At 64.3% G+C, this 57,073-nt stretch carries 51 protein-coding genes and 1 pseudogene (1 of these 52 cut by a window edge); 39 read left to right on the top strand and 13 right to left on the bottom strand.

Features of this window, described 5'->3' with window-relative positions:
• From AC5P7R_RS16870 to AC5P7R_RS16860, 3 genes are all read left to right on the top strand, one after another.
• On the top strand, positions 1-242 hold the 3' portion of the coding sequence (locus tag AC5P7R_RS16870; RefSeq protein WP_494533700.1) for a hypothetical protein. 334 nt of this gene lie to the left of the window's left edge; only the last 242 of its 576 coding nucleotides appear in the window; its start codon lies off the left edge, out of view; the stop codon is at positions 240-242.
• Positions 243-318: 76 nt separating this feature from the next.
• Positions 319-894, top strand: a complete 576-nt coding sequence (locus AC5P7R_RS16865) for a hypothetical protein (RefSeq protein ID WP_494533699.1) — start codon at positions 319-321, stop codon at positions 892-894.
• A gap of 40 nt (positions 895-934) precedes the next feature.
• Complete coding sequence (locus tag AC5P7R_RS16860) at positions 935-1,999, top strand: XVIPCD domain-containing protein (RefSeq protein WP_227852467.1); 1,065 nt, start codon at positions 935-937, stop codon at positions 1,997-1,999.
• Positions 2,000-2,062: 63 nt separating this feature from the next.
• On the opposite strand, the gene AC5P7R_RS16855 is transcribed toward AC5P7R_RS16860, so the two are convergent.
• Both AC5P7R_RS16855 and AC5P7R_RS16850 read right to left on the bottom strand, forming a co-directional pair.
• Positions 2,063-2,479, bottom strand: coding sequence for an XVIPCD domain-containing protein (locus tag AC5P7R_RS16855; protein WP_021204453.1), 417 nt, complete (start codon positions 2,477-2,479; stop codon positions 2,063-2,065).
• A 75-nt stretch (positions 2,480-2,554) separates the two neighbouring features.
• Complete coding sequence (locus tag AC5P7R_RS16850; protein WP_494533698.1) at positions 2,555-3,034, bottom strand: nuclear transport factor 2 family protein; 480 nt, start codon at positions 3,032-3,034, stop codon at positions 2,555-2,557.
• Positions 3,035-3,260: 226 nt separating this feature from the next.
• On the opposite strand from AC5P7R_RS16850, the gene AC5P7R_RS16845 reads away from it, so the two are divergent.
• Positions 3,261-4,073, top strand: a complete 813-nt coding sequence (locus AC5P7R_RS16845; RefSeq protein WP_495214079.1) for an alpha/beta fold hydrolase — start codon at positions 3,261-3,263, stop codon at positions 4,071-4,073.
• A 9-nt stretch (positions 4,074-4,082) separates the two neighbouring features.
• Positions 4,083-4,256 carry a hypothetical protein gene (locus AC5P7R_RS16840; RefSeq protein WP_021204450.1) on the top strand — a complete coding sequence of 58 codons (174 nt, stop codon included), beginning with the start codon at positions 4,083-4,085 and terminating at the stop codon, positions 4,254-4,256.
• 90 nt (positions 4,257-4,346) lie between these two features.
• Here AC5P7R_RS16840 and AC5P7R_RS16835 read toward each other — a convergent pair whose 3' ends face one another.
• Positions 4,347-5,027, bottom strand: a complete 681-nt coding sequence (locus AC5P7R_RS16835; RefSeq protein WP_494533697.1) for a hypothetical protein — start codon at positions 5,025-5,027, stop codon at positions 4,347-4,349.
• Between the two features lie 133 nt (positions 5,028-5,160).
• On the opposite strand from AC5P7R_RS16835, the gene AC5P7R_RS16830 reads away from it, so the two are divergent.
• On the top strand, positions 5,161-5,820 hold the full coding sequence (locus AC5P7R_RS16830; protein ID WP_181451832.1) for a hypothetical protein: 660 nt from the start codon (positions 5,161-5,163) through the stop codon (positions 5,818-5,820).
• 70 nt (positions 5,821-5,890) lie between these two features.
• Positions 5,891-6,859: pseudogene (locus tag AC5P7R_RS16825) on the top strand (polysaccharide deacetylase family protein).
• A 3-nt stretch (positions 6,860-6,862) separates the two neighbouring features.
• Here the strand turns inward: AC5P7R_RS16825 and AC5P7R_RS16820 are convergent.
• The 3 genes from AC5P7R_RS16820 to AC5P7R_RS16810 form a co-directional block, all read right to left on the bottom strand.
• On the bottom strand, positions 6,863-7,705 hold the full coding sequence (locus AC5P7R_RS16820) for a class I SAM-dependent methyltransferase (RefSeq protein ID WP_111098374.1): 843 nt from the start codon (positions 7,703-7,705) through the stop codon (positions 6,863-6,865).
• Between the two features lie 186 nt (positions 7,706-7,891).
• On the bottom strand, positions 7,892-8,566 hold the full coding sequence (locus AC5P7R_RS16815) for a hypothetical protein (RefSeq protein WP_134731146.1): 675 nt from the start codon (positions 8,564-8,566) through the stop codon (positions 7,892-7,894).
• A 127-nt stretch (positions 8,567-8,693) separates the two neighbouring features.
• Entirely contained in the window at positions 8,694-9,110 is a 417-nt protein-coding gene (locus tag AC5P7R_RS16810; protein ID WP_021204446.1) for a hypothetical protein, read from the bottom strand.
• Positions 9,111-9,200: 90 nt separating this feature from the next.
• Here AC5P7R_RS16810 and AC5P7R_RS16805 point away from each other — a divergent pair, with 90 nt between their 5' ends.
• Complete coding sequence (locus AC5P7R_RS16805; protein ID WP_021204445.1) at positions 9,201-9,485, top strand: hypothetical protein; 285 nt, start codon at positions 9,201-9,203, stop codon at positions 9,483-9,485.
• An 88-nt stretch (positions 9,486-9,573) separates the two neighbouring features.
• Here AC5P7R_RS16805 and dmeF read toward each other — a convergent pair whose 3' ends face one another.
• Entirely contained in the window at positions 9,574-10,548 is a 975-nt protein-coding gene (dmeF, locus tag AC5P7R_RS16800; protein WP_227844383.1) for a CDF family Co(II)/Ni(II) efflux transporter DmeF, read from the bottom strand.
• A 48-nt stretch (positions 10,549-10,596) separates the two neighbouring features.
• Between dmeF and AC5P7R_RS16795 the strand changes: the two genes are divergently transcribed.
• Positions 10,597-10,881, top strand: a complete 285-nt coding sequence (locus AC5P7R_RS16795) for a metal/formaldehyde-sensitive transcriptional repressor (RefSeq protein WP_111098371.1) — start codon at positions 10,597-10,599, stop codon at positions 10,879-10,881.
• Between the two features lie 95 nt (positions 10,882-10,976).
• Here AC5P7R_RS16795 and AC5P7R_RS16790 read toward each other — a convergent pair whose 3' ends face one another.
• Positions 10,977-11,351, bottom strand: a complete 375-nt coding sequence (locus AC5P7R_RS16790; RefSeq protein WP_021204442.1) for a MerC domain-containing protein — start codon at positions 11,349-11,351, stop codon at positions 10,977-10,979.
• 70 nt (positions 11,352-11,421) lie between these two features.
• Here AC5P7R_RS16790 and AC5P7R_RS16785 point away from each other — a divergent pair, with 70 nt between their 5' ends.
• Positions 11,422-12,747, top strand: coding sequence for a GTP-binding protein (locus tag AC5P7R_RS16785; protein WP_227853690.1), 1,326 nt, complete (start codon positions 11,422-11,424; stop codon positions 12,745-12,747).
• 175 nt (positions 12,748-12,922) lie between these two features.
• Here the strand turns inward: AC5P7R_RS16785 and AC5P7R_RS16780 are convergent, their stop codons facing one another.
• Together AC5P7R_RS16780 and AC5P7R_RS16775 are read right to left on the bottom strand one after the other, a co-directional pair.
• On the bottom strand, positions 12,923-14,530 hold the full coding sequence (locus AC5P7R_RS16780) for an ATP-binding cassette domain-containing protein (protein WP_227853689.1): 1,608 nt from the start codon (positions 14,528-14,530) through the stop codon (positions 12,923-12,925).
• Positions 14,531-14,794: 264 nt separating this feature from the next.
• On the bottom strand, positions 14,795-15,694 hold the full coding sequence (locus AC5P7R_RS16775; RefSeq protein WP_111102282.1) for a LysR family transcriptional regulator: 900 nt from the start codon (positions 15,692-15,694) through the stop codon (positions 14,795-14,797).
• A gap of 227 nt (positions 15,695-15,921) precedes the next feature.
• Between AC5P7R_RS16775 and AC5P7R_RS16770 the strand changes: the two genes are divergently transcribed.
• Together AC5P7R_RS16770 and AC5P7R_RS16765 are read left to right on the top strand one after the other, a co-directional pair.
• Positions 15,922-17,100 carry a serine hydrolase domain-containing protein gene (locus AC5P7R_RS16770; protein ID WP_227853688.1) on the top strand — a complete coding sequence of 393 codons (1,179 nt, stop codon included), beginning with the start codon at positions 15,922-15,924 and terminating at the stop codon, positions 17,098-17,100.
• Positions 17,097-18,281 (top strand): MFS transporter, encoded by a 1,185-nt coding sequence (locus tag AC5P7R_RS16765; protein WP_227853687.1) that lies wholly within the window; start codon positions 17,097-17,099, stop codon positions 18,279-18,281. Before AC5P7R_RS16770 ends, AC5P7R_RS16765 begins: the two co-directional genes overlap by 4 nt.
• Before the next feature lie 173 nt (positions 18,282-18,454).
• Here the strand turns inward: AC5P7R_RS16765 and AC5P7R_RS16760 are convergent, their stop codons facing one another.
• Positions 18,455-20,071, bottom strand: a complete 1,617-nt coding sequence (locus AC5P7R_RS16760; RefSeq protein WP_227853686.1) for an EAL domain-containing protein — start codon at positions 20,069-20,071, stop codon at positions 18,455-18,457.
• A 229-nt stretch (positions 20,072-20,300) separates the two neighbouring features.
• Here AC5P7R_RS16760 and cycA point away from each other — a divergent pair, with 229 nt between their 5' ends.
• Together cycA and AC5P7R_RS16750 are read left to right on the top strand one after the other, a co-directional pair.
• On the top strand, positions 20,301-21,674 hold the full coding sequence (gene cycA / locus AC5P7R_RS16755; RefSeq protein WP_021204435.1) for a D-serine/D-alanine/glycine transporter: 1,374 nt from the start codon (positions 20,301-20,303) through the stop codon (positions 21,672-21,674).
• 229 nt (positions 21,675-21,903) lie between these two features.
• Positions 21,904-22,680 carry a lytic transglycosylase domain-containing protein gene (locus AC5P7R_RS16750; RefSeq protein WP_227853685.1) on the top strand — a complete coding sequence of 259 codons (777 nt, stop codon included), beginning with the start codon at positions 21,904-21,906 and terminating at the stop codon, positions 22,678-22,680.
• Positions 22,681-22,728: 48 nt separating this feature from the next.
• On the opposite strand, the gene AC5P7R_RS16745 is transcribed toward AC5P7R_RS16750, so the two are convergent.
• Positions 22,729-24,249 (bottom strand): tetratricopeptide repeat protein, encoded by a 1,521-nt coding sequence (locus tag AC5P7R_RS16745; RefSeq protein WP_495214075.1) that lies wholly within the window; start codon positions 24,247-24,249, stop codon positions 22,729-22,731.
• Between the two features lie 165 nt (positions 24,250-24,414).
• On the opposite strand from AC5P7R_RS16745, the gene AC5P7R_RS16740 reads away from it, so the two are divergent.
• Entirely contained in the window at positions 24,415-26,496 is a 2,082-nt protein-coding gene (locus tag AC5P7R_RS16740; RefSeq protein ID WP_495214073.1) for an NHL repeat-containing protein, read from the top strand.
• On the opposite strand, the gene AC5P7R_RS16735 is transcribed toward AC5P7R_RS16740, so the two are convergent.
• On the bottom strand, positions 26,474-26,887 hold the full coding sequence (locus tag AC5P7R_RS16735) for a YciI family protein (protein ID WP_180832584.1): 414 nt from the start codon (positions 26,885-26,887) through the stop codon (positions 26,474-26,476). The genes AC5P7R_RS16740 and AC5P7R_RS16735 overlap by 23 nt on opposite strands.
• A gap of 802 nt (positions 26,888-27,689) precedes the next feature.
• On the opposite strand from AC5P7R_RS16735, the gene AC5P7R_RS16730 reads away from it, so the two are divergent.
• The 24 genes from AC5P7R_RS16730 to AC5P7R_RS16615 all read left to right on the top strand — a co-directional run.
• Positions 27,690-28,103: a YciI family protein gene (locus AC5P7R_RS16730; protein ID WP_053500761.1), complete on the top strand. Its 414-nt coding sequence runs from the start codon at positions 27,690-27,692 to the stop codon at positions 28,101-28,103.
• 67 nt (positions 28,104-28,170) lie between these two features.
• Positions 28,171-28,593 (top strand): VOC family protein, encoded by a 423-nt coding sequence (locus tag AC5P7R_RS16725; RefSeq protein WP_206621842.1) that lies wholly within the window; start codon positions 28,171-28,173, stop codon positions 28,591-28,593.
• A 48-nt stretch (positions 28,594-28,641) separates the two neighbouring features.
• Positions 28,642-29,052: a VOC family protein gene (locus tag AC5P7R_RS16720; protein ID WP_206621841.1), complete on the top strand. Its 411-nt coding sequence runs from the start codon at positions 28,642-28,644 to the stop codon at positions 29,050-29,052.
• A gap of 24 nt (positions 29,053-29,076) precedes the next feature.
• Positions 29,077-29,433 carry a DUF1428 domain-containing protein gene (locus AC5P7R_RS16715; RefSeq protein WP_495214070.1) on the top strand — a complete coding sequence of 119 codons (357 nt, stop codon included), beginning with the start codon at positions 29,077-29,079 and terminating at the stop codon, positions 29,431-29,433.
• Between the two features lie 45 nt (positions 29,434-29,478).
• Positions 29,479-30,726 carry an RNA polymerase sigma factor gene (locus tag AC5P7R_RS16710; RefSeq protein WP_495214068.1) on the top strand — a complete coding sequence of 416 codons (1,248 nt, stop codon included), beginning with the start codon at positions 29,479-29,481 and terminating at the stop codon, positions 30,724-30,726.
• 348 nt (positions 30,727-31,074) lie between these two features.
• A complete protein-coding gene (gene tssB, locus AC5P7R_RS16705; RefSeq protein ID WP_180876951.1) occupies positions 31,075-31,587 on the top strand; it encodes a type VI secretion system contractile sheath small subunit in 513 nt (170 codons plus the stop codon).
• A 42-nt stretch (positions 31,588-31,629) separates the two neighbouring features.
• Positions 31,630-33,105: a type VI secretion system contractile sheath large subunit gene (gene tssC, locus AC5P7R_RS16700; protein ID WP_180876952.1), complete on the top strand. Its 1,476-nt coding sequence runs from the start codon at positions 31,630-31,632 to the stop codon at positions 33,103-33,105.
• Positions 33,106-33,112: 7 nt separating this feature from the next.
• Positions 33,113-33,538: a type VI secretion system baseplate subunit TssE gene (gene tssE / locus AC5P7R_RS16695; RefSeq protein WP_180876953.1), complete on the top strand. Its 426-nt coding sequence runs from the start codon at positions 33,113-33,115 to the stop codon at positions 33,536-33,538.
• Positions 33,528-35,306 carry a type VI secretion system baseplate subunit TssF gene (gene tssF, locus AC5P7R_RS16690; RefSeq protein ID WP_219633901.1) on the top strand — a complete coding sequence of 593 codons (1,779 nt, stop codon included), beginning with the start codon at positions 33,528-33,530 and terminating at the stop codon, positions 35,304-35,306. Before tssE ends, tssF begins: the two co-directional genes overlap by 11 nt.
• Entirely contained in the window at positions 35,270-36,292 is a 1,023-nt protein-coding gene (tssG, locus tag AC5P7R_RS16685) for a type VI secretion system baseplate subunit TssG (protein ID WP_495214064.1), read from the top strand. Before tssF ends, tssG begins: the two co-directional genes overlap by 37 nt.
• Positions 36,289-36,888, top strand: coding sequence for an FHA domain-containing protein (locus tag AC5P7R_RS16680; protein WP_495214062.1), 600 nt, complete (start codon positions 36,289-36,291; stop codon positions 36,886-36,888). The genes tssG and AC5P7R_RS16680 overlap by 4 nt, the downstream gene beginning before the upstream one ends.
• Complete coding sequence (gene tssJ, locus AC5P7R_RS16675) at positions 36,878-37,711, top strand: type VI secretion system lipoprotein TssJ (RefSeq protein ID WP_495214060.1); 834 nt, start codon at positions 36,878-36,880, stop codon at positions 37,709-37,711. The genes AC5P7R_RS16680 and tssJ overlap by 11 nt, the downstream gene beginning before the upstream one ends.
• Positions 37,708-39,045 carry a type VI secretion system baseplate subunit TssK gene (tssK, locus tag AC5P7R_RS16670; protein WP_495214058.1) on the top strand — a complete coding sequence of 446 codons (1,338 nt, stop codon included), beginning with the start codon at positions 37,708-37,710 and terminating at the stop codon, positions 39,043-39,045. The genes tssJ and tssK overlap by 4 nt, the downstream gene beginning before the upstream one ends.
• A complete protein-coding gene (gene icmH / locus AC5P7R_RS16665) occupies positions 39,038-39,871 on the top strand; it encodes a type IVB secretion system protein IcmH/DotU (RefSeq protein WP_495214056.1) in 834 nt (277 codons plus the stop codon). The genes tssK and icmH overlap by 8 nt, the downstream gene beginning before the upstream one ends.
• Before the next feature lie 86 nt (positions 39,872-39,957).
• Positions 39,958-42,531 (top strand): type VI secretion system ATPase TssH, encoded by a 2,574-nt coding sequence (gene tssH / locus AC5P7R_RS16660; protein ID WP_495214054.1) that lies wholly within the window; start codon positions 39,958-39,960, stop codon positions 42,529-42,531.
• A 20-nt stretch (positions 42,532-42,551) separates the two neighbouring features.
• Positions 42,552-44,090 (top strand): sigma-54 interaction domain-containing protein, encoded by a 1,539-nt coding sequence (locus tag AC5P7R_RS16655; protein WP_495214053.1) that lies wholly within the window; start codon positions 42,552-42,554, stop codon positions 44,088-44,090.
• A complete protein-coding gene (gene vasI / locus AC5P7R_RS16650) occupies positions 44,087-44,776 on the top strand; it encodes a type VI secretion system-associated protein VasI (protein WP_495214052.1) in 690 nt (229 codons plus the stop codon). The genes AC5P7R_RS16655 and vasI overlap by 4 nt, the downstream gene beginning before the upstream one ends.
• A 5-nt stretch (positions 44,777-44,781) precedes the next feature.
• Complete coding sequence (gene tssA / locus AC5P7R_RS16645) at positions 44,782-46,218, top strand: type VI secretion system protein TssA (RefSeq protein ID WP_180876977.1); 1,437 nt, start codon at positions 44,782-44,784, stop codon at positions 46,216-46,218.
• Positions 46,219-46,243: 25 nt separating this feature from the next.
• On the top strand, positions 46,244-49,957 hold the full coding sequence (gene tssM, locus AC5P7R_RS16640) for a type VI secretion system membrane subunit TssM (RefSeq protein WP_495214051.1): 3,714 nt from the start codon (positions 46,244-46,246) through the stop codon (positions 49,955-49,957).
• 190 nt (positions 49,958-50,147) lie between these two features.
• Positions 50,148-50,666: an Hcp family type VI secretion system effector gene (locus tag AC5P7R_RS16635; protein ID WP_180876981.1), complete on the top strand. Its 519-nt coding sequence runs from the start codon at positions 50,148-50,150 to the stop codon at positions 50,664-50,666.
• A gap of 78 nt (positions 50,667-50,744) precedes the next feature.
• The gene (locus AC5P7R_RS16630) at positions 50,745-51,002 is read left to right on the top strand and encodes a PAAR domain-containing protein (RefSeq protein WP_180876983.1); all 258 of its coding nucleotides are present in this window, start codon (positions 50,745-50,747) and stop codon (positions 51,000-51,002) included.
• Positions 51,003-51,031: 29 nt separating this feature from the next.
• A complete protein-coding gene (locus tag AC5P7R_RS16625; protein ID WP_495214050.1) occupies positions 51,032-53,533 on the top strand; it encodes a type VI secretion system Vgr family protein in 2,502 nt (833 codons plus the stop codon).
• On the top strand, positions 53,514-55,718 hold the full coding sequence (locus AC5P7R_RS16620; protein ID WP_495214048.1) for a T6SS effector phospholipase Tle3 domain-containing protein: 2,205 nt from the start codon (positions 53,514-53,516) through the stop codon (positions 55,716-55,718). The genes AC5P7R_RS16625 and AC5P7R_RS16620 overlap by 20 nt, the downstream gene beginning before the upstream one ends.
• Before the next feature lie 236 nt (positions 55,719-55,954).
• On the top strand, positions 55,955-57,073 hold a 1,119-nt coding region (locus AC5P7R_RS16615), incomplete at its 3' end, for a type VI lipase adapter Tla3 domain-containing protein (protein WP_495214047.1).

Below are 57,073 nucleotides of genomic sequence, written 5' to 3'. Positions count from 1 at the left end.
GCTTTCAAGCCGGGGTGCTCAATGCCGGTGAGCAGCTTCCGGAATGGCATGCATCCAGCGAATGGCGGTATACGTCGCCGCACATGGGCAGTGATGGCCAGTACACGATGAGCCTGGTTGCTCTGCCAGTGGAAATTGACTCCCGCTACCGCGTGGACGTGCGCACGGTGCAGAGGACAGAGGCACTGCAGGGCTACTCGGCCCGTTTTCGGATCCATGCCGCCCGAACCGCTGGAAAGTAATCAATCGCCTGGTTGCGACGCCGTTGGTCACCCGCTAGGGTTGAGGCCTATGGCAGGGAGCCAAAGGATCTGAATCATGCTGGGTATCCACCGCTGGCTGCGCGCCGGCCTGATCTTCACGCTGGCGGGCGCACTCGGCGCCTGTAGCAGCCGCGTACCGGATGCGCCGGAGCCGCTGGATCTGGTCAAGCCGATCGACGTGGCCGGGTCCGGCCATGCGGTGCGGTTCGAGTTCGAGACGAATGCACGCAACTTCTATCCGGGTCGTCCCTATGTTCTGGATCTTGAATTGCAGCGACATGGACCCGGGCCTGACAGTGAGCCTGACATGGACAATGTTCATGTTCCCTTTCAGCTGTCCCTGCAGCGCTGGGTCGCAGGTGCCTGGCAGGACGTTGCAACGTCTGATGTCTATCAGGCACGGGCGCGCAATCTGGGTGAGCCGCTCCCCGAATGGCATGAGTCGGCAGACTGGCGTTACGCGCAGCAGGTATCGATGGACGCCAGCCGATACAGGTTGAGCATCGTCACGCTGCCGATAGAAATGGGTGCCCGCTACCGCCTGGATGTGCGCACGGTGCAGCCCACCGCTGCGCTCCAGCATTACCCGGCGCAGCTGCGGGTTCATGCCGACCCACTCTCTGGGAAATAGACGTCATCCCACTGCTGGAAGGAACTGAAGGATTTTTCTTATGGATAAGCCGCGCTACACCGTAGAAATCGTCATTGCCGCACCTGGTACGCCGTTGGTGGACGAGAGAGGTGTACAGAAAGTTGTGGACGGGGTTCCGCAGACATCCGGGCCCGGACACATGTTCTACGTGCTCCATGGGCCGGACAAGACCACGCGGAGTTTCGGCTTCGCGCCGACGGAGCATGGAAGCATGAACGGGCCGGGCGAGGTCATGAAGACCGATGCGGTCGAGTACAGGAACCCGCATTACAGCCGCACGCTCGAGATCAGCGAGCAACAGTACAGAAAGCTTGAGGCCTTCGGTGCGCACCCGGATAAGTACGGCTTCGATCTTCAATACAAGGACGTGCGCAACAACTGCGTGGACTTCACCTGGGAAGCCTTGAACCACGCAGGCATCCAGCGGAAAAGCAGCATCGACGTGAACGCGTTGGGAGGTCCCGCTGGCCAGCTTCTTCCGGATGTTCGCATTCCTCTTGACATCAAGGGGGCGGGCAAGGACGCATTCCGACCGCTGCGCAACATCCACGGTGTGGATAGCATTGATCCGCCGTTTCCGGACAGCGAGCTCAACCAGAGGAAAACCAATCCCCTGCCGGAGCGCAGTCTCAAGCAACACATGCTGAGTGATGCCGAGGGCATGGGCGAACGAAGCGGTGATCTTCTGGCCCGGCACAGCAACGACCCGCTTCTCTCGCAGATCCACCAGGGCGTGGCCCGGCTTGATGCAGAGCGGGGCCGCAGTTTCGATGCCACCAGCGAGAACATCAGCGCCAGCCTGTACGCCCTGGCCAAGGCAAACGGACTGACCCGGGTCGACCACGTGCTGTTGAGCGATCGTACTGCGCAGGCGGATGTGGCGCAGAACATCTTCATCGTGCAGGGCGAGCGCAACGACCCGGCACAGCTGCGTGCCAGCATGCCTACGGCGGTGGCCGCGCAGACACCGGCGGAAACATCGTTCGAGCGTGCCGAGCAGCTGTCGCAGTCTGCACAGGTGCGCACGCAGGATGAGCTGCAGCAGCGCCAGGTGCAGGAGCAGTCCGGTCCGCGCATGGGCTAGCGCAGCAAGCGCCACGGCGAGCCGCCGTACTCGCGCTGGGCCGCCAGTAACGCTGGAGGCGGCTCAGCCCAGACGGTGTGCCGGGTTCTGCTGCTGCTCCTGCTCACGGGCCTGCTGTTCGGGCACTAACCCCACGGCCGGCTGCTGCGGCGCCAACCCCAGCTTCTGCATCGACTGCTCCACCGGCGTCTGCGCCGCCACCGCGGTCGGCATCATCGCGCGCAGGTGCGCCGGATTGGCCGGGTCGCCCTGCACCACGAAGACGTTGTGCCCGGCCGGGTGCTGGGCCGTGGCGTTGCTGACCAGCACATGGTCGACCTGCTGCAGGCCCTGCTCGCGGGCCAGCACGGTCAGGCTGGCGGCCAGGCGCTCGCTGGTCTGGTCGAACGCACGGCCATGCTGGGCATCCAGAGCGGCCACGCCTTGGCGGACCTGCTGGTTGAGGCCGTAGTCGGGGTGGTTGGGGGTGAGTTCTGCCATGGCGATCGAACGGTAGCGGTGGGTCGGGGTGAACCCCGCCAGTATAGATCCGGCCGGTGAAGGGCGCCGGAAAGGTCAGTCCGCCGGCCGATGGTCGTAGCTGATCACCCGTTCGGCCAACCAGCGCCCGTCCACGCGGCGCCAGACCTGGATGAAGCGGGCCTGGCCGGTCCAGCGTTCCACGCCATCCTGGCCGCGTTCATGGAAGCGGTGGTTGCCGATTTCGAGCGCCCGCTCATCGTGCAGCGGGAAGACCTGCAGCGAAGATTCCACCAGCTCGCGGCGCAGCTGCCAGCCACCCTTGCGCGCGCTGCTGCACAGGGTGGCCACGCTGCGACGGAAGTCCTCGCGGCTGCTGGCCGACTTGCCATCCTTGTCATGGAAGAACTCCATGTCGTCGGTCGTCATCGCGGCGGCCCTGTCGGCATTGCAGGCCTCGAAGGCGGCGGCGAACAGCTGGGTGTCGGCCTGGTGGATCTGCTCGCGCAGGGAGTCGGCGGGCGCTGGCGCGGCAACGAGGCCGGCGGCCAGCAAGGGCAGGGTGGGCAGCAGCATGGTGAGGCTCCAGGGAGGGTTCTCGCAGGCTCGCATGGCGTTTGGGCCACTGCAGCCGGCGTCCGACGAAACGGCCCTTCCACGGAGTGAACGCCCGCATTGGCGGCCCGGCGCCAGCGTCGGGGCTCTGGCTGTGCAGGCGATGTCATGAGCGGCCGGGATTCCCTCACGGCCGCCACAGGGCACGGCCACTAGCCTGAACGCCTCCCTTTCCACAGGAGCGCCCATGCCTGCTTCCCGCATTCGCCTGCACGTTGAAGACACCGGGGGCGACGGCCGCCCGGTCATCCTGATCCACGGCTGGCCGCTTTCCGCCGATGCCTGGAAGACGCAGGTGGCGATCCTGCGCGACGCCCAACACCGGGTGATCAGCTACGACCGGCGCGGCTTCGGCCGCTCCGACAAGCCGGCCGAAGGTTATGACTACGACACGCTGGCGGCGGACCTGGCGGGGTTGATCGAGGAACGTGACCTGTGCGACGTCACCCTGGTCGGCTTCTCGATGGGCGGCGGTGAGGTGGCGCGCTATGTGGCCAACCACGGGCAGGAGCGCCTGCACAGCGTGGTGTTTGCTGCCGCCGTGCCGCCGTACCTGCTGCGCAGTAATGACAATCCGGAAGGCCCGCTGGCCCAGGACAAGGCTGACGAAATGCGCAGTGGTCTGGAGAAGGATCGCGAAGCGTTCTTCGACGGCTTCACCCGCGATTTCTTCAGCGCCAACGGCAAGCTGGTGGTCACCGAGGAAGCGCGCCAGGCGGCGATTGCGCTGTGTCATCAGTCCGACCAGACGGCAGCGCTGGGCTGCATGAAAGCGTTTGCCACCACGGACTTCCGCGATGATCTGAAGAAGATCACAGTGCCCACCCTGATCCTGCACGGTGACAGCGATGCCATCGTTCCGTTTGAAGGCTCTGGCCAGCGCACGCACCGGGCCATTGCGGGCAGCGAAGTGGTGATCCTTGAAGGCGCGCCGCACGGCTGCAATACCAGCCATGCCGACCACTTCAATCTTGCCCTGCTGAACTTCCTGAAGCGGTAAGCTGCGGCCATGCGCGAACCGAAGATGCCACCGTGGAAGAAGCCCAACCCCAAGGGCCAGACCTCGCAGCCGCTGTCGCCTGCACAGAAGGAGGCGGCGCGGCAGCGGGCGGAAGAGAACGGCCGGCGTTACCCGAATCTGGTGGACAACATGTGGGCCGCCAAGCTGCCGCGCGGATCGTGATCTGTAGAGTTGAGTAATGCTCGACTCCGCTCTGAATCCATTCACGCATGCGTGGAGCTACGGCAAAAGCAGCCGAGCGTGGGCTCGGCTCTACAGCTTGGCCAGCGGCTTCCAGCCGGGTTCCAGCCAGGGCGCGATCTTGTTCTGGCGGACGGTGACGGCCTCAACTGGTACCCCAGCCAGGCGTGCAAGCTCCGCACGCAGCAGCTCGGCATCCACCGACATGGCCGTAGCTACCTGCAGCCGATCTCCCTGATGCCTCACTTGTACCGGAAGCGTGGCGTGCGCGTCCTGCTGGCCGCCGGTGCGCCCGATCGGGTAGCGCATTGTTACCGGCCGTGACAGCTGCGCCAGTGCGGGCTGCCACGCCTGCAGCACGAGGGGCTGACCGGCAGCGGGAACATGTACTTCAGCAATCGTGGCTGGGTAGCCGGTGAGGCTCTCGACCATGACCTGGAAGCGCGCGCCATCTGGTACGGCCAGCACGGCGGCGATCAATACGCACAGCGAAACGAATACCGCCGCCAGGATCCAGCTGCGCGGCGCGGTGGCCGGTCGAGTCGCGTTGCGCAGCCCCGGTTTGCGCCGCAGCTTGCGCGCGTAAATGCGCCGGTCCTTCCTGCGCGGGCTGCTGCTGTGCTCAGGCAGGTTCAAGGGAACGCGCGGAAGGCGCGCCACGCGGGCCTGGATCAGGCGCGAGAGCAGCATCCACGCGATCACGAACGCCAGCAGCGGGAGCAGGGTTCGCACCCACAGATACAGCGTGACCATCCACAACACCTCTACAGACGACCATCCATGCTCGTCTACATCCTACCGGGACCACGCGGTGGTTGTCGTATACGCCAGCCGACAGGCACAGGATGCTTGGTTAGGATGGTCCTTTGTTGTCATGGATGAACCGATGGTCTCTGCCGCTGCCCGCTTCTGTCGCATCTGTGGTCCCGGCCCGATCCTGCTGGCGCTGCAGGTGGTGGCGTTGCTGGCGGTAGGCCTTGCAGCCGGCTTCTTCCACTACCGTGTGGGACTGCTGCTGGAGCCGGTGGACGACGCATGCGGTGGGCCCGACGCGGCCGCACGCATACAGGTGGCCGAACAGCTGCTGGCGCGATCCACTGCGCTTGCACCGTGGCAACCGTTGCAGTGGATTCCGATGGCGGGCGTGGTGCTGGCGCTGCTGGGCGCGATGTCGATCAGCGTCTATCGGCTGGGGCGGTTGTCCGGACGGCTGCGGCGGGCCAACCGGGTCTTGATGATGCTGCATGGCGCGTTGCTGGTGCTGGCGGTGCGGGCATTGCATCTGTACGACATGGCATGGACCAGTGTGGCCAAGCTGGCGCCGACAACCTGCCTGATGGAACTGGGGGAACAGGGCAGTTTGCCGCTGGCACAGGCGCAGGAGGTGGTGTTCGAGATCCTCACCCACGAGCATGCCCCGCTGCTGCGGAATCCCGATGATCTGGCCCTGGTGCTGGTCGCAGTGATGCTGATGGCGATGGCTGCAGGATTCATGTTGTGGCGGGCGATCGTGCGCGAGCGGGAGGTGCAGTCGCCCAGCCCATAGCAGCTGCATGCCCGACCAGGCGTTCTCAATCACGCTAAAGTCCCTACTTCGCCCCTGCAAGGAAGTGCTGATGCGTTGGTTGCTTCGCGCTGTACCGCTACTGCTCTGTTCGTTGGCGGTACACGCCGCTGAAGTAGATCGCCGGATTGCGGTGACCATCGACGACCTGCCCTGGGCGCGGGTGGATGAGATCGTTCCGCCGGACCTGCAGGCGCGGCATGAAGCGCTGATGGACCAGCTGCGCGAGGCAGACGTGCCAGTGGTCGGCTTCGTCAACGAGAACAAGCTTGAGATCGACGGGCAGATGCAGCCGGCGCGGGTGCAGATGCTGCGCGACTGGCTGGACGCCGGCTACATGCTGGGCAACCACACCTACTCGCACATGGACCTGAACGCCAAGGGCGTGCCTGCGTTCCAGCGGGATTTCCTGCGTGGCGAGACGGTGCTGCGGCCGTTGCTGGCCGAGCGCGGGCTGAAGCCGCAGTGGATGCGTCACCCCTATCTGCGTGCGGGGCGCACGCCGGAAGACCGCGCGGAAATGGACGTGTTCTTCAAGCAGCTTGGCTACCGCGTGGCGCCGGTGACGGTGGACAACGGCGAGTGGGTGTGGGCGTTCGCCTATGCCAACGTGATGAACGAGCAGGCGGATTCGCCCGCGCGCGCGGCGACGCTGGCGCAGCTGCGCAAGGGCTACGTGCCGTACATGCTGAACAAGCTGGACTATTACGAGAAGCAGTCGCAGGCGCTACTGGGGTACGCGCTGCCGCAGGTGTGGCTGATGCACGCCAATGAGCTCAACGCGGCGACCTTTGCCGAACTGGTCGCGGCCACGAAGCGTCGCGGCTATCGCTTCATTTCATTGGACGAGGCGATGCGTGACCCGGCCTACGCGCGGGGTGCCGAGGGCTACAACGGCCGCTATGGCCCGAGCTGGCTGCACCGCTGGGCGATGGCGTAGAACAAGCCGAAGGACTTCTACGCCGGCGAACCCGAGGTGCCGGCGTGGGTGATGAAGCTGGCCAAGGTCGACTCGGAGTGACGCTCAGCGCTTGACGGCCAGCACGCCGTCCAGCGCCAGTTCGGCCTTGAAACCCGCCTTTTCCAGGCGCTTGGCCACTTCACGCGGCACGTCGCGGCCGCTGGTCAGCTTGTTCGGCGCGCCGGTGTAATGGAACAGGCGGCCGCCCTTGCGGATGACGCGGGCGAGGTGGTCATAGAACACCTGGGAGTACAGCTCGCCGGCGATGCCGAAGCGCGGTGGGTCGTGCAGGATTGCGTCGACACTGTTGCTGGCCACCAGTTCGATCTGCTGCGAGACGTCACCGTGGCTGAACTGCAGGCGACCACCGGCGGCAGCCGAGTCTGGATCCGGCGACCACGGGTTGAGCGTGCGCAGCCACATCACATCGGCGTTCTTCTCGAATGAACGGATCTGGCCGACACCGGCCTCCAGCGCGCAGGCGGCGAAGTAGCCCAGGCCACCGCAGGTATCGAGGATGACCTTGCCGGCCGGGGCGACCAGCTCCACCTTGCGGCGTGCATCCTCGAACGGCGACAGCTTCGAGGTCGGCAGCATCTTGATGCCGTCGATCTCGAAGGTCGGTGCGCCCCATTCGGTCGGCACCAGCTTGATCAGCGAGCCGCTGTAGCGCGAGATCGGCGCGAAGTCCTCGCCATCCCAGTAGTACAGCGTGCGGTCCTTCAGCTTGCCCGGCCACGGGTAGGGCTGGCCCCGGAAGTGGAAGCCGTCGGCATCCAGCACCACGCTGTCCTGGCTGCGGCCGAGGTCGAGCGAGCCCTGCCATTCGGCAGCGCCCTTGTCATGGGCACGGCGCAGGGTGTCAGCGCTGTCGCGGGTCAGCAGGGGGCCGAAGTAATGGGGCACGGCGGGTACCGGGGCGTTTCGGGGGAGGGCATGGTACCGCAGGGCGCATGATGGGTTGAAAGAGTGATTTATGACCATGGTCGTTGAAAACAACGGTCTATGGGGCATGTGCAACTAATCTCAGTATGACGGGATGCCGCGACGCGGCCTTCAGTGAAAGGCTGAAGGCCGCCTAAGATCAGTTGCCTACTGAGCGAACTGAGTTCCGCGATTGGATGCGCATTGCCTTGGTATGCACACGTCCAGCGAGGTGCTCACGAATCGTGACTCCATTATGGTGCAGACGACGCCAATTCCCTCGCTGAGATAGAAGGGGGATGAATAATGACGTGTATCGCTAAAATAGCATCTGCCGTTGTCAATACCAATCTTAGCTGTTCGGGCTCCGGCAACGGAGCTCTCTGCATTCATCTGGCCTGTTGAATAATAGGACACGCCCACAGGAACACGTCCATTCGGCGCAGTTGCCGTAACCCAGTCAATACTCTTCGAACTCCATTTTGAGGTTGGATTCCCTGGGGTGTTTTCACGAGTGCATGCCCAGCCTGCTGCCGGCCCTTCAATCGTCCCCTCCCCTTGAGATGGTTCCATATCCATGGAAGCGCAGAAAGCTTGGTGGTAGAGCTTAGTCGCCTCCGACTGGTCGCTGTATCGATAGATCAGTCGTCCAAATCCATCAGGCTTCAGATGCTGATCAACTTGAATCTGCCCTCCATCGAAGTCTGGCCAAGTTGTACGGCGAACAATGATGATCTCTCCTTTGGCGCTGAGCTCCGTTCTGTCGACACTCAATGGTGTTTCTGCGAATGCAGGCGAGGCCGTGGCGATTGCCAGACACAGGATCAGTGTGCGATTACTCATCTGCGAGTCTCCGTTCTTCGGTTGCGGAGACACTAGGCTCAACAATGTTCAGTTTTCAGATTGTGACCCGCACCGTACTTGACCAGATTTCAAACTTTTCTTACTAGTTTGAATGTTGATCCATCGCTCAATCGCACTTCACCGCATACACCGGCCCAGCACCGATCAGCATCAACGCCATGTAGTCACTATCGCTGGCCTTGCCGTTCAACGTCGCGTCCTTGTTGAAGTGGAAGATGCCGAAGCCGCCCGCCATGCGGATCAACGCGCTGTCGATCTGCTCGGCGTCATCGCGGAAGTAGCGGCTGATCTCGCTGCGGGTGGCCTTGTGCAGGGCATTCGGCTCGCGTTGCCACTGGTCGCCGCGGCTGAAGGAGACGAAGTACTGGCCGCCTTCCCTGTCGATGCGGAAGTCGGCCGGTTTGCGCGCGCCGGTGGCGAAGCAGCCCTGCAACGGATCGGCGCTGAAAGGAAGCCCGGCATCGCCACTGCAGGCGGTGAGCAGCAGGACGGCACCGGGCAGCAGCAGGCGGAGCATGCGCATGGGATGTCCCTACAGGGCAGGTGCGGCTAGTGTAGGCGGCACTCGGGCGTCGCCCGTACAGAAATTCGGCAAGAACAAAGGGGTTTTCGGATGGCGCAGGGCAAGGCACCGTGGTGCGGCATGGCCAGTTGGCTGGGGATCGCTGTGGGTTGGGGGGCCGGCACATTGGCGGCGCAGGCGGCGGCAGCCGCAGGCGGCAATGGCATGGCTGCGGGATTGGGCGTGGGCGTGCTGGGCGCGGCGCTGGTGGGTGGCGGCCTGGCGGTGGCTTCGCGCGTGCGCGGTGAGCGTTGGCCGTGGATCGGCATCGGTGGTGCGGTGCTGAGTGCGCTGCCGCTGCTGATGTACCTGCTGCGGATGATGCTGAAGCTCTAGCGGTAGTGCCGGCCGCTGGCCGGCACCTGCAGGTCGCATGCGGCGTTCATGGAGTTGCCGGCCAGCGGCCGGTACTACCGGATGCAGGTCAGGTGCTGCGGTGGATCTCCACGGTGACATGCACCAGCTCCTCATGGATCGCCAGCGCGTTGCGCAGGGTATCGGCATCCAGCGTGGCGTCGCTGGTGACCACGCTGGCGCTGACCGCGTACTTGCCGCGACCCACCTGCCAGACGTGCAGGTCGGCCAGGCGCGCCGGCCACGGGCCCTGTTCGATCACTTCGCGTACTTCGGCCACCACCGGAGCGTCCATCTGCGCGTCGAGCAGGATGCGGCCGCTGTCGCGCAGCAGGCCCACCGCCCACACCGTGACCAGCACGGCGCCGACCAGGCCCATCACCGGGTCCAGCCAGGTCAGGCCCAGCAGCTTGCCGCCGAGCAGGGCGATGATGGCCAGCACCGAGGTGGCGGCGTCGGCCAGCACGTGCACATAGGCCGAGCGCAGGTTGAGGTCGTGACTGTGCGCATGGCCGTGATCGTGGTGTTCGTGGTCATGCCCGTGATGATGGCCATGGTCATGCCCGTGGTGGTGATGCGCGTGGCCCGGGCTGTCGTGCAGCCACCATGCACAGAGCAGGTTCACGCCCAGGCCTACCGCAGCGATGGCGATGGCTTCGTTGTAGTGGATCGGCGCCGGTACCCACAGCCGCTCCAGCGACTGCACGGCCATCAGCGCGGCCACGCCGAGCAGAGCGATGGCGCTGGTATAGCCGGCCAGAATCTCGATCTTCCAGGTGCCGAAGGCGAAGCGCGGGTCGTGCGCGTAGCGGCGTGCGCAGCGGTACGCAAACACCGAGAGCCCGAGCGCCAGCGCATGCGAACTCATGTGCCAGCCGTCGGCGAGCACGGCCATGGAGTTGAACCACCAGCCGCCGACGATCTCCAGGACCATCATGCTGACGGTGAGCCACAGGGCGCGGCGGGTATTGCGTTCGGCCAGCGGGTTGCCGTCGTCGAAGCGGTGTTCGTGGCGACGGGCGGCGGCGAGGGCGTCCAAGTGCATGGGGGCGGGAGCTGGAGTGGATACCCCCATAGGGTATATGATCCCGCCATGGCGCACGTACACAAAAATCGTAAGCAGCTGCTGACCCGGGTGCGCCGCATCGCGGGCCAGGTGGCGGCGTTGGAGCAGGCGCTGGACCAGCCCGAGGGTAAGGCCGGCGACTGCGCGGACGTGCTGGTGCAGGTCGCCGCCGTGCGCGGTGCCGCCCACAGCCTGCTGATGGAGCTGCTGCACGAGCACCTGCAGGAACACGTGGTGGGCGCCGAAGACCCGCAGCAGCGGGCGGCCGAGGCCGAGGTGCTGGTCGAGCTGCTGCGCCGCTACGGCAAATAGGCCGAGGGGCGGTAGAGTCGACTGTCAGTCGACTGCTCTTCGTACAACCAACGAAAGACCCCGCGCTTCGCGCGATAGTCGACTAACAGTCGACTCTACCCCCCGTGGCGGTGCCGCGCGTTCCAGATGTGCGTGGCGGCCAGCAGCAGGCTGCCGGTGACCGTCATCGGTGTTTCCCAGTCGTGCGAGGGCAGCGCAAGCGCGCCGGCCAGCAGCAGGCCGAGCCCGGCGCCGGCGGTGGCCCAGGCCAGCACGGGGAGGCGACGGCGACGCTCGGCCCGCCACAGCGCGTAGCCGGTCAGCGGCAGGGCGATGGCCACGAACAGCAAGTGCACCCATTCCGCCTCGGCCCACGCGCCGAACAGCGGCAACGCGGCGGCCAGCAGCGGCAGCGCCAGGCAGTGCAGCAGGCACAGGCTGGACAGGGCGACAGCGCCGGCATCGAGCAGGGCGGCAGACGGCGACTTCATCGGGGGAGGCTCCTTGCGCGACAGATGTTATACAGTAACATTTCCGTTCCGCAGCCAACCCCGCTCCGACATGAACACTGTTTCCCGCGCCGACCGTCGCCTTCCGGTCACCGTGCTGTCCGGCTTCCTCGGGGCCGGCAAGACCACCCTGCTCAACCAGATCCTGCGCAACCGCGCGGGCCTGCGTGTGGCGGTCATCGTCAACGACATGAGCGAGGTCAACATCGATGCGCAGCTGGTACGCGAGGGCGGCGCCGAACTGCGCCGCACCGAGGAGACGCTGGTGGAATTCAGCAATGGCTGCATCTGCTGCACGCTGCGCGATGACCTGCTGCAGGAATGCCGGCGCCTGGCCGACGCCGGCCGCTACGACTACCTGCTGATCGAGTCGACCGGCATCGGCGAGCCGATGCCGGTGGCAGCCACCTTCGCCGTACGCGACGAGCATGGCTTCAGCCTGAGCGACATCGCGCGCCTGGACACGATGGTGACGGTGGTGGATGGCAGCGCGTTCCTCGCCGACTTCGGCTCGACGTTGCGCCTGGCCGAGCGTGGCCAGCAGGCCGGGCCGGATGATGATCGCGGCGTGGTCGACCTGCTGTGTGAGCAGGTCGAGTTCGCCGATGTGATCGTGGTCAGCAAGGTCGATCAGACGGAAGATGACTTGCTGCAGGACACGCTGGCCGTGCTGCGCGGCCTGAACCGCGACGCGAAGCTGCTGCTGTCCCGCTTCGGTGACGTGCCACTGGCCGAGCTGCTGGACACCGGCCGCTTCGACTACGAGCGTGCGCAACGTGCGCCGGGCTGGGTGAAGGAACTGCGTGGCGAGCATACGCCGGAGACCGAAGAGTACGGCATCGGCAGCTTCGTCTACCGCTCGCGGCGACCGTTCCATCCCGCCCGCTTCGCCCGCGCGCTGCAGTCGGGCATGCCTGGCGTGATCCGCAGCAAGGGCTGGTTCTGGCTGGCCAACCGCATGGACTGGGTGGGCGAACTGAACACCGTGGGCGCAGCGACGCGCACGCAGGCGGCGGGGTTCTGGTACGCCGCGCGTGATCGCGTGCGCGCTGGGCTGGAGGACACCGCGCCATTGCTGCCGCCCACGCCGCTGCCGTACAGCGACCTCGGCTGGGCGCGGCAGCAGGCCGATTGCTGGAGCGCACCGTTGCCGGGGCCGGAGGACTTCCCGGATGCGGCCGCGCATTCGGCGATGCAGCGCCTGTGGCATCCGTTGTGGGGGGATCGCCGCCAGGAGCTGGTGGTGATCGGCGTGCACATGGATGAGCGCGCGGTGCGAGCGGAGCTGGACGCGTGCCTGCTCAACGATCAGGAACTGCGTGCGGGGCCGTTGCTGTGGCAGCAGTTGCCGCAGGCGTTCCCGGTGTGGAAGCGGTGAGCGAACGGCTCCAGTAGATTCACGCCATGCGTGGATGGTGGTTCAACCGGTCTTTGCCCGCCTTGTAGAGCCGAGCCCACGCTCGGCTGCAATTGCAGTGGTTCCACGCCATGCGTGATGCGTCAGCCGAGCGTGGGCTCGGCTCTACAGAATCGAACCCACGCATGGCGTGGATCTACAACGCATCGCGCCATTGCCAGGCGTCGGAGGTGACTCGCAGTACCCGCGTCGGTCGCAATGCCTGCAGCAGGTACCGGTCGTGGCTGACCATCACCAGTGCGCCCGGCCACGCCGCAAGCAATTCTTCCAACGCCTGCAATGCGCTCAGATCCAGCGCATTGCCCGGCTCGTCCAGCAGCAACAGCTGCGGTGCGGGATCGGCATACAGCACGCTGGCCAGCGCGCCTTTCACCCGTTCGCCATCGCTGAGGCTGTGGGCCGCCCGCTGGATGCGCTGTGCATCCAGCCCGAGCAGGGCCAGCCGCGTGCGCAGTTCGCCGGGGGCCGCGCGCGGGTTGGCGGCCTGCACGGTGTCGAGGATGCTGCGCTCGCCGGACAGCCCCAGCAGCTGCTGGTCGAGCAGGGCCAGGGGCGCATGCCGTTGCACGATGCCGCTGCGCGCAGGCAACTGGCCGGCCAGCACGCGCAGCAGAGTGGATTTTCCAGCACCGTTGTCGCCGATCACGGCGATGCGTTGCCCGCGGCGGATCTCCAGCTGCAACGGCGCACTGCAGCCATGCGGCAGCACCAGGGATTCGGCCTGCAGCAGACGCGTGCTGCCACGTTCGCCTGCGACGGCAAACAGCGCCAGCTCTGGCGCCACATGCACCGCCGATGCCGCTGCGCGCAGCTGCTCTGCGCTGGCCTGCAGGCGTTCGGCCTGTACCAGCTGCGCGCGGCCGTGGCTGGCCTCGGCGCGCTGCTTCTGCCGGCCGAGAAGGATGGGGGCCTGGTTGGCCTGCTTCGCATCGCGATTGCCACGCGCCTGGCGTTGTTGTTGCCGTTCGTGCTGTTCGCGCGCGCTGCGTTGCTGCTGCCGGTGCTGGGCGCGCGCATGGTCGAGCTGGGCGGCGGCAGCTTCGCGCTCGGCGGCGCGCGCATCGGCGTAGTGCTGCCACGGTCCGCCGTAACGATGCAGCCCGCGCCCATCGACCTCGACGATCTGCTGCATGTGCCCAAGCAGCTCGCGATCATGACTGACCGCCAGCAGGCCACCGCGCCACTGCTGCAACTGCTCGTACAGCTGTTGGCGATGGCGTGCATCCAGGTGGTTGCTGGGTTCGTCCAGGATCAGCCAATCGGCACCGCTGGCCCAGGCACCGGACAGCGCCACCTGCATCGCCTGGCCACCGCTGAGACGCGCGGCAGGCTGGGCGGGGTCGAGGTCATCGGGCAGCCCGAGCATCTGCCATTGCTGCTGCAGGCATTCGCGCAGATCCCAGCGGTCGCCGATGCAGGCGAAGTCGGCCTCATCCACGCTGCCGGCCTCGATGCGTTGCAACGCGGCCAGTTCCGCGCCGACGCCGGCCAGTTCACCAACCGTGCCGACGGGTGGATAACCGGGCGTCGGCAACAGGAACACCCGGCCACTGCCGCGTACCTGGCCGCTGTCGGGCAGCAGCCGGCCAGCCAGCAGGCGTGCCAGCACACTCTTGCCGGCGCCATTGGCACCGACCAGGCCGGTAGCAACCGGTTCGAAGGAAAACGTCAGATCGGAAAACAGCAGGCGGCCGTCGGCCAATCGATACGACACGCGATCGAGCGTGAGGGAATGCGGGGTCATGCGACCTCCATGGATGCCGGGTTCTCCCCTGCGCGCAGGGGGCGGGAAGAGTCAGGCCGTCTGGTGGGAAGACGGCGGCATCAATGGCGCATTGGTCGCGAGCCTCTGGGAGGAATGAGCGGTCAGTATAGCGGCAGTGGCTGAATGGTCAGGTGTGCGGCCGCCGGGCATGGCCCGGCGCTACCGATGGTCGGGCGGTTCTGTAGAGCCGAGCCGATGCTCGGCTTCCTTTCGCCGCGAGACGCATCCACGCATGGCGTGGATCTACGGCACGGTACCCAGGCGGTCGTTGACGAAGTCGATGAACACCCGCAGCTTCGGCAGTACGTGTCGGCCCGACGGCCACAGCAGATGGAAGGTGCCGCAGGAATGCACGTGTTCGTCCAGCACCGTGACCAGGCGGCCGTCGGCCAGGGCATCGCGCACCGAGTGCACCGGCACGAAGGCCAGGCCGATATCGCGCAGTGCGAGCGCCACCCGCGCTTCGATGGTGTTGGCCACCATGTGCACCGGAAGCTCCTGCGGCGTTTCATCGTCGGGCCAGTGGATCGGCCACGGTTCCAGCTTGCCGGTGGTGGGGAAGCGATAGTGCAGCAGCGTGTGCTGCATCAAGCCTGCCGGCGTGCGCGGAACGCCGCAGCGCTGCAGGTAGCCCGACGAGGCAACGACGCGGCGCGGGAACACACCCAGGCGCCGTGCGTTCATGCGTGAGTCGCTGGGTTCGCCGACGCGCAGCACCGCATCGAAGCCCTCCTCGATGACATCAACCAGGCGGTCACTGAAGTCCAGGTCCAGGCGGATATCCGGGTACGCCGCCATGAATTCGGCCATCAACGGCAGGGTGAGGTCGCCAACCAGGGGCAGGCTGATGCGCAGGGTGCCACGGGGCGAGGCGTGCGGTTGTGCCAGCTCGGTGCGCGCGGCATCGCGCTCGTCCAGGATGCGCCGGCAGCGCGCCAGGAACAGCTGGCCCTCGGCGGTGAGGGTGATGCTGCGCGTGCTGCGATGGAACAGCCGTACGCCCAGCGCGTGCTCCAGCCGTGCCACGCACTTGCCCGCTGCCGAGGCGGAAATACCCTGCAGGCGTCCGGTCTCGACGAAGCTGCGGGTGTCGGCCGCGTGCACGAAGGTCTGCAGGTTGGCGAGGTTGTCCAGGACTGACATGGGCGTGCGGGCAATGAAAGCGGCAGGGTAGGTTGCGTGAACGTAGCGGGCGGCACCGCCATCGCAACACTGTGATGCGCGGTGGCGTGGGGACGGTTGCGGCCATGCAGCTCCGGCAATCATGCCGATTGCGGACTGGACGGTCCATGATGCCCGGAGCGGCAACCGGCTTTTTGCGCGGCCACCCGCTGCCTAACGTGGCGGGCCTCTCCCCACGGACCATCGCGATGAATGCTGTTCCTTCCCTTGCCCCTGCGCCGACGCTGCCTTCAGTGGAGCGGCTGCTGAAGCAGGTCCACCCGCAGCGCCTGGTCGGCGCGGTGGTGCTGGTGCGCGAGCACGGCGTACTGCGCCATGCCAGCGCGACCGGGCTGGCCGATCGTGAATCGGTCACGCCGATGCAGCGCGACCAGCTGTTCCGGCTGGCGTCGGTGAGCAAGCCGCTGCTGAGCACGGTGATCCTGCGCCTGGTGGCCGAGGGTGTGCTCGACCTGGACACATCGGTACAGCGCTGGCTGCCGGATTTCCGCCCGGCGTTGGCCGATGGCACTGCGCCGCCGATCAGCCTGCGCCAGCTGCTCAGCCACAGCAGCGGGCTGGGCTACCGCTTCCTCGAAGCCGATGTGGACGGCCCCTATGCGCGCGCCGGGGTCAGCGATGGCCTGGACGCGAACCCGCTCTCGCTGGCCGAGAACGTGCGCCGCATCGCGCAGGCACCGCTGCTGTTCGCGCCGGGCAGCCACTGGCTGTACTCGCTGGGCGTGGACGTTGCCGGTGCCGTGGCTGAAGCAGCGACCGGTGAATGCCTGCAGGCACTGTTCGAGCGCTTGCTGGCCGCACCCCTGGGCCTGCGTGACACCGCCTTCGCTGCGCGCAACGCGGCACGGCTGGCCACGCCCTATGTGAGCGACACACCGCAGCCGCACCGCCTGCGCGAAGGCGAGGTGGTCGCTCCGTTCGAGGGTACTGTCGGTATCGAGTACAGCCTCGCGCGCGCCACCGATGCCAGCCGTTTCCCTTCGGCCGGGGCAGGCCTGGTCGGCAGCGCCGATGAAGTGATGGCGGTGCTGGAGGCCTTGCGTGATGTGCAGCGTTCAGGCCTGTTGCCGCCGGCACTGGCAGCGGAGATGGCCAGCCCGCAGGTGGGCGAACAGGGGCCGCCGGAACCGGCCGGCTGGGGCTTCGGCCTTGGCTTTGCGGTGCTGCGCGATGCGGCCGCCAGCGGTACGCCGCAGAGCGCAGGCACATGGCGTTGGGGCGGCGCCTACGGGCACAGCTGGTTTGTCGATCCTGCGCGTGGGCTCAGCGTGGTGGCGCTGACCAACACCCTGTACGAAGGCATGGATGGCGCCTTCGTCGATGAGCTGCGTGATGCGGTCTACGCCGATCTGGAGGCCGCCCGATGAGCGGCCATGCCATCGATGCGGCTGGCCCGGCCGGTGAAGCCACGCGCCTGCCGTGGACGGGGCTGCTGGCGCTGGCCGGCGGCGGTTTCATCACCCTGCTGACCGAGACCCTGCCGGCGGGCGTCCTGCGGCCGATGGGCGAAGGCCTGGGCGTGAGCGATGCGGCGGTGGGCCAGCTCGTCAGCGTGTACGCACTGGGCTCGGTGATGGCCGCATTGCCGATGACTGCGTTGACCCAGCGCCTGCCGCGACGCGCCTTGTTGCTGGCCGCCATTGCCGGCTTCGTGGTGGTCAATACGCTGACCGCAGTGAGCAGCAGCTATCCACTGATCCTGGCCGCACGTTTCCTGGCCGGGGTGAGTGGTGGCCTGTTGTGGTCGCTGGTGGCCGGCTATGCGGCGCGCATGGTGGTGCCCTCGCTGCAGGGCCGGGCAATTGCGGTGGCGATGGTCGGATCGCCGTTGGCGCTGTCGCTGGGCGTACCGGCGGGCACGTTGCTGGGGCAGCAGCTCGGCTGGCGCTGGGCATTCGCCCTGATGAGCGTGCTGGCCGTGGTGCTGCTTGCCTACGCACGCTGGGCTCTGCCCGCGCTGCCGGCGGCGGCAGCCGGCCGGCGCACCTCGCTGGCGACGGTGTGGCGCATGCCCGGCGTGCGCAGCGCGCTGGCGGTAATGGTGCTGTACGTGCTGGCGCACAACGTGCTCTACACCTACATCGAACCGCTGGCGGTGGAGGCGGGGGCCGGCCCGTGGCTGGACCGCCTGCTGCTGGCCTTCGGGCTGGCGGCCATTGCCGGTATCGGTATCGCTGGCTGGGGTGTGGATCGCCACCTGCGCACGCTGGTGTGGGCGGCCGTGATCGGCTTCATCGTGCCGGTGCTCGCGCTGCTGCTGTGGCCGGGCGAAGCGACCGCGCTGCTGCTGGCGACCATGCTGTGGGGCGTGGCCTTCGGCGCGGTGCCTACGTTGTTCCAGACCGCATTGGCACGGCGTGCCGGTGCCGCCGCAGATCTGGCGCAGTCGATGCTGGTGACCGGCTGGAACCTGGCCATTGCTGCCGGTGGCGTTGCAGGGGGTGTGCTGCTGCAGGCGGGCGGCCCGAACCAGTTGGGATGGCTGCCGTTGCTGCTGCTGGCGGTGAGCGTGGCGTGGTTGCTGGCACGGCCGAAGGCCTGGGCGTAGGCGGCGAGTCAGTGATGGCGCGGTGCCGGCCAGCGGCCCGCACTACCGTGGTCCCCGCCATCCACGCATGGCGTGGATCTACCGAGCGCAGCGCCTCCTGCGCGACCCATCCACCCGGCCCCAACTGATGGATTCACCGGGCGCGACCACGAGGGGCTCCGCCGTTCGCCGCCTTACTCCACGCCCTCACGCTCGATCGGCACACTGCGCGGATTCTGCATGTGCTCCCGCGCCGCGCCATAGCGCTGCTGCCGCTTGTGGTGGAACACCACGAACTCGTCCCGTGGCAGCGGCCGCGAGAACAGCCAGCCCTGCGCGAACTCGACCTTGCGCGCATGCAGATATGCCAACTGCGCCTCGGTCTCCACGCCCTCGGCCACCACCCACAGGCCCAGCTCCTTGGCCATGTCGATGATGTGCGGCGTCACCGGGCTCGTCGCGCTCTCGGTGTCGATCGCATCGATGAACGACTTGTCGATCTTCAGCGCGTCCAGCGGCAGCTGCTCCAGGTACTGCAGGCTGGAGAAGCCGACTCCGAAATCATCGATGGCCACGCTGTGGCCGGCGCGACGTGCCTGCGCCAGCATCGTGCGGGCGCGGTCCAGATCGAGGAAGCCGCGCTCGGTGGCTTCCATCCAGATCTGCTGCGGCAGGATGCCGCTGCCGGTCATGTGCTTGGAGATCATCTTCAGCGCACGGCCGCTGCTGATGTCTTCGGCGGCCAGGTTGATCGCGATGTGTGCGCTGCGGTCGGCGACCAACAGATCGCGCATGTCGCGCACGACGTTCTCAATCACCAGATCGGTGATCGCGCCGATCATGCCGGCCTCTTCGGCCAGCGGAATGAACAGGTCCGGCCGTACCTGCGTGCCATCCGGGCGCTGCCAGCGCACCAGGGCCTCGGCGCCGACGCAGATGCCGGTATCCAGCTCGATGATCGGCTGGTAGTGCAGGTACAGCTCGCGGCGGCGGATCGCCGTGGCCAGTTCGCCGCGCAGGGACAGGCGGCGACGCGACAGCCACACCACCAGGCCGGCACCGGCAGCGGCCAGCAGAACGCCGATCGGCACGAACAGCCACGCCTGCTGGCGGAAGGTTGCAGCCAGCGCGGTACGCGGCGTGGTTGCGATCGCCAGCCACTCTTCATTGCGGGCGGTGGCGTACAGGGTGTTGTGGTCCAGGCCTTCCTCGGGCGCACGCAGCAGGGTCTCCAGCAACGCGGGATCCATGCCGCTCTGCCTGGCCAGGAGGCGGCCATCCGGGCTGGCCAGGGCAAGGCGCACGTTCGGGTCGGCGATGACATCGACAAACCGGCGCGGATCGACCAGGACGTCGTAGTTGCCATACAGGATCGACAGCACCTGGCGCCGTCCGCTTGCCTCGGGGCGCACATCCACGGCAATGCCGGCGCCATCACTGGTGACGTGGTCGGCCCTGGGCTGGTTCACGTCGGACAGAAACGGCCCCCACGACGTGCAGCGCAGCTTGCCACCCTCGAAGTAGCCCATCTGGTCAACCGACGGCGAGGTCATCACCAGCGTCTGCATGCGCCGGATATGGTCCGGCCCGCAGGCGTCCTGGGCGCCGGCCTCGGCCGACTGCAGCGCCGCCAGTGCTTCCCGGTAGGACTGGTCGGCGCGGCGCAGGGTACGACCGGCGATATCGCGCAGGCGCTGCTGCTCGACATTGACGGCCCGGTCCCAGGTGGCATAGGCCATCACCGCGATCGGCACGGCTGCGGCCAGAATCGCCAGCGCCGTGCCACCGATGATCACGCGCAGCCGGCTCATGGCCGGGGCTCCAGCGGGGTGGGCAGGGCAGGGCACATGGGCGGGCCGATCCTTGGGCAGGAACGGCTATCTGAGCATGGCGCAGGGCCGGGCGGAATGGGATCAATCCGGTATTCGGTCACATTGTGATGAAAGCGGCCAAGTTTGACGTGATTGATCCGTCCGATGCTGGCGCTCCGGGCGCTGGAGGACTACCGTCGAACGCTTCGCCGCCCTCTTGCCCGCGCCCATGACCGAGCCCGCAACGCCCCCCGAGCACCTGCGCCGCAGCCTTTCCAACCGCCACCTGCAACTGATCGCCATCGGCGGTGCCATCGGCACCGGCCTGTTCATGGGCTCGGGCAAGACCATCAGCCTGGCCGGACCCTCCATCGTCTTCGTCTACCTGATCATCGGCGCGATGCTGTTCTTCGTGATGCGCGCGATGGGCGAGCTGCTGCTGTCGAATCTGCAGTACAAGTCCTTCATCGATTTCTCCACGGATCTGCTCGGCCCATGGGCCGGGTTCTTCTGTGGATGGACATACTGGTTCTGCTGGATCGTGACCGCCATCGCCGATGTGATCGCCATTGCCGCCTATGCGCAGTTCTGGTTCCCCGGGCTGGATGCGTGGATACCGGCGCTGGCCTGCGTGCTGCTGTTGCTGGCACTGAACCTGGTGACCGTGAAGCTGTTCGGCGAGATGGAGTTCTGGTTTGCGCTGATCAAGATCGTGGCGATCTGTGCGCTGATCATCACCGGCGCCGGGCTGGTGGCCTGGGGCTTCACCTCGCCCAGTGGCCACACCGCGTCGCTGTCGAACCTGTGGAATGACGGCGGCCTGTTCCCGATGGGCCTGGTCGGCTTCTTCGCCGGTTTCCAGATTGCGGTGTTCGCCTTCGTCGGCATCGAGCTGGTCGGCACCACCGCCGCCGAGACCGCCGACCCCGAGCGCAACCTGCCCAAGGCGATCAACTCGATTCCGGTACGCATCATCATCTTCTACGTGCTGGCGCTGATTGCGATCATGGCCGTCACCCCGTGGCGCCAGGTGGTGCCGGACAAGAGCCCGTTCGTGCAGCTGTTCGTGCTGGCCGGCATTCCTGCCGCCGCCAGCCTGATCAACTTCGTGGTGCTGACTTCGGCCACGTCCTCGGCCAACAGCGGCATCTTCTCCACCAGTCGCATGCTGTACGGCCTTGCCGAGGAAGGCCACGCACCGCGGGGGCTGTCGAAGTTGTCGCGCGCTGCCGTGCCTGCCCGTGGCCTGCTGTTCTCGTGCCTGTGCCTGCTGGGTGGCACGCTGCTGATCTACCTGATTCCGAACCTGGTGACTGCTTTCACCCTGGTGACGACGCTGGCGACGGTGCTGTTCATCTTCGTGTGGTCGCTGATCCTGGTGGCCTACATGGCCTATCGCCGCCGCTACCCGGAACGCCACGCTGCGTCGATCTTCAAGATGCCCGGCGGCGTCGCCATGTGCTGGGCCTGCCTGGTGTTCTTCGCCGCGGTGCTGGTGCTGCTGAGCCTGCAGGCTGACACCCGCCAGGCGCTGATCGCCAGCCCGGTGTGGTTCGTGCTGCTGGGCGTGGGGTACCGGGTGCGTCTCAGAACGGTGAAATGACCGGGAATGCGGGGTTTCGGCAACGCCGGAAATCGAGAACGTCGGAAATCGGTAGAGTCGACTGTTAGTCGACTGCTCTTCCATGGGCTTTCGGAAAACCCCGCGCTGCGCGCGATAGTCGACTGACAGTCGACTCTACCGCTGCGGGCGCCGGCGCAAGTGCAGGGTGCAGCCCTGCCGACCCCCATTCACCCAACATTCGCGGGCGCGGCCGGATGATCCGGCCGCCATGTCCCGTCGCCCTCTCCTGCTTGTGCTGTTGCTGCTGCCCAGCCTGTGGCCCGGGCTGGCCGCCGCACGCACCGTCTACCGCTGTGTGCAGGGCAACACCGTCAGCCTGGCCACCGCGCCGGAACCGGGTTCGCGCTGTAGCCCGAAGGAAATCGACGACAACGCCATCCAGGCCCCGAACCTGTGGGGCAACATGGGCGTGTTCAGCGGCGTACTGTACGAGCGCGAGCAGGATGGCGTGCTGGTCTACTCCACCCGCAACCTGCCCGGCTCGCGGGTATTCCTGAAGTTCACCGTGGCCACGCCGCCGGGCGAGCCTGCCCACGAAGGCCTGGGCAAGGTGGGCAAGCCGCAGCTGGCGCAGCACGCCAGGCAGTTCAAGGCCGCGGCCAAGGCCACGGGCGTCGACGATGCCTGGCTGCGCGCAATCGCCCATGCCGAAAGCAATTTCGATCCGCTGGCGGTGTCCAGCAAGGGCGCACAGGGCGTGATGCAGTTGATGCCGGAGACCGCACAGGAATATGGCGTGCGCGATCCGTTTTCGCCGCAGCAGTCGATCGAGGGCGGCGCGCGGTACATGCGCGCGCTGCTGCGCCGTTACAACGGCGATCGCCCGTTGGCGGCGGCTGCCTACAACGCGGGCATCGGTGCAGTCACCCGCTACAAGGGCGTGCCGCCCTACGCCGAAACCCTGGCCTATGTGGACAAGGTGATGGCGCTGTACGCGCGCTACCGCGAAGCGATGGGCATCCGCACCGAAGTGCCAGCCCGCTAGGCGGGAGGTGTAGTGCCGAGCCCACGCTCGGCTCCACAGGAAATCGGCTCAGCGCGAGGTGGACGTGCTGACCAGGTTGTAGCGCTCGATGCGGCCGACGCGTGCCACCTCGGCCTGCACGTCGGCACGCTGCTTCAGCACACGCCAGGCGGCATCGATCTTCACGTCGCCGGGCAGCGACGGATAGGTGCGCATGTCCTGCAGGGAGGCCAGTGCCTCGCCGCGCTCAACCGGTGAGCGCAGCTGTTCGATCAGCACCGCAGCGGCCGCGTCCAGATTGCCTTCCTCCAGCAGCATCTCGCGCTGGAACAGGCGCGCGTCATCGCCCTGGGCCAGGATGGCTGCGCGCGCGGCCTGTTCGGTCTTGGCATCGCCACGTTCACGGGCGGCAACGAACTGCAGCAGTGCCTGGGCCGCCTTGCCGTAACCGGCCAGGCCCGGCATGTCATTCACCGCGACAGCAGCGTCCTGAATGCGGCCCAGCGAACTGAGCAAGAACCCGACGTTGAACTGGTGCTCGGCACCATCCGGGCCCAGCGCACCGATGCGTGCGGCCAGCCTGGCTGTGGACAGCGCATCATCGTTACGGCCCAACCGGCGCAGCGCCATAAGCCGGCTGTTGAGCAGCCACGCCACCCATTCGGCTTCCGTCGCCGAGGGCGACTCACCTTCGGCCGCCGCACCGGCCATGCCATCGGTCAGCGCAAGCACCTCCTCGTTGCGGTCCAGCATCAGCAGCGTGCTGCTGAACTCGGCCATGCGTGCGTCCAGCGCCCGGTCGAGCAGGCCGGAAACCCGCAGTTCGTCGAGGTGCTTCTGTGCAGCCTGCACTGGGTCGAAGCGGGCATCGTCGCGGTCGACATAGCGATCAAACCGCTTGTCACTGCGCAGGCGGATGATCTCGGCGGGGCCGGTGATGCGCGCCAACGTGGCCGGGATGTCGTCGCCCCGGCCATTGTCGGCCTGCAGTGTTGCCAGTGCCAGCCACAGTCCGGTGGGTTCCAGGCCGCCGCTCTTCCAGCCGTTGTCGAACAGCGCCTGCAGCAGTTCCATGCGCTGCTGGGGCTGGTCCCGCAGGCGGAACTGCAGGTAGTTGATCGCGTGGTGGTCCACCGGCAACGGCGCCTCGGCATGCTTCAGCGCCTGCACCAGGTGCTTCGTGGCAGGTGCCGGTTGGTTCTCGGACAGTTCCACCGAGACCAGGGTCAGCAGGATCTGCGCGTCGTCCGGCAGTGCTTCCTGTGCGCGCTGCAGGTAGCGGCGGGCCTGGTCCGGCTTCTTCTGCACCATCGCGGTCCAGCCGGCCACCTGCGCGGCGCGGCCGCGATGTTCGGCATCGAAGTCATCCAGCATCGGATCTTCCATCAGCCGTTCCATCGCGATCAGCGCGCCCAGCGTGTTGCCACTGCGTGACTGCTGGATGGCCTCATCCCAGCGCGTGGCATAGGCCATGTGCATCACATCGGCGGTGATTGACGGCTTCTGCGGCGCCACCGTGATCGAAGCGGTGGCGTATGTGCTGGCCAATGCGGCGGCCAGCAGGGCAGCAAGGGGGAGGATGCGGGGCATGGAGGATCTCCATCCGTGGGAACCGCATTGAACCTGCTGGGGCTGGTGAGAACAAGCGTGGCGCATGGAACTCTGGTATCCGGCAGTACGATTGGCCTTGGCGCATGCGGTGCCCAGCGTCTATTGTCGGTGCCTCTTCAGGCAGCAGGCAGGCAGCGCAGCGCGATGGCACGGTGGCAATGGATGGCGGCAGGCGTAGCGTTGGCGACGGTAGTGGCATTGGCTGCGACCTGGTGGGAGACACCGCTGCACACGTTGGCTGAACCGGCGGGCCCGGCTCCAACGCCACTGGCGTGGACCGCACAGATCGAGCCGCTGGCCGGCGATGGCCACCCCGGTGACCGCGACGGCGCGTCCGGGCAGGCACGCTTCGCCGATCCCTATGCGTTGCTGCGCAGTGCCGATGGCAGTGTCTATTTCACTGATGCCGGTGATAACAACCGGATCCGTCGCCGCCTGCCCGATGGCCGCGTCGAAACGGTGGCCGGGCAGGGCGAGGGGCGCGTTGATGGCCCGGCACTGCAGGCCAGTTTCAATACGCCTTCGGGCATTGCCGCCGACGCGCAGGGCAACCTGTATGTGGCCGACACCGGCAACCATGCGATCCGCCGTATCGGCACCGATGGCCAGGTGACCACGCTGGCCGGTGGCGAACAGGGCCACGTTGATGGACCTGCCGCGCAGGCGCGCTTCGATGCGCCGATGGGCATCGCAGTGGATGCGCAGGACCAGGTCTACGTGGCCGATACCTTCAATGACCGCATCCGGGTGATCGGTACCGATGGCAACGTGCGCACCCTGGCCGGTGGCGATCGGCCGGGCCTGGCCGATGGCACGGGCGCCGCTGCGCGCTTCGATACGCCGGTGGCACTGGCCTTCGATGCGCAGGGCGTGTTGCTGGTGGCCGACCTGTTCAACAACGCGGTGCGCCGCGTCGGCATGGATGGCACGGTCAGCACCGTGGTGGGTGGTGGGGGCGTGATCAATGGCCCGCTGTCGCTGGCCACCACCCACGATGGCGTGCTGTACGTGGGCGACATGGATGGCCGCATCGTGCAGGTGACGCCGCAGGGCCACCAGATCGCGCTGGTCGGCAACGGTCGACTGCCGCGCCTGGCCCGTCCCAGCGGACTGGCTTTGGATGCCGATGGCAGCGTGCTGGTGGCCGACGCCGCAGGCTACCGTCTGCATCGCCTGCGGCCGCTGCCGGTGGGCGAACTGCCTGCGCCGGCACTGGTCGGCCCGGCAGCCGATGCCGCGTTGCCGAAGACGGGCGGCCGTTGGCCGCTGGCGCCGCAGGATGGCTGGCACGAAGTGGTCGGCACGCTGGGAGAGGTGCGCGGCAACTTCAGCGGCGAGAGCCGCCATCACCTGCATGGGGGCTTCGACGTGCGCGGTGATGTGGGCCAGACCGTGCTGGCGATTGCCGATGGCAAGATCAGCAGCCCGATGGCGGCCTGGAGCCTGGGCGAGCAGGCCGAGGGCCTGGCCGTGGATCGCCTCAAGTACATCCACATGCGGGTGGGCCGCACCCCACGCAATGAACCGTTCGATGCGCGCTGGCAGGCGCTGTACGACGAGCAGGGCAAGCTGGAGCGGATGCGCGTGCGGCGCGGCATGCGCATTCACGTCGGCGATCGCCTGGGTAGCATCAACAACCAGGCGCATGTGCACCTGGCCGTCGGCACCGGTGGTTTCGAGACCAACGCCGTGGCACTGGGCTTCCAGAACTACGCCGACCACTTCGCACCGCGCATCACCGATGTGGCGTTGCTGGACGACAACGACCAGCCGATGGCGGCAGGCAGCGATGGCGTGGTGATGGTGGCGCGCCAGGGACGCGGTGTGCAGATCGTGGTCGAAGCCTGGGACCAGGTCGACAACAACCTGCCGCGGCGGCGCCTGGGCATGTACCAGGTGGGTTACCAGATTCTCGATGCGGGCGGCCAGCCGCTGCAGGGCTACGAGCAGCCACGCTGGAACATCGTGTTCAACCGCATGCCGCCGCAGCGGGAAGCGGTGCGCGTGGCCTACGCACCGGACAGCGGCATCACCGTGCATGGCAGCGCGGTAACCCGGTTCCGCTACCTGGCCACCAACACCGTGCGTGATGGCCTGATGGAAACCGGGCGCTGGCAGCCGGCGGCGTTGCCGCCGGGCGAGTACATCGTGCGTGCCAGCGTGCGCGACTACAGCGGCAACGAAGGCGTCGGCCCGCGCGAGATCAGGGTACGGCTGCTGCCATAGCCGCAGCCGCAGCCGGCGCGCCGCAGCGTTCGCGCTCGGCGTCCATGTCTTCCAGCGGCCGCACTTCGATGCTGCCGAAGCGTGCCCAAGGGAAGTCGCGGGCGATGCGCATGGCTTCGTCGCGGTCGCGGGCGACGATCAGGTTGAAGCCGGCCAGCAGTTCGCGGGTTTCGGCGAAGGGGCCATCCAGTACGCGGCTGTGGCCATCACGCACGCGCAGGGTCTGCGCGGTGTCGACCGGCTGCAGCTTCTGCGCGGCCAGCAGCGTGCCTTCGGCCTGCAGCTTGTCGGCATGGGCCAGGCAGTCGCGCATCAGCGCGTTGAATTCTTCGATGGGCAGGGCCTGCAGCAGGGCAGGCTCGATGTAGATCAGGAGCAGGTACTGCTGCATGGCGCGGTCCTGGCGGGGGCGGGGTGCCCATGATGGCGCAGGTCTGCGCGTGGGCATGTTGCAGCGCGGGAGGCGCGCCTTCGGCGAGGGTCGGCGAACGGCGGAGCCCCTCCGTGGTGGGTTGGGTTGGTCGCTGAAAGCTGGCTTCCTGCGGGTGGGCCGGGCGGGTGGGATTGGCGGGGACGCCGTGAATCCATCCCTGGAGGCTTAGCTGCGCCATCCATGGCGCGGATACCCCGCCAACCCCACCCGCCCGGCCCCAGACAGATTCCGGTTGCCGATCCACCACGGGAAATCACAAGCAAGAGCAAAAGCGGGTCGCTTCGCTCGCAAAGCCGCGGCCGCCAGCCAACCGCCGTTGCTGTTGCCTTTGCTTCTGCCTTTTCTCTTGATCTTCCCGTGGTGTGCGACGGTGACAGGAAACTGTCAAAGGCCGGGTGGGTAGGCGGGGCGGGGGTGCCCGCGGCATGGGCCCGAGGCAAGCCTCGGGCGGGTTGGGCACGATGCCCAACCCCGGTCTTGCCGTGTGCGCAGGACAGCGCACACGAGCAAGCCGCGGTCAAGCCCCCAGGGACGGGTTTACGGCGTCCCCCGACCCGTCTACCCACCCGGCAAAGCCCATGAACCCAGCTTTCAGCGACCAACCCAACCCACCACGGAGGGGCTCCGCCGTTCGCCGACTCCCGCCGAAGGCGCGCCTTCCACGGAAGAAAAAATTTCCAACAGACGTGTCGATTCCCAGCCCCCTGGTTCGTTGTACCCGGTGAAGGGCACGCATCACGCGTCCCCACGGGAGACTGCAATGAAAGTGATGGTGATCGTGAAGGCCAACGCCGACTCCGAAGCCGGCCGCATGCCCAGCGAACAGGAACTGTCCGAAATGGGCGCCTTCAACGAACAGCTCGTGGCCGCCGGCATCATGCTGGCCGGTGAAGGCCTGCACGCCACCCAGCGCGGCCGTCGCATTCATTTCGGCGGCGGGGCACCCAAGGTCGAGGCCGGTCCGTTCGGTCCTGCCAGCGAACAGATCGCCGGCTTCTGGTTGTGGGAGGTGCGGTCGCTGGACGAGGCCGTTGAATGGGCCAGCCGTGCGCCGTTCGGCGAGGGAGGCACGCTGGAACTGCGTCCCCTGATCTCCGCAGAAGACTTCGGTGAAGCCTTCACCCCCGAATTACAGCAGCAGGAACAGCGTCTGCGTGCACAGCTGGAAGGTTGACCCGATTCCTCTCCCTGCCGGGCAGGACCCGGCACTACTGCCCTGAACCGCACAACGGAGTATTGCCATGAAACTGATTCCCTTCCTCGGCTTCAGCGGCCAGGCCCACGATGCGATGGCGTTCTACGCCAAGGCACTCGGTGCCCAGGTCACCTCGGAAATGAAGTACCGCGACATGCCGCCCTCCGATGGGTCGCCCGGCTGCAACGAGATGCCGCCGGAAACCCTCGACCACGTTGCGCACAGCCAGCTGGAGATCGGCAACGCCATCCTGATGGCCGCCGATGGCCCCGGCGGTGGCGAGGGTGGCTCGACCACCATCAATGTCGACGTCGACAGCATCGAGGAGGCCGAGCGCGTGTTCGCGGCGCTGGCCGAAGGTGGCCAGGCGCAGATGCCGATCGCTGAAACGTTCTGGGCGCACCGCTGGGGCATGCTGATCGACCGCTATGGCAAGCCGTGGATGGTCAACTGCATGAAGCAACCCTGATTCCTCTCTCTCTCTCTCTCTCTCTTTCATCCACAAGGAGCTACACCGATGAGTGCACCGCAACCGCAGATGATCTTCGTCAACCTGCCCGTGCAGGATCTGGAGAAGTCCAAGGCGTTCTTCACCGCGCTGGGCTACAGCTTCAATCCAACCTATACCAATGACGATGCGGCTGGCATGGTCATCAGCGAGAGCATCTACGTGATGCTGCTGACCCAACCTTTTTTCCAGCAGTTCACCAACAAGTCGATTGCCGATGCGCACACCCACACGGAAGTGATCAACGCACTCTCGGCACCCAGTCGCAAGGCAGTTGACGAGCTGTTGGACAAGGCACTGGCCGCCGGCGCCAGCGAAGCGCAGCCGGCGCGCGACCTGGGCTTCATGTACCAGCGCGGCTTCCAGGACCTGGATGGCCATCTCTGGGAAATCGCACACATGGACGGCGAGCCGGGCTGACGGCCGCCGCAAGGGAGAACCCACATGGCCTACGTGGATGCTTACGTGCTGCCGTGCCCACAGGACAAGGTGGCGGCCTACCGCCGCCTTGCCCGCAAGGCCGGCGCGGTGTGGAAGGACCATGGCGCGCTGCAGTACATGGAATGCGTGGCTGACGATGTGGAACCGGGCAAGAGCACCTCGTTCCCGCGTGCGGTCAAGGCGAAACCGGGCGAGACGGTGATCGTCGCCTTCGTGGTGTTCCGCTCGCGCGCGGCACGCGACCGCATCAACGCCAAGGTGATGGCCGACCCGCGGCTGGCGTCGCTGGGCCCGAAGGACATGCCGTTCGATACCAAGCGCATGCTCTGGGGCGGCTTCAAGCCGATTGTTGAAGCGTGAGCTGCGGCGCTTGTGCGGGCCGGGCGTGCGTGTTGTGATCGGCGCATGCTCGATCCCGCACTGACGCAGCGTCTGGAAGCCCTCTGGCGGATGGAGTCGCCAGTGTTGATCGCGCGCCTGGCGCGGCTGCTCGGCGGTGATGTCGGCCGTGCCGAGGAGCTGGCCCAGGACACCTGGCTGGCCGCGCTGGAGCGCTGGCCGGAACAGGGCATCCCGGACAACCCCGGAGCCTGGCTGATGACCACCGCGCGCAACCGCGCCATCGATGTGCTGCGCCAGCACCAGCGGGTGACGCAGCAGCATGCGCAGTGGGGTGAGGAACTGCATCCGGCCGCGCTGCCGGCACCCGATGACAGCCAGGCGCTGGAGGATGACCTGGGTGACGATCTGCTGCGGCTGATGTTCGTGGCCTGCCATCCGGTGCTGCCGGCCGATGCGCGGGTGGCACTGACCCTGCGCCTGCTCGGTGGCCTGACCACCGTCGAGATCGCACGTGCGTTCCTGCAGCCGGAGCCAACCATCGCCCAACGCATCGTTCGCGCCAAGCGCACCCTGGCGCAGAAGCAGGTGCCCTACGAGGTCCCGCGTGCTGACGCGATGCCTGAGCGGCTCGGATCGGTGCTGGAGGCGATCTACCTGGTCTTCAACGAAGGCTATGCGGCCAGTGCTGGTGACGACTGGATGCGTCCGGCGCTGTGCGACGAGGCACTGCGACTCGCGCGCATTCTGGCGCACCGGCTGCCGGTGCCGCCGGTGCTGGGCCTGCTGGCGCTGATGGAGCTGCAGGCCTCGCGTGCCGCAGCACGGACCGATGCGCAGGGCGTGCCGGTGCTGCTGGACCAACAGAACCGCGCGCGCTGGGACTGGCTGCAGATTGAACGCGGGCAGCAGGTGCTGGCGCGCGCGCTGGCCGCCGGTGGCGGTGACGATCCCTATGTGCTGCAGGCGCGCATCGCAGCGTGCCATGCGGCGGCGCGGCGCGCCGAAGATACCGACTGGCCGCGCATCGCAACGCTCTATACGCAGCTGTTGCAGGTGCAGCCCTCGCCAGTTGTCGCATTGAACCGCGTGGTGGCGATACTGCGCAGCGACGGTGCCTTCGCGGCCTGGGCGCAGCTGCAGCCGTTGCTGGTGGACGCGCGACTGCGCGAGTACGCGCCGTTGCATGTGGTCCACGGCGAGGTACTACAGAAGCTGGGGCGGGAGCAGGATGCACGTCACGCGTTCGTCGCTGCGGCGGCTCTCACCATGAACGAGCGAGAGCGTGCCCATCTTCTGTCCCGGGCGAAGTAGTTCAAAGAGGCGCATCTCCCGACATTGAGCGCCTGTGTGTCGCATCTGGCGATGGGGTGCGTTGCTTCTGCCAGGTACAGAAGGCTGCTGGACCGGGTGAAACCAGTGGAATTCTGACGCATTCGGACGATTTCGAGTCGATTGAGATTATTCCTATTCCCTCCGCAGCGACGAGCTGATCATGATCGTTCGTCTGCAGCGGACGGGTGGCCGAACTTATCGCGCCTCCAACGCGCGAACGCGTGCCGTCGGGCTAAGACATCGGCTTCCTCCACTGCGGTCATGATCGTCTGAAATGGCGTGTAGAGAGGAAGACAGGCAACCGATACCAACGCAGGAAGTAAGCGCATGTCGAGCAAGGATGGTTCTGTCGCTCCCAAGGAGCGGATCAACATCAAGTACGTACCCGCAACGGGCGACCAGACGGCGGAGATGGAACTGCCACTCAAGTTGGTTGTCGTTGGCGATTTCAAAGGCCACACAGAGCAGACCATGATCGATGAGCGCCAGTCTGTCCGTGTGGACAAGGGCAGCTTCGATGCCGTCATGGAAAAGGCAGAGCTCGGCCTCACGCTTGACGTTCCTGACTGTCTTTCAGACGAGCCTGAGCAAAGGCTCAATCTTAAGCTTTCGTTTTCCTCGCTTAGTGACTTCACGCCAGACGCGATCGCCCAACAGCTCCCAGAGCTCCGTACGTTGCTGGAGCTCAGGGAGGCGTTGGTCGCGTTGAAAGGACCACTCGGCAACGTTCCGGCCTTCCGCAATGCACTGCAGGAAATGCTGGCTGACCCGGGTGCGCGCGAAAGACTGGCCGAAGAACTGCAGTTGGCGTTGACAACGCGGGACGAGAACAACCCCTGAGAGCTTTCTCGTCATTCTGCCCAACAACCAAAGGGAACCACAATGGAAGCCAAGGAAACCTCTTCAGGGAAGATCGCGCCCGCCCCGGTTGGTTTGCTCGATCAGATCATGGCCCAGACCAGGATGCAGCCGACGCAGGAAGGCTACTCCACTGCAAGACGGGGTGTTGCTGAGTTCATTACCGAAATGCTGCGCGCAAAGGATCGGATCGAGCCGGTCAACAAGCATCTTGTGGATCAGATGATCGTCGAGCTGGATGCCCGCATCAGCCGGCAGATGGATGCGGTACTCCACCACTCCCAGTTACAGGATCTGGAATCCGCTTGGCGTGGTCTGAAGCTACTGGTTGATCGCACCGATTTTCGGGAGAACATCCAGATCGAAATTCTGCATGCCACGAAGCGGGAGCTGCTTGAGGACTTCGAGAGCGCAGCGGAAATAACCCAGAGCGGTCTCTACAAGCACAGCTACTCGGCTGGCTATGGACAGTTTGGTGGTGAGCCTGTCGCTGCCATGATTGGAAACTACTACTTTGGTCCGTCGACGCCGGACGTCAAACTGCTGAATTACATCGCGTCCGTGGGGGCCATGGCACACGCGCCGTTCATTGCCGCCGCAAGTCATGAATTCTTCAGCGTCGACGGCTATCAGGAGCTGTCCAGCCTGAAGGAAATCAAGGACATCTTTGATGGCCCTCGATACACGAAGTGGCGCGCATTGCGGGATTCGGAAGACTCCCGCTATCTGGGTCTGGCAATGCCACGATTCCTTCTTCGGCAACCATACGACCCGCTGGAGAACCCTGTTCGGCGATTCAGCTACACCGAATCCGTAAGCGATTCACATGAGAACTACCTGTGGGGCAACGCAGCCTTCCTGCTGGCTACCCGCATCACTGACAGCTTTGCCAAGTATCGTTGGTGTCCCAACATCATCGGTCCTCAATCCGGCGGTGCAGTTGAGGATCTTCCTGTGCATCTGTACGAGGCTCTTGGCCAGATCCAGGCAAAGATCCCGACTGAAGTGCTGATAACCGACCGCAGGGAGTTCGAGCTTTCCGAGGAAGGATTCATTCCCCTGACGATGCGCAAGGGGAGCGACAACGCCGCCTTCTTCTCGGCCAACTCCGTCCAACGCCCGCAGGTGTTCCCGAACACTCTTGAGGGGCAGCAGGCGCAGACGAACTACAGGCTGGGTACGCAGCTTCCGTACATGTTCATCATCAATCGCCTGGCGCACTACATCAAGGCGCTACAGCGCGAGCAGATCGGGAGCTGGAAGGAGCGCCACGACCTGGAGCGGGAACTCAATTCCTGGCTGAAGCAGTACGTAGCTGATCAGGAAAATCCGCCGGCCATGGTTCGCAGCCGTCGGCCGCTGCGAGCGGCCAGGGTCGAGGTGAAGGATGTGCCCGGCGAAGCAGGTTGGTACCAGGTAGCAATGAGTGTGCGGCCCCACTTCAAGTACATGGGGGCCAACTTCGAACTGTCGCTGGTCGGCCGGCTGGACAAGGAATAGGCAGAACATGAACAGGGTAGGGCAGGGAAGTCTCTTTGACAGGCTGGACGTACTGGAGTCGGCCACGCGCGCGCGAACCGCCACGCACAGCGCGGCCGCCAGCGTACAGGCCGTCAAGCGCCACGTTGAGCAATTGCTCAACGCGCGCCAGGGCGGAGCACAGAGCTGCCCATCGATGGGATTACCAGATTTCAACGATGCGGTCATGGGTTCGGCTGACCTCCTGCTTCGGGCGACCGCTGGAATTCGAGGGGCTATTGAGGATAACGAACCCCGGATCCGGGTGGGGGATGTCCGCCTGTTGGCAGATGTCCAGCAGCCGCTACAGCTCCGCTTCCGAGTGGATTGCGATCTGATTCTGGACGATCGAAGCACGGCGTTCGAGATGGAGCTGACGTTGAACGGCCACACACGCAACTACAGTGCGCTCTGACCCCGTGCCTCTACAGAGAGCGTTCCGCGAAGAACTGAGTCACCTACGACGCCAAGGGAAGGAGTTTGCGCTTGCAAACCCCCAGCTTGCGCGATTCCTTGGTGAGCGGGCGAGTGATCCCGATGTGGAGCGCCTTCTGGAGGGCTTCTCGTTCCTGACCGCGAAGCTGCGGATGAAGATCGAGGACGACTTCGAGGAACTGACCCATGGCTTGCTGCAACTGCTCTGGCCCAACTATCTGAGGCCGATCCCGAGTATGACAATTCTGAGATTCGAGCCCAGCGATCGTGCTATTGCCGACTCACAGACCATCCCCAAAGGCGCAATGGTCGGATCGGTTGAGGTTGATGGGGTCGCATGCCGTTTTCGAACCTGCAGCGAAGTCCGCATCCATCCACTGGAAATCGAGAGAGTGCATGAAGCGCACTCCCTGGAGAGTTCCATGGTCGCGATGGAACTACGCACGCTGTCGGACCTGGATCTCAGGTCGGTGGACTGCGATGAGCTTGAACTTCACTTCAGCGGCGACGACAAGGCAGCGCAGACTCTCTATCTGTGGCTGGCCAGGTATTTGGAAGAGATCCGCGTCGTAATGGGTGATTCGGTGAGAACTCTGCCCACCAACAGCATCGAATTTCCAGGCTTCGAAGCCGAAGCCGCGCTTCTTCCCTATCCGCGCAACGTATTCGATGGCTATCGGGTACTTCAGGAATTCTTCGTTTTCCCAAGACGTTTCTACTTCGCAAGGATAACCAGCTTGGCGCAGGCATGGCCTGCCCCGGGTTCATTGGCGCGCATCGAGCTTCATTTCAGTCGGCCCATGCCACTGGGCGTGCACATTCGGGATGGGGATATCTCCCTGCATTGTGTTCCCGCTGTGAATCTCTTCGCACACGATGCCGAACCCATACGCGTAGATGGTCGGGTCACCGAGTACCCCGTCAATCCGGCGGGTACCCAAGCGCATGGGCTTGAGGTCTTCAGCGTCGACGGCGTCAGTGGCGTATGGGCATCCTCCCGGGAGGGGACCAAAGAAGTGCGCCGGATCTATCACGACTTCTACTCATTCCAGCATGAGATCGACCGTTCATCGAATGGGCCTGCACCGTACTACCGGTCGCGGCTGCACGTCGATCAGAGCGTCGGTGGAACCCGGCAACGCATCGCCTTCATCCGAAGTGACGAGTCACTTCATCCAGATGCCAGCGAGACCGTATCAGTGCAGCTCACCTGCACCAATCGTGACTTGCCCTCAGTGCTGGCCGTGGGCGACATATGCCAGCCCTTGGACGACATCCCGGCATTCGTCAACGTCGCCAATGCAATCCGCCCGACGCCAAGCTACAGGCCAGTCCTGGATGGAAGCCTCCACTGGAACCTGATTTCCAATCTATCGCTGAACTTCCTCTCACTTCTGGGAACGGAGCCTATGAAGGCGGTCATCCGAGCGTATGACTTCGCGGCTCTTCACGACGTTCAAGCAAGGCGAGTGAGCCAGATGCGCCTGAATGGAATCGTGGCCGCCACGACTGTTCCGAGCACAGCATTCGTCATGGGCCTGCCGGTGCGAGGCCTGAGGACAGCCCTGAAACTGGACCCTTCGATGTTCCTCTGCGAGGGCGAGATGTACCTGTTCGGGTCTGTCCTTTCGCACTTCTTCTCGCTCTACGCGAGCATCAATGCCTTCCACATCCTTGAAGTCAAAAACACCGAGAACAACGAGACATATCAATGGCCACTTCGGCACGGAAGCCAGCCCATCATCTAGCCGGTCCGTTGTTGGACAACGCCCGGCGCCATGCTTTCTACAGTCTTGTGGAACGACTTCATCGTCTGCATGACGATGACCTGGAACATGCTGTGGAAGGTGATCCTGCAGCTGAGCGAATCCGATTCAGCAATGATCCTGGGTTGGGCTTTCCAATCTCGGATGTAGTGGTCGGCGAGTTTGGCCCCGCGGAGGGGGGATACTCGTATCGCCTCGCGGTCAGTTTCCTGGGTCTGCACGGCGTTGACTCGCCACTGCCGTTGCACTATGTCGAGCGCGTTGCTGCAGAGCACGCCAACGGAACCGGCCTTCATGCGGCCTTCCTCGACTTCTTCAATCATCGCCTTCTGACACTACTGCACCGCGGTTGGCGAAAGTACCGCTACCACGTTCGCTTCCAGTCAGGTGCGCGCGATCGATTCTCGGGCTACGTTCTCTCGCTGATCGGTCTGCACGACGCGCGTCTGGGGGAGTACAGCAGCCTGCCTTGGAGTCGGCTGCTCACGTATGCGGGCGCTGTGGCAAGTCGCAGCAGATCACCTGCCACAGTGGGTGGGATCGTCTCCCACTGCTTCGACCTGCCTGACGTTGTGGTGAAGGAGTTCCAGCCAATCTACGTCGACGTACCTGCTGAGGAGCGTTCGCGAATTGGAGCGTCCGGGGCCACGCTGGGAAACAACTTCATTGCAGGAGGCAGGGTCAGAACCTACGAGCACTGCTTCGCTATTGCGATTGGAAATCTCAGTACGGAGCGCTTCCGTGATTTCCTGCCGAACGGGCGAGACTTTCCCCTGCTGGGCACCTTGATCCAGTTTCTTCTAAGGGACCAGCTTGCGTACAACCTGGAGCTTGGATTGCGCGCAGAGCACATCCTGCCTCTTTGTCTATGCAAGGAGAGCGGCGGCAATCTGGGGTGGACAACCTTTCTGGGCTCTGCTCCGTCACAACGTGCCGACGCCAGTGTCAAGATCAAGGTGCGGGCATGAGTCTGCATACCGATGGAGCTTGGCTTCGACTCTCCGTCTCCAATCCGACGCGCATCGGTATCGGTCGCACATCCGTTCACTTCTTCGACCATCGCGGGGGAGCGATAGGCAGCGGGGACGCCAGCTGGTGCCTTGCCGACGACCGTGGTTGGATCGCGTCGCGTCACGCCGAGCTCTATGCTCGTGATGGAGCATTCTGCCTGCGCGATCTGGTCGGAATGACCTGGATCAACGACGCTGAAGAGCCCTTGGGACCCGGCAGCGTCGTTGAGTTGCGCGAAGGCGATCAGCTTCGCTTGGGCGCGTTGATCATCTCCGTCGGTCTTGCGATTGATCCAGGAGAGAGTACTACCAGCGAGCTGTCCGCAGAGATCTCTCTTGATGACCTGCTCGCAGGCGAATGGACGCCGCTGCACGATCTTGAGGACCGACCCTCGGCTTCCACCGTGGGCGCTCCGGCGCTACCCAACCTGGAGGTCTGGGAGGATCCCCTGTATGCACTTGATGTGATTCTGGATCGCCTTTGTGCTTCGGGGACCTCTCTACCGGTCGACGTGGCGTCCGATCCGGTTCGCGGGTGTCCGGATGTTCGCTGAGCGTCTCCAGTCGCTATCGACGTGGATTGTGATCTTGAGCGCGCCTTTGATGCTGGCCGGTTGCATGGCGACATCCAAGGCCTGGCAGGTGCTGAAGGATCCTTCCCTACCTGTAGGCCTCCCTCGGGATCAGCCATCCACGATCGCACTCAGCATCGTGGCGTCACCTGCGATGAATGCCACTTCTGAAGCCACGTTGGAGCCCGATGACGAGGAACAGTCGACGGCTGGCTATCGCATTCGGTTGTCCAGCTCCGACCTGCGCGGCCTGCTTGGCCAACTTCGGATGACCACTCAGACGCTGCAGAAAGAGCTTGAGGAGTCGGGGGAGCTGCTTCCGGGTCTTCCAGCTACTGCAAGCGATAGCCGTGCAGATGCGCAGCTTGAATCGATCGACGTCGTCGAGCGCGCACGGGCTGTTGGTGAATACCTCGGCTCGGACGAAATCATGAGCCCAGAGATCCATGCCAGCACGCTCGGCGGCGTAGGAAGTCCGCTGAAGATCGCTGTCATCCAACTCAAGGATGACGGCGTGTTCCTCAGTCTCGACGCTGATGCACTGTGGGCATCGCCGGACAGATCACTGGGTAAGACCTATCGAGATCATGACGAGTTCGTCATCAGGCCGGGCAGCTACAAGTTCGTCCCGTTTCATCAGGTGCAGCGGGAAACGCGTTTCATTGCTGTCGCAGCCAGATACCAGGACGCCAGCAGAGTGACATGGCGGGCAGTACATCGGATTCAGCCAGAAGGTAGGTCCTATCCGTTGCTGGTAGAGCTGGGAGATTCGGGCATCAGTATCAAGAGTGAGGACTGGGAATGACGTTGCGAAGCAAGGTGGTCTGGAAGGAAGGGCTGTTCGTGAAGCCGCAGCACTTCCAGCAGGAGACGCGGTATCTGGAGAGTCAGCTGCACCAGCGTCTGTCGTCGATTGGCGAGAATCTCCATGGATTCATCGAGCTTGAGTTAAACACCGAGTATCTGACCTTCGGGAAGATCGCGCTGCTGAGGGCGCGCGGCGCGATGCCTGACGGAAGCGTCTTCGACATGCCGATGGACACGCCGGTACCCAATCCATTGGACATAGCCGACGCGTCGGCCATAGATCGGGTCGTTTACCTCGCCCTCCCGCTCAGGATTGAAGGCGCCACGGAGGTTCAGTGGGACAGCAGCGCGGCGTCTCGACGTTACAAGGCGCACAGACGCGAGATTCGCGACATCCACACCGATGAGGGTGATCTGGTCGAGATGGACCTGGCCATGCCTGGCTACAGGTTGATGCTCGAGGGCGAAGACAGGAGTGCATTTGCATGCTTGGCCATCACGCGAATCCGCGATCGTCGACCCGACGGCAGTGTGGTTCTTGATGACGCACACTATGCCACTGCGCTATCGGTGAGTGCGGTTGTTCCACTGGCGAGATTCCTCGAAGAAGTCGCCGGACTCATGCGGCAGCGGGCCAAGGTGATCGCCGAGCGCATAGGCTCGCCGTCTCAGTCGGGGGTGGCAGAGGTGACCGACTTTGGGCTGTTGCAGGCACTCAATCGCATCCAGCCCCTGTTCCAACATCTGGCACGCTCACGCTGCCTGCACCCTGAGCGTCTCTATTGCCACCTTTCGCAGGCATGTGGCGAGCTGGTGACATTCACCGATGACGGCCGGCTTCCAATCGAGTATCCAGCCTATCAACATGAAGATCTGCATGCGTCATTCCATGCGCTGGAAGAGACCCTGAGAAGAGTACTGGGAACGGTGTTGGAGCCGCGCGCCGTTTCCATCCCGATGCAGCTCCAGAAATACGGCTTGCGCATAGCCATGGTGCATGATCGCCGCCTTATCGAGAGTGCTGACTTCATTCTTGCGGTGCGAGCGAACGTTCCCCTCGAGCAGCTCCGCGCACGCTTCGTCCAGCAGGCCAAGGTCGCCTCGATCGAACGGATCGACGAGCTGGTCAGCCTGCAGCTTCCTGGCATTCCTCTCGTTGCAATGCCAGTGGCGCCAAGACACCTCCCCTACCACGCAGGATTCACGTATTTCCAGCTCGATAGGGGAAGTCCGGCCTGGCAGATGATGCTCTCGACATCAGGCATCGGGCTGCACGTATCCGGCGACTTCCCGGAAATGGACATTCAGCTGTGGGGAATACGAAGTGAGTAAAGCACTGCAGGGTTTGGATAACGGCTTCATGACGCTTCCGCCAATCATCCAAGGGAAGGTGGCGCGCAAGGACGAGATCTCATTCGAGACCGCCGAAGGTATCGATGTGGATCCGGAACTCCACTTCCAGATGCGGGGTCATTCCTGCAATCCGATGGTCGATGCTGCTCAACCGCTACTTGCGCTCGCCATCCGGATCCGGCGAATCGATGCGCCAATGGACGCAAAGGCACTTCACGCACGCATCCGAAATCAGCTTGTAACGATGGAGAATGAGCTGCGCCAGCATGGCTATGAGGCGGGTACGCTGTCTGCCTATCGCTACTGTCTCTGCAGCTTCCTCGATGAGGCGGTAATGGCGACGCCCTGGGGATCGCAGTCCGAATGGGCACAGCACTCGCTGCTCAGTGCCTGCCACAACGAGACCTGGGGCGGAGAGAAGTTCTTCAGCATCCTGTCGAGGCTCATGACACAGCCGGAGCATTTTCGCGACTTGCTGGAATTCCTCTATTTGTGCCTGTGCCTTGGGTTCAAGGGGCGCTATCAGCTCGAGCGCGACGGCCAGGATTCAATCAGTACCATCATGCGTCGTCTGCACCGGCGCCTTAGGCAGATGCGGGGTATGGCACCTGCGACGCTGACCGAGTCCCTGGATAAGCCGATCCACCGACGGTATCGGCTGGTGCGCCTACTGCCTTCATTTTCCCCTTGGGTCGCAGCAGCACTGGTGATGGTCGCCGCCTACTGCACGTATGCGTTCTACCTGGACGCCATGACCGCAGAAGTGCTCGGCGCGCTGGACATCGTCCTGGCGCGGCCCGGGTAGATCGACTCCGAGCGCTTATCTCAACTTTTCATCGCAAGGCCCCCAAGGGCCGCGGGCCGCTGCATGAGTAATGGAAGCACAAAGCCATGATCCGTATTGAACTGTCTGCCCTCATTGCCGGCTTGAACAATGCAGCCCGGTCTGCCCTGGAGAGCGCTGCGAATCTTTCCGTACAGCGGGGAGAGCGCGAGGTGACTGCCAGGCATCTGCTCTTCTGCTGTCTGGAAGACCCTTTGGGCGACTGCGGCCGGATTCTCGGGCTGAGCGGGATCGAGGTCGAGCGGCTTCGGCAGCAACTGCTCCAATCGTTTCCCGCGCAGGTGGACACGGTGCCTTCCGCTCCTCCCACATTCTGTCCGCTGCTGCTGGAGTTGCTGCAGCACGCATGGACATTGGCCACGCTCGAGCTGGGCCAGCAAGAGGTCCGAACCGGCGCTATCCTGCTGGCTGCGTTGCTGGTCCCCGATCGCTATCTCTGTTCGGCGACAGCGGCGGTTCTGCACCCGATCAACCGTGAGGCATTGCGCAAGGAATTTGCCCGCGCTGTGTCCACGTCCAGCGAGGCGGCGTTGCCGATAGGCGCGCAGTCCGACTGCGTGTCGGCGCATCCCTCCGGCGGGGATTCCTCCCTGTTCAAGTACGCGACCAGCGTGACCCATTCCGCGCGGGAGGGACGGATAGATCCGGTTTCAGGTCGGGACGAGGAGATTGACCTGATGATCGACATCCTTCTGCGTCGCCGGAAGAACAACCCCATTGCGGTGGGGGATGCGGGCGTCGGCAAGAGCGCCGTCATCGAGGGTCTGGCACTGCGGATCGTCAAGGGCCTGGTCCCTGAAGCACTGCAATCGGTCGAAATATGGAGCCTGGATATGGGCGCCCTGCAGGCCGGGGCTTCGATCAAGGGGGAGTTCGAGAGGCGGCTGAAGGGCATTATCGACGAGGTGCGTTCCTCTGCACCGCGGATCATTCTGTTTATTGATGAAGCCCACACATTGATTGGCGCAGGTGCCGCGGCGGGTAGCAGCGATGCGGCCAATCTGCTCAAGCCTGCGTTGGCGCGCGGTGAGCTTCGTACGATTGCCGCGACCACCTGGTCCGAGTACCGGCGATACTTCGAGCGCGATCCGGCGCTATCGCGCCGGTTCCAGCTTGTCCGGATTTCCGAGCCCACCATCGAACGGGCCGTGCACATGCTGCGTAGCGTGCGCGAGTTCTATGAGCAGTCGCACAGGGTCCAGATCAGTGACGCGGCATTGCAGGCAGCGGTATCCCTCTCCGCGCGGTATCTGCCTGGCCGGCAGCTTCCCGACAAGGCGATCGATGTTCTGGATACCGCCTGTGCCCGACTCGCTGCGGCTCGAAATTGCCAGCCACGAGAGATCGCGGCTGTTGAGTCGTCCATCCGACAGTTGGAAGTGGAGCATCAGGCGCTGATCCGTGACCAGGCCGAGGGCAGACGAATCGATCCCGAACGGCTGGTCGCACTTGAGGCCCAGGCCACTACACTTGGGCAGGAACGTTGCGATCTTCACGCGCGCTATCGCAGGCAGCAGGAGGCCGTCGAGCGCATCCAAGGCGCGCGCGCCGGTGAAGATCATCAGGTGCGTGATGAACTACCAGAGCATGTAGCCGCCCTTGGACTCCTTCACAGAGACGGCCCGCTCGTGCACGCGGACGTAGATGCTGGGCAGATCGCGAGGGTGATCGCCTCCTGGACGGGCGTGCCCGTGGCTACGCTCAGTGCCGATCAGACCGAGCGGCTGGCGGGTCTTCAGAATGCCATCACGTCCACGGTTAGAGGGCAGGATCGCGCCGTAGAGCTGATCCACCGGCACCTTCTCACAGCAATGGCGGATCTGCGTCGGCCCGGCCGGCCTCTGGGGGCTTTCCTCCTGGTTGGGCCCAGCGGTGTTGGGAAAACGGAGACTGCGTTGCGGATTGCCGATCATCTTTTCGGCGGAAAGCAGTTCCTGACCTCCATCAACATGTCCGAGTATCAGGAGAAGCACACCGTTTCGCGGCTCCTGGGCGCTCCGCCAGGCTACGTTGGATTTGGAGAGGGCGGAGTTCTGACGGATGCCATCCGCCAGAAGCCGTATTCGATCGTGCTGCTCGATGAAGTAGAAAAGGCACACCCGGAGGTGCTCAACATCTTCTATCAGGCGTTCGATCGCGGAGAGATTTCAGACGGCGAAGGGAATAACGTCGACTGCAGCAACGTCCTGTTCATGCTTACGTCAAACCTCTGCTTCGACACGCACGAGACGCAGAACGGAGAGATTGACGAGCCCGGCCTGAAGGCGGGTCTTCGTTCATTCTTCAAGCCGGCGCTATTGGCTCGAATGCACGTCGTTCGTTATCAGCCGCTGAGTAACGGTGTTCTGGTCGAGATTGTCGAGCGACGCCTTGAAGAAGTCTGCGCCCGCTTCGAACGCAGGTATGGCGCGCCGCTGCATATGACTGATCGGGTACGGAGCGCGCTCAGGGAGCGTTGCGTGTCGAATCCCGACGGCGCCAGGATGCTGGATGCGAGCATCGATGGCGAAGTGCTGCCACCGCTATCGCTGGCCGTGCTTCAGCGGATGGCAACAGCGCTGCCTTTCCAGCAGGCAACGCTGGACCTGCAGGGCCAGGCATTTGTGGCAGAGCTTCAATGAGCCGGGCCACGCAGTCAGCGATGACGGCACTGCAGGCATTGCAGGTGGCACAGGCAACGCTGCGCGGCAAGGATGCAAATGATGTGGCGTGCGCCTGGATGGCGGCGGTCGATCGGCTGCCCGTTGCGCCAGCCGCGGCATTGGCCTGCTATCGGATTGATGACGCTGCACAATCGCTGTACCCGGTGGCGGGCCTGAATGTACCCGTGCGGGCGCTGCCCGTGATCGGCATGGCTGATATTGAACATCCGGCCGTTTACTGCCTTGTGCAGCGGGGGCCTTGCCTGGCATCCGCTTCGTCGGCCAGCCAGGCATCCGTGCAGGCCCTGACTGCCGCGATGAAATCCGGGCCCGGTTTGCTGGCCATACCCGTGCTGGATGTTGCCGTATCCAGGGCGATCGCAGTGCTGCTGCTGGCGGGACCCGCAGAGATGCTGCGGCGGTTCCAGCGTAGCCCCGAATGGGCTGCCTTGGTTGGCGTACTGCAGCACGCGCTCGCGCAGGCGAACGCAGGACTACGCATCGACCGGGTACCTGCCACCAGCAGTGAGTCTATGAAAGAAGGGGCCGAGCTGATCCGGAGCAACCTGGTGGGTCAGAGTGTACCCGCTCGTCGTCTGCGTGCCGAAGTGCTCGCTGCTGCTGATTCGCGAATGGCAGTGCTGATTACCGGTGAAACCGGAACGGGCAAGGATCACGCCGCGTCATTGATACATCGGGCATCTGGCCGCCGGGACGGAGCGTTTGTTCCGTTGAACTGTGCTGCCATCGCACCAGAACTCATCGCCGCAGAACTATTTGGTGCGGTCAAGGGCGCCTATACCGGTGCCACCTCGGACCGTCCCGGCCTGGTCGCGGCCGCCGATGGCGGCACGCTGTTCCTGGACGAGATTGGCGACATGCCCTTGGCATTGCAGGGAACGCTGCTGCGGGTTCTGAATGAGAAGACATACCGACCGCTGGGCGCGGTGCGCGAGAGGGCATCAGATTTCCGCCTCGTCTGTGCCACACATCGGCCGTTGCTTGAGAGCGTCCGTGAAGGTCGCTTCCGCCAGGATCTCTACTTCCGTATACGGCAACTCACCTTGGTAGTTCCACCTCTGCGTGAGCGCCGTACGGATATTCCACTGCTGGTTACCCGTATCCTGGCACGACTTGCCGGCGACAGCGGCAGGTCGGCCATCCATGTATCCGAATGTGCCATTCGTCGCCTGCAACAGCATGACTACCCTGGGAACATCCGTGAGCTCGCCACCCTGGTAGAGGTGGCCGCCGAGCGGGCAACCTGTCACGGAATTGATGCGGCAGTGGTGGAGTCGCTGTTGCAGAAGCCGCCCATCTGCCCACCAGCGATGCCAACGGAGACGATGGTTGGAGCTTTGCCGCCCGACCACTCGTTGAGCTTGAGTGAGGCCCGTGATCAATTTGAGCGGGGAATTATTTCCAGTCGGCTTCGCCACTTCAATGGATCACGCGCGCGAACGGCACGCAGCCTGGATATCGCGCGGAGAACACTGCTTTACAAATGCAAACGCCTTGGATTGGGGGATGAGCCATGAGCGCCATCCGTGTTCACCTTCAATCGAAGATCGTCGTGGTATTCGTCATGAGCATGGCGATCAGTGGCTCTACGTGGGCTGGACCAGCGAAGGCTGACCCAGGGCTGATGAACTGCGCCGCCCTGTCCCCTCCAATGGAGCGCCTGGCCTGCTTCGATGCCCAGGTTCGGCCTGGACTGCCAGCGGTGAAGGAGGCGAGACCCGCTGCGCCGTTAAGGGTGAGTCCATTCATCCATCAGCTTGCCCGCTTCGAGCGCACTCGTGTGAGAGGCGACAGCCGCTTCCGCATGTCTATTGATGAAGTGCGTCCTGGCCAGCGAGATGTGCTGATCTCGGCGCCCGCCTTGAATCAGCCGGCGCCGAGATCCCTGTTCACGATCAGCTGCATCGACAACATCAGCCGCTTGCAACTGGTGGTCCACCCGCCGTTGCCCCAGCACCAGATACGAGTGGAGATCAGTGCGGATGGCAGCACCGTAGCAGGCGCGCAGGCCTGGCAGGTGCTGGGTGACGGCGTGCTGGTAGACGCCGGGCGCGGTCTGGCGGCGATCGAGGTGATACGTCGGCTGGGGGCCTTCAGGGAACTGCACGTCAGCAGTGACGTCGCACAGATCGATGGGTTGCGGTTCGATGCCACCGGGTTGCCGTCAATGATCACTGAGCAGCGGCGGGCATGCCGATGGTGACAGAGATGGATGACGTCATTGAGTCCCTGCTGGCTCCGATCGCCGGTGCGTCACCGGCTGGCGCATTCGATGCCGAGGATGAGCTGTACCTCTCCATCGATCTGGAGATGGTGAAGCTCGGAGGGCTCCACGCGGCGACGCTGGACTGGTCCTTCGTCGAGTCCAGCGCGACTCATTACCTGCAGTTGCGCTGCAAGCACTTGCGTATCGTTGGTCATCTGATGAATGCCTGGCTTAGACATCAGCAATGGCAGGGATGGATCCGGTCCATCCAGCTGTTGGCGGGAATGACCGAACTGCACTGGACATCAGTATTTCCCCAACCTGGCCCTGCGGGACTGCCGGCCAGGAAGAAGCTCTATGCAGCGTTGGGCCAGCGCCTGCTGCAGTCGCTGAAGCATCTGCAGCCGGACAGTCACAGCAGCGCGGGCGCGACCCAGGCCACGGAAGCCGTGGCTGCGCTGGAGCGGGCCGAGCATCGCCATGCAATTGATGCATCGGTGGCCGAAGTGCTGATCCCCGCACTTGGGCGGGCGATTGAGCATGCCGAGCGCGCACCCTTCCAGCCGCCACGGCCGACGCGCTCGGCATCGCCGCAGCCTATGCGTGATGCGCTGGGAAAGGAATTTTTCTCCGAATCACGTGAGCTTCCACTTGGCAGCGAGCGGGAGATTCGTGCTGCGTGCCTGAAGTTGGCTGACCACATCAATCAGCAGGATGGCTTTGATCCCACGGGATATCTGTTGAGGCGCCGCGCGCTCTGGGCCGGAATCCATGGGACGCCGCCGGCCAGGGCGGACGGTCGGACAGAGATGATGAACGTGCCCGCCGACATCTCTATGGAGTACCAGGATGCGCTGATGGGAGGCCCCTGCAGTCCTGCTCTGCTGATGCGCATTGAGCGGAGCGTGGCGTCCTGCCCTTATTGGCTGCGGGGTAGCTTCCTCTCAGCCTCCATCGCGCAGCGGCTTGAGATGCCCATGGTAGCTGTTGTCATCCGGTCGGCTGTCGGACGCTTTGCGCAGCGACTGCCAATGCTGCGCGATCTTCTCTTCAGCGACGGAAGTCCTTTCATCGACGCCGAGACGCTGGGATGGATCAGCGGCGACGACGACGGTGATCGGTGTGGAGCGGCCGGCAAGGCCGTGACGCTCGCACGCATGCATGCCGAGCTTCTGGACCAGCAGCAGGATGGGCAGAGCATGGAATCGATTCTGCTGGGCCTGCAGGCACGGCAGCGCGGGCAGAAGACCCTGAGAGAGCGTGCCTATAGCAGTGCGGCGGCGGCAGATCTGTTCCATGCACGGGGATTGGCATCGCTTGCACAGGATCTGTACGCCGGCGTCGCGCTAACCATGTCCAGCCATGCTGCAAATGAATGGGAGCCCGATCTCTTCAGCCATGTCACGGCACGAAGTGGAAGAAGCGAGGCGGGTCAATGAACGGAAGGCTGCGGGAGCGAGTGCTATGTCGTTGAAACTGAGCGGGTTTGGCCGGGCGAACTCCCTTGCGCGGAGGATCGGGGTGTTGGGCAGGCGCGTGTGGCTACCCGTCGCTCTCTTCGCTGTCGTGGCGCTCCTGGTGTGTCTGTGGTGGCTGGGGCCTGGTTGGACGTGGAAGGGGCAAGCCCCCTTGGCGCCATTGCCCATACGTCTTGCGCTGAGCCTGATTCTGGTCGTGGTGCCGCTCGCCATCTGGGGCGCCGTCATGCGCTTCCGTTATCACAGGCTACGGGATGAGCAGCTGCGGCAGGTTGCTGCACAACAGGACCCACTGCAGGCAGCTGAAGACGCCCAACAACGATCTCTGGATGGAGCCCTCCAGCTGCTGCGGCGCAATCTGCGACGCCGGAACTACCTCTATGCGTTGCCGTGGTATGTGGTCATCGGGCAGGAGGGCTCAGGCAAGACCAGCTTCATCAACCGCAGCAGCCAGAGCTTCTCGCTGAGCGGCGTCGAGCGGGCCGCTGCCGAGAACTCTGCTCCCGATTCGCCCGTGCTTGCCATTGATTGGTGGATAAGCAACGACGCCGTCGTGATCGACCCGGCCGGTGAGCTGATATGCCAGAAGCAGTACCAGTCGGTGGGGGACCTGCCGGGTCCTGAGAGCGTCGCCGAGCGGGAACGGGTTCATGCGTTCATGCAGGAACATCCAGGTGTCGCACCGCGGCTATGGCGGCACTTTGTTGCCTGGCTTGGAAAGAACCGGCCAAGACGGCCCCTCAATGGGGCGATCCTGATGGTCGACCTGTCCTTGCTGCTGGTGCAGCAGCCCAGCGACCGCAAGGCGCTGGCCCTGCTGATACGCAGCCGCCTGCGCGAGCTGATGGAGGAGCTGGGTACCCGTCTTCCGGTCTACATCGTGCTCAGCAAGTTCGACATGGTCCGCGGCTTTGACACCTTCTTTGCGGGGCTGCCGAGTGACGCGCGGGAGGCCAGCCTGGGTTTCACCTGCACGTTGAGCTCTGTCGATGACTTCGATGCTTGGCTTCAGGAGCTGAGCCAGCAATATGACAGTTTCGTCGAGCGCCTGAACGAGCAGATCTTCGATGCCATGGTCGAACGATCGGCCGAGGCGGAGCGCGAGGATCTGTATGTCTTCTCCCGGCAGGTGTCCGGTCTGAAACCCTTGCTGTTCATGTTCCTGTCGGAAATTCTGGAAAGCGACCGCTATTCAACGCCGGCACTGGTTCGCGGAATGTACTTTGCCTCCGTCTTCCAGCAGGGCATCCCCGCCAACGCCCTGGGGAATGCCGTTGGACGAACATACGGCCTGCCTTTGCCCGATGGGTGTGCCTTGCCGCCAGGAAGGGCGAGCAGCTATTTCACGCACCGGCTGTTCCAGAAGATGATCTATCCAGAAGCGGGTCTCGCCGGGGACAACATCCGCGTTCTGGAAAGGAAGAAGCGAGCCCTTTGGATCAACGCTGCCTGCGCGCTGCTGGTCACTCTGGGGGCCGTGGGGGCCTGGCATTATCACTTCCAGCAGAACCGGCAGAAGATCTATGCAGTGCTGGACAAGAGTCGGTCGTTCAATGCCACCGGCATCGAGAGGGACCAGGACACGTCCGGACGCAGCCTGCTTCCCGCGCTTGACCAGATACGGGATGCGGTTTCGGTGTACGAGGACTATCGGACGTCATGGCCGCATGTGGCTGGCTTCGGTCTCTACCAGGGGCACGACATCGGCCCCAAGGTCGATGCGGCGTACATGCAGTTGCTGGGCCAGCAATTCCTGCCGCAGTTGGCCGAGGGCGTTGTCGCGGGGTTGGACGATGCTCCTCCTGGCAGCGACCGCAGCCTTTCGGCACTGCGTGTCTACCGGATGATCGAGGACCGCGGCAACCGCAAGCCCGAGTACGTCGAGTCGTGGATGGCAGGTGCGTGGCAGCAGGCGTTTCCCGGCGACGCAGAAACCCAGAGTCGCCTGATGACCCATCTGCGCTACGCGTTGACCTACGTGGACGCACGCCTGCCGTCGCAACCGCGTAGCGTGAAGGAGTTGCAGGCCGAGCTGCGGCAGATTCCACTTCCGCAACGGGTGTTCGCGGGTATGAAGCGCGAAGCGCTGGACACGCTGCCGGCACCGCTGGATCTCCGGGCGGATATCGGCCCCGTCGTGGACGTCCTCTACAAGCCTTCCGCAGCGGCCTTGGCGCTCAGCGGATCGGACGCCCATATCAATCCGCTCCTGACGGTTGAGGGATTCAACGGTTACTTCCTGCGGCGGAGCAAGGCGGTGGAGGTGCTGGCGCTCACCGACCAGTGGACGCTCGGCTATCGCGCGCAGTCGCACTATTCGGAAGAGGACCGCAGGCGTTTAGCGGCGCAGATACGTGAGCTGTATGCGGATGACTACATCGCCAGTTGGCGCAAAGGCCTGAACAGCCTGAAGGTCAATGAATTCCAGGACCTGGACCATGCCGTGCTGGTACTGGGGCAGGTTGTCGGACCGGCCCAGCCATTGCGCCGGCTCGTCGAATCAGTGGCCCGGAACTCGCACCTTGATGCCCAGCCGGGGGTGCTGGATACAAGCGCTGCACGTGCCGCCGCCGCAGCAGAAGAAGATGCGCCTATGGTCCGGCGTATCGAGCGTGAATTCTCCGCATTGACGCAACTACTCGGCGCGGCAGAGCGACAGACGGAGAGTATCGCCGAAATCCAGCGGGCGATCAGCGGCCTGCATGACTACATGAGGGGCATCCAGATCAGCGCTGACCGAGGCGAGGCTGCACTGGACGCGTTGAGCGGCCGGACCCGTCGTGAGGGTGTGGACCCGATCTTCCTGGTCAGGCAGATGGCTACAGGCTTGCCTGAGCCTCTCAACCGGCACGTCGCAGCGCTGGCGGACGAAAGCGAACGGACACTTGCGCTGGAAGCCGTGCTGGAGTTGGAAAAGCGCTGGGAAGAGGACGTGCATAGCTTCTATCGGCAGCGGCTGGCAGGACGCTACCCACTGGAACCTGCCAGCGCACAGAACATCGATCTGGTTGACTTCGAGGCCTTCTTTGGTCCAAAGGGGAGACTGCAGGTATTCCAGGACAGCTACCTGACGCCCCTGTTGTCCCGCGACAGCGCAGCGCTGGTCACGGCGTCGGCTGGAGAGGCTCTGATCACGCCTGAACTTGGACCGCAGATCGAACACGCACAGCGTATCCGTCAAGCGTTCTTCAACGAGCGCGGTGGGTTGGGCGTCCAGTTCAACGTACAGCCCCTGGCACTGTCGGCGACTCACCTCAACAGCGTGCTGAATGTTGACGGACAGCTGATTTCCTATGCGCACGGCCCGCGTACCGTGACGGGGCTGATCTGGCCCAACGCCCTGCGCGAGGGTGTGGAGAGCCGGTTGACCCTGGTGGGCCCGGCGGGGCAGACGCGCGTGATGCGATACCAAGGTCCCTGGGCCTGGTTCCGCCTGCTGAGCCAAGCCCAGTTGAACGGCAGCACGCTCAGCAGCGTGGATCTGAGTTTCAGTGCGGGAACGGGCGCGGTGCGCTATCGCATCACATCGGACAGGACGGGAAACCCGTTCACGCAGCAGGTGTTCAATGCGTTCAAGCTGCCGCGTTCACTGCGCCCGAAAGCCCTGCCCACCGAACCGTTGCAGGGGACGAAGACGCAAGTTATTGCGCAGCCTGCGCAATTGGAAGCGCAGAAAAGTCCTTCCAATCGCGAGGGTTGAGTTCGCGTGCGCATCTACTTGCGCACTCATCGCCCCAGTTACGCACTGAGCGGCCTCAATTTTCCAAGAAGTCGTTGCGGCACAGGGGCTGAAGAAGTTGGCACGGAACTTGGTATGCACCGCGAGCCATGTTGGCCCCCGCCGGAGGGAACCCGGCACTTCGTTTCGACAACAGAGAGGATGTTCCGCAATGCCAACTCCCGCCTATATCTCCATGCAGGGCAAGACCCAAGGCAACATTACCCAGGGAGCATTCACCGCCGACTCGGTTGGCAACGTGTTCGTGGAAGGCCACGAGGATGAGGTTCTTGTCCAGCAGATCAGCCATGTGGTGACTGTGCCGACGGACCCGCAGTCAGGTCAGCCGGCAGGCCAGCGTGTACACCGTCCGTTGAAGTTCACCTGCGCGCTGAACAAGGCGGTGCCGCTGATGTACAACGCGCTGGCGTCTGGCGAGATGCTGCCGACGGTAGAGTTGAAGTGGTTCCGGACGTCCATCGATGGACGCCAGGAGCACTTCTTCAGTACGCTGCTGGAGGACGCCACCATCGTGGACATCAACACGCAGCTTCCACACGCACAGGATCCGGACAAGTCCGACTTCACCCAGCTGATCGAAGTCAGCCTCGCGTATCGGAAGATCACCTGGGAACACACCGTCGCCGGCACCTCGGGCTCTGACGACTGGCGCGCACCACTGGAATCCTGACTCCGCAGTTGCAACGGGCGGGCGTGGATACAACGCGCCCGCTTCGTTCATTTCCTTCATCCAAGTGCAGAGCGACGCATGGCATCCATCATTCTGGTTGGGCATCGGTTCGACTGCCCGCTCCATGGCGCGACCGAGGTGATATCCGGCGCGTCCGGCTTCAGCGTACAGGGGCGCTGCGTGGCGTGTGTGGGTGACCGGATGGCCTGTGGCGCCGTCATCGTCAGTGGCAGCCAGCGCGTGAGCTGTGGTGGAGCGCAGGTAGCCTGGGTCGGCGACAGCACCGACCACGGTGGAACGCTTGGCGAGGGTGCCAATGCCGTGACCCTGGGCTGATATGGCCTGCCGGACCTGGAGAAAGAGCAGTGGCCACACAATCCGACATCCGATTTGATTTCGCCCTCGCCAACGGCCCCGCCTTTGACGTGGTCCGGTTCACATTGGTCGAGGCACTCAGCGAACCGTTCCGCCTTGAGGTTGAACTGTCCACGGCCGAGGCATCGCCGGACCTCGGGCTGCTGTTGGGCGAGGTGGTGCGATTCACCCTCTGCCGCGGCAGTGATGTCATCCGTTGCGTGGATGGCATCGTCACCGGGATCGAGCAGGGGGAACGTGGTTTCCGACGCACGCGCTATCGCGCGATCGTCGAGCCCGCCTTGCATCGGTTGGCATTGAGGCGCAACAGCCGCATCTTCCAGCGCCGCAGCATTCCCGAGATTCTCAAGATCGTTCTGGACGAGCAGGGCATTCTGGCTGAGTTTGCTGCGGCCCATCCGCACCCGCTGCGTGAGTATTGCGTGCAGCATCGCGAGTCGGACTTCGACTTCATGCAGCGCGTGGCAGCTGAAGAGGGCTTTGTCTTCTACTTTGACCCGGGTGAGCAGTCCGAGCTGAGGCTGATCGATACCACGCTGGCCTGCCCCGAACTGCCCGGAGGAGGATCACGCCCCGGTACGGTGATGTACCACGCCGTGCCCGGTGGTGATGCCGGCGAGCCTGGACTATGGCGATTCACCCACCAGCGTCGCATGGCCAGCACGCGGGCCACCCTGCGTGACTACACCTTCCGCCTGCCCAACCGGGATCTCCAGCACGGGGCTGACGCCCGTGATGGCATCGGCGAGTACGAGCACTATGATGCGCCCGGTCGCTACAAGGCCGATGCGACTGGCAGGGCGTGCGCACGCTTGCGCCTGGCGGCGCTGCGCTCGGGCACCGACCAAGCCAGCATCCAGGGCGACGATGCGCGCCTGTGGCCGGGGCTGGCGTTCGAGCTGAACGGCCACCCGTCATCACGGCTGAACCGCGATTGGCGGGTGGTGGCGCTGGTCCATCAGGGTGAACAATCCAGTGCGCAGGAGGAAGAAAGCGCGTCCGCTGAACAAGGCAGTAGCTATCGGTATGAAGGCACGGTGGTTCCTGCCGATGTCGACTGGCAAGCGCCGTTGCGCGCCGCCCCGGTCATGGATGGGCCACAGATCGCCCACGTGGTCGGGCCCGAGGGAGAGCAGATCTACACCGATGAGTTTGGTCGGGTGATGGTGTGGTTCCCATGGGACCGCGAGGGACCGAAGCAGGACAGCACCTGCTGGATACGGGTCAGCCAGACATGGGCCGGCCCCGGCTATGGCGCGATGCAGATCCCGCGTGTGGGGCACGAGGTCATGGTCAGTTTCCTGGACGGGGACCCTGATCAACCCATCGTGACCGGCCGCAGCTATCACGCTGCCAATCCGCCGCCATATGCGCTGCCGGCCCTGAAGAGCCTGGTGACGCTCAAGAGCCAGGAGCACCATGGGCGTGGTCACAATGAACTGCTGCTCGACGACACTCATGGGGAGTTGAAGGCACAGCTGCGAAGTACCCACGCGGCAACCGCGCTCAACCTGGGCTACCTGACTCACCCGCGTGCCACCGACGGTACGGGCGAACCACGTGGTGAGGGTTTTGAGCTGCGCACCGATGCCAATGGTGCGCTGCGTGCCGCCCATGGGCTGTTGCTTACCGCTTATGGGCGCAGTCAGGCCACAGGCGGTCAGCTGGATCATCGCGAGCTGGTCGAATGCGTTCAGGCACTGTCCGGCCTCCTGAAGTCGTTGGGTGACACCGCCGCGGCGCATCACGCACTGCCCGACGTGGACGGACCGCGTGACGCCCTGGTTGCAGCCATTACACAGATGGGCGGTGGAGCCAATGACCGGAAGCGTGATGAGGCCGGCAATCCGGTGGTCGCCATCAATGCGCCGGACGGCATCGTCATGGCGACGCCACAGACGATGCTGCTGGTCGCGTCCGAGCGCGTGGAGATTGCCTCGGAACGTGACCAGCGAATGGCGGCTGGCGGGGTACTGCATCGAACCGCTGGCAAGGGTGTCAGTGAGTTCGCCATCGACGGCGGCCTGAGCTACATCGCTCACCGTGACGACATACGCATCCAGGCACAGCACGGCAACGTCGTCCAGCAGGCCGAAAGGAACCTGCAGCTGCAGGCCGGCGAGCAGATCATCCAGTCGGCGCAGAAGAAGATCGTGCTGGGATGTGGCCAGAGCGCTCTGGTTCTGCACGCCGATGGCCAGCTGGAAGTCTACGGTTCGGCGCTGAAGATCCACGCCGATGTAGAGATCGACGCCGCCGCACCGGCTGAAAGTGCGTTTGAGGCGCTGGGCCAGATCGACACGTCCGGCCGTTTTGCGCTACGCCAGGCAGACGGCGAAACACCGGCAGCGCAGCAGCGCTACCGGATGACGTTGGCCGACGGAAGCGTGCTGGAGGGAATCAGCGACGCCCTCGGCATGACCGAACTACTTGAGAAAGATGCGATGAGCATCGCACACCTGGAGGTACTCGATGACCCGCCCGACCACTGAGCGCTGCATTGCCACCGGCAGGGTGATAACGCAGCCGGCCGGCACCCTGCAGAAGGTGATCCTGCCGATGCCCAAGCCGGCCATCGTCATCCTCGTGCACGGGGTCAATGACGTGGGCGAGGCCTACGTGGAGCAGGAGACCGGCATCTGCCTGGGAATGAGTGAACGGCTGGACCGTACCGGGCGCCAGGAATCGCTGTTGAGCGGTGCGTACTACCGGGTGCCTGACTGCGCTGATCGGGATGCGCCTGATCCCGATGCGGTGTACTTCCGGCGTTCGCACACCCAGGCGCGGTTTCCGCCCAGGGGGCAGGATGCGTTGGAGCCGCGCAGCGTGGTGATTCCGTTCTATTGGGGGTTTCGGGAAGAAGAGGGCTATCACCGCGACAGATCCGGCAAGGTGCGGCCCAACGTGACGCGTGATGCGCCCCACGGCGAGTACCTCGACCGTCATGGCAATCGCCTGGACAAGGACAGCGCCAAGAACGGTGGTCCCTTCGCCAATGCCACCAGCTGCATTCCGGACATGTGGGCCGATGGCTTCTCTGGCCGCATCGCCAAGGTCGTCCCAAGCAACCCGGTGGGTGGTACCGCCACCCGGCCGCTGCTGAAGGCGCGCTCGCGCCACTACATGGTGCTGGCGGCGCAGCGGCTGGCGATGCTGGTGCGCATGATCCGCAAGAGGAACCCGGACGACACGATCAATGTGGTCGGGCACAGCCAGGGCTGCCTGGTGAGCCTGCTGGCCAATGCGTTACTCAAGGACAGCGGTGATCGTCCCGTGGACACGCTGGTGATGAACCACCCGCCCTATGGATTGGGCGAGCCGTTGCTCGACAACATGGAGAGCGGGAATGACCAGCAGACCGTCGAAGCGCGAGTGAAGACGTTGCAGTCCATCATCGGCTTCATGACGGGTACCGCACATGCCACGCCGGCGTTTTCCGCACTGGCCGATGCCCCCCGCGGCAAGGTGGTGGGCCGCGGCTGGGGACCGCATCAGGCACAGCGCGCTTCTGTAGGCCAAGGTGGCAGCGCGTTCAACGAGCGCGACAACCGTGGCAAGGTGTACCTGTACTTCTGTCCGGATGACCAGACCGTGGCCCTGCAGACCGTACAGGGCATTGGCTGGGCGGGGGTGCCTGATCGAATTGCCACTGTTACCTCGGAATCACTGCAGGACTGGAAGGATCGCAGCAGGCATGAGCCCCGGCTCATGCAGAACGGCTTTGAACGGCATCTGCCCGCACTGGAGCTGCTGGGCGATCGCTTCAAGCAGCGCTGCTTCACCAAGCGCGTCCGCGATGGCCAAGGCCTGAAGATTGGGCTGCCGCCGCATGACTACATATTGGAACATCGGCACGAGTGGACCTGGACCGGCACCACGATGGGAGCCAAAGATAAGCTCGGCCGGGGCGGCTTCAGCACAGGTCAGACGGTGCGTGTAACCGGCGAGGCACTGACTCCACCGGTGACACCTCAACTGGGCGGGGATATGGATGCCATTTCACCGATCGATGCGTCCATCGCAATGACGCAGGACGAGGGGTTGCTGTTGCCCTGGGAGATGTTCCCGCGGCTTGTGCACAGCACCGGCACACATGCAGTGCGAAACATTGGCTTGATTCCCGCAGAAGCGGTGCCTGACCTCGAACGCGCATGGAATGAGGGCAAGGCAACGGTGGACAAGGCAAAGGTGGTGCATGCACGCCATCTGGGCGGCGGCCGGGTCGAGATCCGCAGGAAAGAGACGCCGGCAGAAGTAAAGCGCCGCTGGATGGACACCACCGACAGCGAAGACAACCGTAAGTCGTTCCACTCGAGCATCGTGGCCAATGCGATGCACAGCCAGAAGGTCACCGCCTATGACCTGTCGATCGGGCAGGCCAGGACGATCGATGACCGGACGTACTACCTGTATCTGTGCCTGGTGGCGGACTGGAGGACGCCGTGGGATAAGCCGGCGGACATCGCAGTGACTTCCGACCGAATAGAAGTTGACAAGGCAGTTCAAGTTTACAGATCAGAGTCTGGCGATTTCCCGCTGATCAATGAAACGCTCAGGTATAGAAACACAGGAGTTCTGCCCGAGTGTGCGAGATGCGACCTTCCAAGTCTGGTCTGGACGCAGACGGCCGCTGATCGAAAGAGAGACCAGCCCGTGCGACAGGGCGCAGGCGCATGAGGAGGCCCTGTCTCCTGATACTGCTCTCGCTTTTTCTCCAGGCTTGCGAGAAGAAGAGTGCCCTGGAAAAGGCGTGGCCAGTAGACCCTGCCGCGTTCGCGGAAGCCGTTCGCCCGCCACCAGTTTATGACCCCACTGGATTGCCGAACGATTTTGTGGAATTGAATCAAGCTCCCATTTCCGGCGCCCAGCCGCCCCCACTACCGGATGCACCTGCAATGGAAAACGATCGGCGCATGCTCACTCTGGATGTCATCGGTATCGGTCTGTCGGTAGAGATGTTTCGACAAGGCGATGTGTGGCATGAGTTGAAGCAGGCGGAAAGCTTCAGCGCCAATGCGATGCCAGCCCAAGACTCGCCACGTTGGCGGCACGCGAACGGCGCCGGCGTCCTATCTAAGCGGAGGGCAGACACGCTGGAACTCGCCCTGAAGAACATGGTTGAAGCTTGGCCTATCCCATCGGTTGGAGTATTGGCAACGGATGCCAATGATTGGTTGAGGAACACGTACTCAGACAATGAACTGCGTGAGATGGACAGCATGTATCTTGACAGAACACGTATGCCAGCCGGGCTGCATTGGACGCAGATAAAGCAATCAGACGTGATTTACAGCAACACGCCCGAAGACGTGATCGAGGCCATCTTCCGGACGTTCGAGCGTCACCCCGATATGCCTGCGATTCTAGTGTACGCGTTCGGGCCAGACGGGAAATACGACGCCCCCCGCACAGCCAGCACCCCGTTGGCCACCTACGCGGCCATGGTAGTCGCCCGCCGCGAGCGGGTGGAATGGCTGCGGCCGTGGGCGCCGTATACCGAGGTGAACGTCGATGAGTGGTGGCCGCAATTCAATGGATGGCAGGCAACCCCGCCGAAGCCCTTCAAACCGACACCGTTCTTTCCGACGCCTTGGACGCGCGCCCACTTCAAGCAATGGGACGCCCTCCCCACGCTCGCCAAGCTGCATCGCCCGGTCGTCGCTCGCCTCACGGATGAGCAGGGCACGCCTCTCAAACGTCAGGCCCAGCACGAGGCGCTTGTAGAGGGGTGGAAACAGGCCGCCGGCGAAACCTACATCAACTCGGTGTTCTTTGACACCGGCAAGGCCGGTACCGGCATCGCCACGCTGTCGCCAGTACTGCGCGAGCTCAAGGGCAACCCGGACCTGTTGGATCCAAAGGAAGGCATCGACCTGTTCGCGCGGCTGGGTGAAACCGGTGCGGCCTCGCCGTTCGTGCAGTTGGTGCTGGCCACGATGGCCGCTGCTGAGTCGAAGCGGGCCAGCATGGTGGTGCCGATGCGCCGGCCGGACCAGGTGACGATGATCCAGGTCAGTCCTTCGGACGATGAG

This window comes from Stenotrophomonas sp. YJH_SMC_27, from assembly GCF_059369815.1.
This window is presented reverse-complemented; position numbering and strand designations above follow the sequence as displayed.

Bases quoted from the DNA above. Each gene is read 5' to 3' on its own strand.
- AC5P7R_RS16865 (WP_494533699.1), top strand. From the start codon at position 319: ATGCTGGGTATCCACCGCTGGCTGCGCGCCGGCCTGATCTTCACGCTG.
- AC5P7R_RS16860 (WP_227852467.1), top strand. From the start codon at position 935: ATGGATAAGCCGCGCTACACCGTAGAAATCGTCATTGCCGCACCTGGT.
- AC5P7R_RS16855 (WP_021204453.1), bottom strand. From the start codon at position 2,479: ATGGCAGAACTCACCCCCAACCACCCCGACTACGGCCTCAACCAGCAG.
- AC5P7R_RS16850 (WP_494533698.1), bottom strand. From the start codon at position 3,034: ATGCTGCTGCCCACCCTGCCCTTGCTGGCCGCCGGCCTCGTTGCCGCG.
- AC5P7R_RS16845 (WP_495214079.1), top strand. From the start codon at position 3,261: ATGCCTGCTTCCCGCATTCGCCTGCACGTTGAAGACACCGGGGGCGAC.
- AC5P7R_RS16840 (WP_021204450.1), top strand. From the start codon at position 4,083: ATGCGCGAACCGAAGATGCCACCGTGGAAGAAGCCCAACCCCAAGGGC.
- AC5P7R_RS16835 (WP_494533697.1), bottom strand. From the start codon at position 5,027: ATGGTCACGCTGTATCTGTGGGTGCGAACCCTGCTCCCGCTGCTGGCG.
- AC5P7R_RS16830 (WP_181451832.1), top strand. From the start codon at position 5,161: ATGGTCTCTGCCGCTGCCCGCTTCTGTCGCATCTGTGGTCCCGGCCCG.
- AC5P7R_RS16815 (WP_134731146.1), bottom strand. From the start codon at position 8,566: ATGAGTAATCGCACACTGATCCTGTGTCTGGCAATCGCCACGGCCTCG.
- AC5P7R_RS16810 (WP_021204446.1), bottom strand. From the start codon at position 9,110: ATGCGCATGCTCCGCCTGCTGCTGCCCGGTGCCGTCCTGCTGCTCACC.
- AC5P7R_RS16805 (WP_021204445.1), top strand. From the start codon at position 9,201: ATGGCGCAGGGCAAGGCACCGTGGTGCGGCATGGCCAGTTGGCTGGGG.
- dmeF (WP_227844383.1), bottom strand. From the start codon at position 10,548: ATGCACTTGGACGCCCTCGCCGCCGCCCGTCGCCACGAACACCGCTTC.
- AC5P7R_RS16795 (WP_111098371.1), top strand. From the start codon at position 10,597: ATGGCGCACGTACACAAAAATCGTAAGCAGCTGCTGACCCGGGTGCGC.
- AC5P7R_RS16790 (WP_021204442.1), bottom strand. From the start codon at position 11,351: ATGAAGTCGCCGTCTGCCGCCCTGCTCGATGCCGGCGCTGTCGCCCTG.
- AC5P7R_RS16785 (WP_227853690.1), top strand. From the start codon at position 11,422: ATGAACACTGTTTCCCGCGCCGACCGTCGCCTTCCGGTCACCGTGCTG.
- AC5P7R_RS16780 (WP_227853689.1), bottom strand. From the start codon at position 14,530: ATGACCCCGCATTCCCTCACGCTCGATCGCGTGTCGTATCGATTGGCC.
- AC5P7R_RS16775 (WP_111102282.1), bottom strand. From the start codon at position 15,694: ATGTCAGTCCTGGACAACCTCGCCAACCTGCAGACCTTCGTGCACGCG.
- AC5P7R_RS16770 (WP_227853688.1), top strand. From the start codon at position 15,922: ATGAATGCTGTTCCTTCCCTTGCCCCTGCGCCGACGCTGCCTTCAGTG.
- AC5P7R_RS16765 (WP_227853687.1), top strand. From the start codon at position 17,097: ATGAGCGGCCATGCCATCGATGCGGCTGGCCCGGCCGGTGAAGCCACG.
- AC5P7R_RS16760 (WP_227853686.1), bottom strand. From the start codon at position 20,071: ATGAGCCGGCTGCGCGTGATCATCGGTGGCACGGCGCTGGCGATTCTG.
- cycA (WP_021204435.1), top strand. From the start codon at position 20,301: ATGACCGAGCCCGCAACGCCCCCCGAGCACCTGCGCCGCAGCCTTTCC.
- AC5P7R_RS16750 (WP_227853685.1), top strand. From the start codon at position 21,904: ATGTCCCGTCGCCCTCTCCTGCTTGTGCTGTTGCTGCTGCCCAGCCTG.
- AC5P7R_RS16745 (WP_495214075.1), bottom strand. From the start codon at position 24,249: ATGCCCCGCATCCTCCCCCTTGCTGCCCTGCTGGCCGCCGCATTGGCC.
- AC5P7R_RS16740 (WP_495214073.1), top strand. From the start codon at position 24,415: ATGGCACGGTGGCAATGGATGGCGGCAGGCGTAGCGTTGGCGACGGTA.
- AC5P7R_RS16735 (WP_180832584.1), bottom strand. From the start codon at position 26,887: ATGCAGCAGTACCTGCTCCTGATCTACATCGAGCCTGCCCTGCTGCAG.
- AC5P7R_RS16730 (WP_053500761.1), top strand. From the start codon at position 27,690: ATGAAAGTGATGGTGATCGTGAAGGCCAACGCCGACTCCGAAGCCGGC.
- AC5P7R_RS16725 (WP_206621842.1), top strand. From the start codon at position 28,171: ATGAAACTGATTCCCTTCCTCGGCTTCAGCGGCCAGGCCCACGATGCG.
- AC5P7R_RS16720 (WP_206621841.1), top strand. From the start codon at position 28,642: ATGAGTGCACCGCAACCGCAGATGATCTTCGTCAACCTGCCCGTGCAG.
- AC5P7R_RS16715 (WP_495214070.1), top strand. From the start codon at position 29,077: ATGGCCTACGTGGATGCTTACGTGCTGCCGTGCCCACAGGACAAGGTG.
- AC5P7R_RS16710 (WP_495214068.1), top strand. From the start codon at position 29,479: ATGCTCGATCCCGCACTGACGCAGCGTCTGGAAGCCCTCTGGCGGATG.
- tssB (WP_180876951.1), top strand. From the start codon at position 31,075: ATGTCGAGCAAGGATGGTTCTGTCGCTCCCAAGGAGCGGATCAACATC.
- tssC (WP_180876952.1), top strand. From the start codon at position 31,630: ATGGAAGCCAAGGAAACCTCTTCAGGGAAGATCGCGCCCGCCCCGGTT.
- tssE (WP_180876953.1), top strand. From the start codon at position 33,113: ATGAACAGGGTAGGGCAGGGAAGTCTCTTTGACAGGCTGGACGTACTG.
- tssG (WP_495214064.1), top strand. From the start codon at position 35,270: ATGGCCACTTCGGCACGGAAGCCAGCCCATCATCTAGCCGGTCCGTTG.
- AC5P7R_RS16680 (WP_495214062.1), top strand. From the start codon at position 36,289: ATGAGTCTGCATACCGATGGAGCTTGGCTTCGACTCTCCGTCTCCAAT.
- tssJ (WP_495214060.1), top strand. From the start codon at position 36,878: ATGTTCGCTGAGCGTCTCCAGTCGCTATCGACGTGGATTGTGATCTTG.
- tssK (WP_495214058.1), top strand. From the start codon at position 37,708: ATGACGTTGCGAAGCAAGGTGGTCTGGAAGGAAGGGCTGTTCGTGAAG.
- tssH (WP_495214054.1), top strand. From the start codon at position 39,958: ATGATCCGTATTGAACTGTCTGCCCTCATTGCCGGCTTGAACAATGCA.
- AC5P7R_RS16655 (WP_495214053.1), top strand. From the start codon at position 42,552: ATGACGGCACTGCAGGCATTGCAGGTGGCACAGGCAACGCTGCGCGGC.
- vasI (WP_495214052.1), top strand. From the start codon at position 44,087: ATGAGCGCCATCCGTGTTCACCTTCAATCGAAGATCGTCGTGGTATTC.
- tssA (WP_180876977.1), top strand. From the start codon at position 44,782: ATGGATGACGTCATTGAGTCCCTGCTGGCTCCGATCGCCGGTGCGTCA.
- tssM (WP_495214051.1), top strand. From the start codon at position 46,244: ATGTCGTTGAAACTGAGCGGGTTTGGCCGGGCGAACTCCCTTGCGCGG.
- AC5P7R_RS16635 (WP_180876981.1), top strand. From the start codon at position 50,148: ATGCCAACTCCCGCCTATATCTCCATGCAGGGCAAGACCCAAGGCAAC.
- AC5P7R_RS16630 (WP_180876983.1), top strand. From the start codon at position 50,745: ATGGCATCCATCATTCTGGTTGGGCATCGGTTCGACTGCCCGCTCCAT.
- AC5P7R_RS16620 (WP_495214048.1), top strand. From the start codon at position 53,514: ATGACCCGCCCGACCACTGAGCGCTGCATTGCCACCGGCAGGGTGATA.